This window comes from Azospirillum soli (assembly GCF_017876165.1).
Taxonomy (GTDB): domain Bacteria; phylum Pseudomonadota; class Alphaproteobacteria; order Azospirillales; family Azospirillaceae; genus Azospirillum; species Azospirillum soli.
In genome coordinates this window covers 57,672-110,956 of the sequence record NZ_JAGINQ010000006.1, presented here as the reverse complement: position 1 = coordinate 110,956, position 53,285 = coordinate 57,672, and the positions used below count along the sequence as shown (strand labels likewise).

The following is a 53,285-nucleotide window of genomic DNA, read 5'->3' as shown; positions in this document are numbered from 1 at the left end:
CCGGCGGGTTCTTCGAGTAGTCGTAGAAACCGCGACCGACCTTGCGGCCGACCCAGCCGGCTTCGACATACTTCACCAGCAGCGGGCACGGGCGGTACTTGCTATCGGCCAGACCCTCGTAGAGGACCTGCATGACGGCAAGGCAGGTGTCCAGACCGATGAAGTCGGCCAGCTCCAGCGGGCCCATCGGATGGTTGGCGCCCAGCTTCAGCGCGGTGTCTATGCTCTGCACGTTGCCCACGCCCTCATAGAGGGTGTAGACGGCCTCGTTGATCATCGGCAGCAGGATGCGGTTGACGATGAAAGCCGGGAAGTCCTCGGCGATGGCCGCGGTCTTGCCGATCTTGGCGGTCAGCTCGGCGATGGCCGCGAAGGTGTCCTCGTCGGTCGCAATGCCGCGGATCAGCTCGACGAGCTGCATCACAGGCACCGGGTTCATGAAGTGCATGCCCATGAACTTCGACGGACGGTCGGTCGACGCGGCCAGACGGGTGATCGAAATCGACGAGGTGTTCGTCGCGATCAGCGCTTCCGGCTTCAGGTTCGGGACCAGCTTCTTCAGGATCTCGCGCTTCAGCGCCTCGTTCTCGGTCGCCGCCTCGATGACGAGGTCGGCGTCCGCGAACACCGACAGGTCGGTGCCGGTCGAGATGCGGGCGATGGCGGCGGTCTTGTCGGCCTCGCTCAGCTTCCCCTTCTGAACCTGACGGTCCATGTTCTTGGAGATACCGGCGAGCGACTTCTGGAGGATCTCCTCGCTGATGTCGGAGATGATCACATCATAACCCGCCTGCGCGCAGACGTGGGCGATGCCGCTGCCCATTTGGCCGGCACCGATGACGCCAATCTTCTTGATCGTGGACATAAGAGCTTTCCCGCGGAAGGTTGGTGGGAGGTCCGACTAACGCACCTTGTCCAGCTCAGCCGTCAGCTCCGGCACCGCCTTGAAGAGGTCGGCGACGAGCCCGTAATCGGCCACTTGGAAGATGGGCGCTTCCTCGTCCTTGTTGATCGCGACGATGACCTTGCTGTCCTTCATGCCGGCGAGGTGCTGGATGGCCCCGCTGATGCCGACCGCGATGTACAGCTCCGGCGCCACAATCTTGCCGGTTTGCCCGACTTGGTAGTCGTTGGGAACGAAGCCGGCGTCGACCGCCGCCCGGCTCGCGCCGACCGCGGCGCCGAGCGTGTCGGCCAGTGCTTCCAGAAGCTTGAAGTTCTCGCCCGACTGCATGCCGCGCCCGCCCGACACGACGATCTTGGCCTGCGTCAGCTCGGGCCGCTCCGACTTCGTCAGCTCCTGCCCGACGAAGCTTGACACCCCCGCGTCGCCGGTGCCCGACACGGTCTCCACCGCGGCCGAACCGCCGGTCGCTGCCGCCGCCTCGAACGCGGTGGCGCGTACGGTGATGACCTTGATGGCGTCGGCCGACTGCACGGTGGCAATCGCGTTGCCGGCGTAGATCGGCCGCTCGAAGGTGTCGGGCGAGACCACGCCAGTGATGTCGGAGATCGCCGCCACGTCGAGCAGAGCCGCCACGCGCGGAGCCAAGTTCTTGCCCTCCGAGGTGGCGGCGGCCAGCACGTGGCCGTAGCCCTTGGCGAGGCCAACCACCAGCGGGGCCACGTTCTCCGGCAGGTGGTGCTGGTAGGCCGCGTCGTCGGCCAGCAGCACCTTCGAGACACCCGCGACCTTGGCGGCGGCCTCGGCCACGCCCTGCGCGCCCTGGCCGGCGACCAGGAGGTGGATGTCGGAGCCGATCTTCTGCGCGGCGGCCACGGCGTTCAGCGTGGCGGGCTTCAGCGCGGCGTTGTCGTGGTCGGCAATGACGAGGATAGCCATGTCAGATCACCCGCGCTTCGTTCTTGAGCTTATCGACCAGAGCCGCCACGTCGGCGACCTTGACGCCGGCCTTGCGCTTGGGCGGCTCGGCCACCTTCAGCGTGGTCAGGCGCGGCGCCACGTCCACGCCCAGCGCGTCCGGCGCGACGGTGTCGATGGGCTTCTTCTTGGCCTTCATGATGTTGGGCAGCGAGGCGTAGCGCGGCTCGTTGAGGCGCAGGTCGGCGGTGACCACGGCGGGGAGCTTGAGTTCCACCGTCTCCAGGCCGCCGTCGATCTCGCGGGTCACGGTCACGGTCCCCTCGCCGGGCACGACCTTGGAGGCGAAGGTGCCCTGCGGCCAGCCGAGCAGGGCGGCAAGCATCTGGCCGGTCTGGTTGCAGTCGTCGTCGATCGCCTGCTTGCCGAGGATGACCAGCGTCGGGCCTTCCTGCTCGACCAGCGCCTTGAGGACCTTGGCGACGGCCAGCGGCTGCGTTTCGGCGTCGGTCTGCACCAGGATGCCACGATCGGCGCCCATGGCCAGCGCGGTGCGCAGCGTCTCCTGCGCGGCGGTTGGGCCGACCGACACGACGATGATCTCCGAAGCCTTGCCGGCTTCCTTCAGGCGAACCGCTTCCTCGACGGCGATCTCGTCGAACGGGTTCATGCTCATCTTCACGTTGGCGGTCTCAACGCCAGTCCCGTCCGCCTTCACGCGGATCTTGACGTTGTAATCGACCACCCGCTTGACCGGGACGAGGACCTTCATATCCCACCCTATTTTTCGATTTGGGGCGCGCCTTCTGGGCAAACGCCGAAATGGGCAGCTGTAACAGCGCTGCGACCATAAGGGTTTGCGGTTTGTACTGTCAACGCCGCCTAAGCCTAGGGCATTGCTGACTTAACGGTTGGCTCCGGGCACCCACAGCACGTCGCTTGCCCCCTTATCATTGACCGTCCGGCTCAGCACGAACAGGTGGTCCGACAGGCGGTTGACGTACTTCAGGGCAGCGGCACTCACGGATTCCAGACCCGCCAGCTCGGTCATATACCGTTCGGCACGGCGCGCCACCGTGCGGGCGAGGTGCAGGTGCGCGGCAGCCGGGGAACCGCCCGGCAGAATGAAGGAGGTGAGGGGGGCGAGTTCGGCGTTCATCGCGTCGATCTCGCGCTCCAGCCGGTCCACCTGCGACTGCTGAACGCGAAGGGGCGGGTACTTCGGGTTCGGTTCCTCCGGCGTGCAGAGGTCGGCGCCCAGGTCGAACAGGTCGTTCTGGATGCGAGCCAGCATGGCGTCCACCTCCGGCCACGCGGCGGTGTGCAGCCGCACGATGCCGATGACGGCGTTCGCCTCGTCCACCGTGCCGTAGGCGGCGACGCGCAGGTCGTGCTTGGGCACACGGGTGCCGTCGCCGAGCGAGGTTTCGCCCTTATCGCCGCCACGGGTGTAGATGCGGGTCAGCTTTACCATGGCCGGTTCACGCCTGTGTCAGCATGGCGAGCAGGAACAGCACCAGCGCCACGCCTTGAAGCGTCACGCGCAGCCGCATCGCCTTGTTCGATTTGCGCGGATCGTCCTGACCGCCACGCGCCATGAAGAACAGCCCCGCGAACAGGGAGGCAACCACCAGTCCCAGCGCGAGGATCAGGAGAACCGCGAAAAGCTCGTTCATGGGCGTGAATATAGCGTGCCCGAGGGGCGCCGCCTATCCCGGCGGCGCCTCCCCATTACGGCCTAGTCGTCGCTGGCCGCATCCACGTCGTAGAAGACGCGCAGGCCCAGCAGTTGGGCGTCGGCATCCAGCGTGTCGGCCGCATCCTCCACGGCGCGGGTGATGCGGAGCACGACGATTCCGCCGTCCGCCGCCGTGCCGTCCGGCGTGATCGCGGCGCTTTCGTCGGTCGTGTGAAGCGATTCGGGGGCGGACAGGCTGTCGGTCACCGTCACCGCCGCGCCGAAGGCGGCGTCCAGGGGCTCGCCATCGGCAATGGCCGCCCCCTTGATAATCCAGGCCACATCGCCCGTTCCGGCCGGGGCGGTCCACAGAAGCCGCAAGGCGAGCGCCCCGCCGTCCCAAGATTTGGGCAGGGCGAGGGTGGCTTGCGCCGACTCCGGCACGGTCGGGTCGAAATCCAGCGTCCGGCGCAGCAGGCCGTGCGCGGCGCCCTCCACTGACCCCGCCTCGGCCCCGGCGCTGGCCGGCGCCTCCAGCGCGGATGCGGGAATCCACAGGCTGCGGCGCCCCAGCACCCGCAGGCCGTCGAGCGCGGTTTGCAGCCCCGCCACGTCGGCGAGGGCGTGCCCGTGCGCGGCGGCGGCGAGGCCGGCGCGCAGTTGATCGACGGTGGTGCGGACGGTGGCGCCGTCCTGCACGGCGGGCAGAATTTCACCCCCGGTCAGAGCGGATCCGGCCGGGAGCTGGCTGATGGTCACGGCGGGCATGGGATCACTCCAGGGTCAGGGTGAGGCCGGATTCGGTCGCGAGTGCCGAACCGCTTTCGCTCAGCAGCGCCGTCACCAGCCAGACGAGCGCCAGGGTGGGGGCGAGGCCCCGCCCGAGAAGGGTGCCGATCATCGCGCTCACTCCATCTCGGAAATGTGGAGCGTGCCGTCCAGCGCGTCGGCGGCGACGGCGGCGATGTGCGTGTGCCGCAGCTGTCGGCTGTCGCCGACCGACAGGTACAGGTACATTCCGGCCGGCAGGAAATGGTCCGTTGCCGTCGCCGCCACGGCCGAGTCGCCGCTGCGGATGTAGGCCGGCACGTCGCTGTGCACGGCGACCACGCGGGTGCCCGGCGCGAAGGCGGCGGCGTTGCGGGCGCCGGAGGCGCCGACCGCGACGCTGTGCGCGCCGTCCGGCTTCAGGCGCAGGGCGGGAATGGGATGAAAGTCATCGTCCCGAGGCAGGAAAGTGGACATGGATCTCTCCGCAGAGGGCAAGTTGAAACGAAAAAAGCCCGCCGGCTGGGAAGCGGGCGGGCGCACGGGTGCTGTTGGCAAATAAGGTTATATTCCTATATGCGTTCGTGCGTCAACCGATGCGTTGCACCCTCCGCCCTGGACCTTACATTGACGCGGCAAAGGGCCGCCGAATGATGGGGCCAGCGAACGAGAAGGGCAGGGCATGCGTCGGCGGAACTTCCTGAAGGCGGCGGCAGCGGCGGGTTTGGTTTCCTCGGGCCTGATGTCCGTCAGCGGTCGTCCCCTCCTGGCGCAGGCGCCGGAGGGTCTGGCGGAATTCCCGAAGGGTTTCCTGTGGGGCTGCTCCACCTCCGCCTACCAGATCGAGGGGGCAGTGACCGCAGACGGGCGCGGCCCCAGCGTGTGGGACACCTTCAGCCACAGCTACGGCAAGGTGGCGAACGGCGACACCGGCGACATCGCTTGCGACCACTACAACCGCTACGCGGAGGATGTGGAGCTGATGGCGCGGGCGGGGATGCGCGCCTACCGCTTCTCCGTGGCGTGGTCGCGCGTGCAACCCACGGGCACCGGCCCGGCGAACGCGAAGGGCCTGGACTTCTACGACCGGCTGACCGATTCGCTGCTGGCGCGCGGGATCGAACCCTGGCCTTGCCTCTACCATTGGGAACTGCCGCAGGGATTGCAGGACCGGGGCGGCTGGACCAACCGCGACATCGCCGGCTGGTTCACCGATTACGCGCTGCTTGTCGCAGGGCGCATCGGCGACCGCGCCAAGCACTGGTGCATGCTGAACGAACCCTCGGTCCACGCCATTTTCGGCCATGGAACGGGCGGGCACGCGCCGGGGATGACCGGGCGGGCCAACTGCATCAAGGCGATCCACCACCAGAACCTTGCCCAGGGGGCGGCGCTGAAGGCCCTGCGCGCGGAGGGCGGGGCCAAGGGCTGGAAGCTCGGCACCGTGCTGTCGCTGCAACCGGTCTGGCCGGTCGGTGGGCTGGAGGCCAATTATCCGGCGTCGGTGATGTGGGACGCGGTGTGGAACCGTTCCTGCCTCGACCCGCTGTTCAAGGGCGAGTATCCGGAGCTTCTGGCGAAGGACTTCGCCCCGCTGATCAAGGCGGGCGATCTGGCGACGATCCGCCAGCCCATCGACTTCCTGGGAATCAACTACTACAGCCGCATGCACCAGCAGCCGGACCCCGGCGGCCTGTTCGGCACCGGCTACGGCTCGCCGCCGGAGGGCACCCGGCGCACCGGCATGGAATGGCCCATCGAGCCCGACGGCCTCGCCGAAATGCTGGTCGAACTGAAGCAGAGCTACGGCAACCCGCCGGTCTACGTGACCGAGAACGGCGCCCATTTCGACGACCAGCCCGGCCCGGACGGCACGGTGCGGGACGGCGACCGCATCGCCTTCATCCGCAACCACCTGCTGCACGCCCGCAAGGTGATGGAGGAGGAGGGCGTGAATCTGAAGGGCTGGTTCGTGTGGACCCTGCTCGACAACTTCGAATGGGCGGAGGGCTACCGCCGCCGCTTCGGCCTCGTCCAGGTGGACCGCGAGACGATGACGCGCACGCCCAAGGCCAGCTATCACTGGTACGCCGACGTGATCCGCAAGAACGGCGTGCCGGAGGGGGCTTAAAGCGAACTGTTGTTCGCTTTAAGCTCAAATGGCCTCACTTGCCGGCTCTCAGCGGATGCTGTGGCATCCGCCTGCCGCCAGCGGGAACTGCGTTCCCGCGAGAGGCCGGGCTTCGGACGCATGGGCGTCCGGGACCGCCGTCGCGGTCCAGAGCGGATCGAAATCCGCTCTAAAAGCGCCGCATCATCGCTTCCGCCCGCGCCAGGAACTTCGCCCGGGTTTCCGGCGTGGAGCGGTCCATGTCGTAATGGGCGGCGTAGCGGAACGACGCCTTGGGCGCGCAGGCGGTCAGCAGGCCGGCCTTCAGAATGCGCCGCGCCGGGTTGCGCATGTACAACTCCACCACCCACCAGGGCGACCCGAAGCTGGTCAGCACCGCGACGGAGCGCAGGTTGCCCAGCAACGGTTCGATCCGCCCGCCGGCGAGGTCGTGGCGGAAGGCCACCCCCGGCGCCCAGACCCGGTCGAAATAGCCCTTCAGCACCGCCGGGTAGTTGAACCACCAGTGCGGGAAGCAGAAGACCAGCCCTTCCGACCATTGCAGCCGCTCGACCAGCGGCCGGACGGCGGAAATGTCGTAGTCCGGCGCGTAGTAGGCGGCGCGCTCGGCGGCGGTCAGGGCGGGCTCGAACCCCTCGGCGTAAAGGTCGGTTTCCACCACCTCGTGCCCGCAGGCGCGCAATGTGTCGGCGGCCTTGCGGTGAACGGAAGCGGCGAAGCTGTCGGGCAGCGGATGGGCGAGGATCGTTTGAATGCGCATGGCGCGCGACGATAGCACGCCGTCCCGCTTGTGCTAGAGTGCCGCGCATGCCGCCGCCCAACCTGCCGCCCCAGCCGACTCGATTCGCCATCCAGAAGGCGCGCGGCAAGGGCTGGACGACCCTGGAGGTCGGGGATGAACTGGATCACGCCCGCGCCCGCTTCGAGCTGATGATCAAGGTGAACCCGAGGGCCTATTTCCGCCTGATTCAGCTCGACTACAACGCCGACTCGGCCTACGAGGGCATGGAGTTCAACTGGAAGCTCATTGAGCTGTACGACCCCACCCAGAAGGGCGGTCGCGTTCGCCCGGCCCTGAAGCCGGTGCCGAAGGCCGGGCGGGCCAAGGAAAAGATCCGGCTGCCGTTGCGCTTTTACCTGACGGTGATCGTCATCGGCGCGCTGGTGGGGTTGCTGGTGTACCTGCGCTACGGCCTGCCGGCCCCGTGATCGTCACTCCGCCGAATAGCCTTTCCGGCGCATGCACTGGGCAAAGATTTCCTTGCGGTACTTGAACTGCGGCGTCTCCGGCAGCGGCCGGTAGGGATAGCCGCGCAGGCGCATGGTGGTGTCCACCTCGTCCGTGCATTCGTCGAAGGCGGCGGGGGCGGTGGTCTCGGTCGCCGTCCATTCCCGGTAGGTGGGCGTGCTGCCGCAGGCGGCCAGAGTCAGAACACCAGTCAGAACGCCACCCAGAAGAACCGCAAGCTTCAGCCTCGTCATGGGCTCATCCCCCCTTTGCGCGTTCCCGAAAATACCACGAATTTGTCCGCGCATCCGTTAACGGAAGGGGAATTCGCCGCGCACCCATTGGTCGCAAACGCCCCCCTCGAACGGGTATGCAACGATTGAGGGGATCGCCGCCCGATCCCGTGCCGGGGCAGAGTGACCGGACCGGGGTAATCCCGACCGAGAAAACGAGACCGGGGAAACGGCATGACCGTGCTTCTGCGCGTCGAGGGCGTGTCCAGGCTCTGCACCCTTCTCCAGCCGCCGGGGCGGCGCCTCGCCGTGCGCTCCGGCATGGATCTGGAGGTGCGGGCGGGGGAGTGCGTGGCGCTGGCCACGGTAACCGATGAGGCGGCTTCGACGGTGCTGCGCATCCTCGGCGGCGAAGACCGGGCCGATGCCGGGTCGGTGATGGTGCATCACGCCGGTGCGGACCTTGACCTCACCGCCGCCGACACGGGCCGGGTTCTGGAGGTTCGCCGGATCACCATCGGCTGCATCGGGCCGGACATGCGGCTGCTGCCCAGCGTGACGGCTCTGTCCGCCGCCGCCGAACCCGCCGTCCGCGCCGGCCGCACACCCATGGCCGCGCAGGCCTCGGCGCGGCGCCTGCTCGCGACGCTCGGCTTTCCGTCCTGGCGCCTGTCACAGCCGGCGGTCACGCTGGAAACCACCGACCGCCAGCGTGTCGCTATCGCGCGCGGCTTCGTCCTCGACTACCCGATACTGCTGCTGGACGACCCGACCTCCGGCCTTGACGCCGAGACGCGCGACGCGGTGGTCCGGCTGGTTCGTCAGGCGAAGCGGCGGGGCAGCGCCGTCGTCGGCGCCTTCGACCCGGCCATCCGCGACGCGCTGGCCGACCGGCTGTGGCCGGCAGGGGCCTCCGAATCTGTCGCCAGGGCCGCCTGAGATCCTGTCCTGAGTCGCGTGCAACGCAGGCGCACAAAAATCGCGCCCGGAAATCCGCCGCAATCTGGTAACACATAATCGCAGAAGGTGTTTGTGGCTGGGTTCTCCGACGGAGGATGGGAATGTCTGGGGCTTCGCAACGCGCGCGCCGCTCGGTTGCGCTGGCGGTTGTGCTGTCGGCGTTGACGGTTCCGCCCGCGCTGGCGCAACAGGCCGGCGACGTGCAATGGGCGCAGACGATCCTCAAGGAAAAGGGGTTCAACATCGGCGGCCGCGCCAACGGCCAGATGACGCCCGGCACCAAGGCCGCGCTCAGCGCCTACCAGAAGTCGGTCGGCCTGCCGCAGACCGGCCAGCTCGATCAGGCGACCGTCAACAAGATGATGGGCGAGCGGCAGTCTAAGGCCGCCCCGACCATGGGCAACCTCGCCCAGCAGCGTCCGGGCGGCGGCGGGCCGGGTCAGGCGCCGCGCGAACCCCAGCGCGAGGTGGCGCCACGCGCCGCCCCGACCCAGCGGATCGAAGGCAACGGCGCCGAGCTTGGCGGCGGCGCTCAGTTCAGCGCCGGCCCCCCGGCCACCGGCAGCCGCTCCAGCAGCCCCAGCACCTCCAGCGGCCCCAACACCTCCAGTGCTTCGGCCCCGACCTACGCCCCCGGCACGGCCGCCATCGTTCCCCGCGACACCGCATCCCGTGATGCGTCCCAGGGGCCTGTGCCCCAGGCGGCCCCGCGCGCCAGCGTCACCGCCACGACGCCCACGGGACAGCCGGCCCCGCTGGTCGAACCGACGGCGGACAGCGGCTCGCTTCTGCCCGCCTGGGTGATGAACGGGCTGCGCTATGTGGTGATGGCTGTGGTCGGCCTGACGGTCGGCGGCATCGGCTTCGCGTGGTGGCGCAGCGGTCGGGCGTCGGCTCCGAAACCCGCCCCACGCGACGATGGACCCCGCGAGACCCGCCGCGAACCGAGCTTCGGCGGCACCCGGCGGGAGGAACTGACCACCGGCTCTCTGCCGCCCCTGACCAGCGGCGGTCGCGGCCGGCGGTAAAGCGGATCGCGGATGGCCGTCAGGCCATTTGCGCCATTGGGCACATGGAATTGCCGCAACCGACCGGATTGCAGGCGTGCATCGGGGCGGGGGCGGCCTGCGCCTTGCCGACGCGCGGCGCCATGATTGCCTTGGACACGCTGGTGCCGCCGCAGGACGGGCAGTTCAGGCCGGAGGCCTTCTTGGCGTCGTAGTCGGCCATGTTGTCAAACCACTGGTCGAACTCGTGGCCGCACTCGCAGCGCAGGGCGTACAGGATCATCGCGCGTTTCCTTGAACGGGTGGACAGCCGGAAAAGACGGCCTTTCTACCGCAAGCGCGATGATGTGCGTCAAGAAACGGGTATCAGCGGTGCGTCGTCACGCCGACCTGCCGGCACATGGACAACATCAGGCAGGTGGAGCAGCGCGGGCGCTCCCCGGTGCAGATCCATTTGCCGAAGGGCACCAGCCGCTCGTTGATCTCGACCCAGTAGTGGCGGGGCAGCGTCGCCATCAGCGCGACCATGGTGCGCTCCGGCGTCGGCGCGGCGACGAAGCCCCAGCGGTTGGTGATCCGGTGCACGTGCACGTCCACCGCTACCGCCGGCATGCCGAATCCCACGGCCATGGTCAGCGCCGCGATCTTCGGGCCGACTCCGTGAAAGGCCATCAGCTCTTCCAGCGTGTCGGGGACGGCGCCGCCATGCTCCGCGACGATGCGGTGCGACAGGGCAAGGATGTCGCGCGCCTTCGGCTCCGGAAAGGTCGCGCCGTTCAGCAGCCGGATCAGTTCCGCTTCCGGCAGCGCGGCCATGTCGGCCGGCGTGCGCGCCACGGCGAACAGCCGCTCGCAGACGGCGACCGTCGTCTCGTCGCGAGTGCGGGCGGAGATCAGGCTGCCGACCAGCTGTTCGAACGGACTGTCGTAGCCCCGGTCGCGCAACGCGAACATGGCCGCCTTCGGCAGATCGGCGACCGCTTGGCGCAGGCGGCGGAACGCCTCGTCGATGTCGAAGGGCTCCTTGTCGGCGGTCACGGGGAGGGCGCGCGGCGGCATGGTCGGGCGTCTGGCGGTGAGATCGTCAGTGTTGAAACAGTTCCGGACGCCCGAAGGTCCCGCCCAAGGTGCTGCGTCGCATCATGACGGGGTTCCGCTTTGACATTCCGCTTTGACAGCGGGTGCCGCGCGCGAAATGATCGGTTTTGCAAACACGCCGCAGGGAAACGCCCGACAATGAAGAACGACAGCACGAGCAACTTCACGAACACGGGAGGACTCACCCGCCGCCAGTTCGGCACCGCTGCCGCCGCGGTGGGCGCGCTGACCGCCTTCGGCCGGGCGCCGGCCTTTGCGCAGGGCACGACGCTGAAGGTCGGCGTGCTGCTGCCGCGTTCCGGCCACCTCGCCCAGGCGGGGCAGGCTTGCCAGCGCGGCGCCGACATCGCGCCGGCCGTGCTCGGCGAACTTGGCCACAAGGTGGAGATCCTGTTGGCCGACACCGAATCGAACGTGGACGTGGCGCGTTCGCGCGCGGAGAAGCTGATCAACGACGGGGCCAACGTGATCGTCGGCGCCTTCGACAGCGGCCAGACCGCCGCCGCCGCCCAGGTGTGCGAGCAGCGCGGCGTCCCGCTGGTGATGAACATCGCCGCCGCCGACCGCCTGACCGAGCAGGGCTACAAGACGGTCTTCCGCAACTTCCCGACCTCCACCATGCTGGTGACGAACGGTCTGGCGCTGATGAAGGACCTGTTCGCGGCGACCGGCACGACGCCGAAGTCGGCGGTGTTCCTGCACGCCAACGACACCTTCGGCATGGCGAACAAGCAGGCGCTGGACGCCCTGTTCCCCAAGCTGGACATGCCCTTCACCATCCTGGAGTCGATCTCCTACGACCCCAAGGCGCAGGATCTCGCGGTCGAGGTGGCGAAGGCCAAGGCGACCGGCGCCGATCTCGCCATCGTCACGACCCGCGCCAACGACGCCATCATGATGGTGCGCGAGATGGTCAAGCAGCGGTGGGAGCCCAAGGGCATCGTTTCCCCCGGCTCGCCCGGCCTCTATGACGAGCAATTCTACAAGGTGCTGGGCAAGTACGCGGACTTCGCGATGACCAACCTGCCCTGGTACGATCCGAAGGCCGAGCTGACCAAGCGCGTCGAGGCCGCCTTCAAGAAGCAGTACCCGAACGACCGGTTCGAGGGCTACGCCTTCAACGTCGCCTTCACGCTGGAGGCCATCCTCGTCGCCGCCGACGCCTTCAAGCGCGCGGGCTCGGCCGATCCGGCGACCCTGCTGACCGCGCTGCGCCAGACCAACCTGAAGGACAAGATGATGGTCGGCCCGGCCATCACCTTCGACGAAAAGGGGCAGAACACGCAGCTCATTTCGGCCTGCGTGCAGAACCGTAACCAGCGCCCGACCGTGGTCCTGCCCAAGGGCTCGGCCGAGATGGAGCCGGTCTTCCCGGCGCCGGGCTGGTCCAAGCGGGCGTAAGCTGCGAAACCGGTCACAACACTGACACGGATTGCGCGGGTTTATTCTGAATTCAATCAGGCCCGTGCAATCCGCGTCTTGGAAACACGCATATCACCTCAAGGCAGCCTGAAACGGGTTGTCCGCGCGGATCAGCCCACCAGGAACCAACCGGCGGAAACCTGCGCGGCCCCGATTCCACGCAACACCACGTCGTCGGTGGTTGAGAACACGATCACTGCATTGCCGGCGGCGTCCGCGCCGACGCTGTAGGTAGTTCCGGCGGATAGCCGGATGCGGTCGCCCTCGGCGGCGTTGAAATCGGTGACGACATCATGCCCGGTGCCGCCGGCCGCGAAGACGAACAGGTCGGCGCCGGCACCGCCCGTCAGCGTGTCGTTGCCGGCATCGCCGTGAAGCACGTCGTCGCCGACATCACCGAACAGAAGGTCATTGTCCTGGCCACCGAACAGGATGTCGGCCCCCATTCCTCCATAAAGCGTGTCGGCGCCCGCGTTTCCGAGCAGCAGGTCGCTGCCCATGTTGCCGAACGCCACGTCGTCGCCGTCGCCACCCAGAAGCGTGTCCTGGCCGTCTCCGGCAAAGGCCGTGTCGTTCCCTTGGTCGCCGGACAGCCAGTCATCGCCCAGGTCGCCACTCAGTTGGTCGTCGTCCCGTCCGCCGTGGAGCGTGTCGTTGTCCCGCCCTCCGTACAGCGTATCGGCGCCCATGTTGCCCAGCAGCAGGTCGCTGCCCTGATTGCCGAAGATCAGGTCGTTGTCGCTGCCGCCGAACAGGGTGTCGTGATCCTCCCCGCCCTGGACGGTGTCGTTGCCCTGGTCGCCGTACAGCAGGTCGTTGCCGGTCTTCGACCCGATGAAATCGTCGCCGCCGCCGCCATGCAGCGTGTCGTCGTCGGCGCCCAGAACGATGTACTGGGTGGCGCCGTCGCCCCAGACATTCTGCGATCCCTCGCCGCCGGCCACTTGGACGTTGCCGATCACCGCCGCGAACGCGACGTTCTGGAGTTCAAGCACGGTGCCCGGCGGCAGGTTGCGCGTGTCGATCAGCAAAGCGGTCGGCGTGCCGCTGGCGGTCGCGCTGCCGCTGATGACCAAGGGGGCGCCGGGCGTGGCGCCTCCCGTCACGGTCGGCGTCAGGGTCTGCACCAGCACGGCGCCGGTGCTCGGCAGGCTGTTTAGGAAGCCCGAATTCTCCCCGGCCAGTTCCTCGGCGCCCGCCGTCCCGGAGGTCAGGGTTTCCAACTGACGCTTCAGGCCGGCCTTCGCCGCGTCGGCGGACTGCGGCGTCGCAGAGCCCGTGACCTGCAATCCGAATCCGGCCGGCAGTTGGGCCGTCAGCGACGCTCCATCCGAGGACACCAGCGGAATGACCGGAGCCGCGCCGGTGGCGGTCGGGGGAACGGAAAGGGTCTGGGTGGTGGAGCCGTCCGCGTTCGTGGTCCTGACCGTGGTCACCGGAACCCCGCCGATCGTCGTGGTGGAACCACCGCTGTCCGAGGGTGGCGGTGGTGGAGGCGGAGGAGGAGGAGGAGGAGGAGGGGGCGGCGGAGGAAGGACGTTGGCGAGGGTCGCGGAGATCGCGGCGGCCTCGTTGCCCGCCGTGTCGCTCAGCCCGCTGCCGGTTGCCGCCGGGTCATAGGTGAAGGTGGCAGCCTGCCCGGCCGTGGTGGGGGTCGCCAGCGTCAGGGTCAGGGTCCGGCTTCCCGATCCGGCCACGTCGGTGATGGCGACGGTCTGTCCCGCCACCGTCACCGACATGCCGGCGGTCTTCGCGGCCGGATCGTCGGGAAGGATCACGGCTTCGCTGAAGTTCAGGGTCAGGCTGCCGCCGGACACTTGGCCGGCCGCCGTGTCGAGGGTCGGCGCCGTGTCGTCCAGCCGATAGTCCTGGATGGCCACGGGGGCATGGTTCCCGGCGGTGTCGCTGACCCGGAATTGCAGCGAGGAACTGCCCGACAGGGTCGCGCCCGTCCAGGCGATCGCCTTGTCCGTCACGAAGGCACTGACGTCGGTCCAGGTCGTTCCGCCATCGGTCGAGCCATAAAGCGCCTCGCCCGTCTGCAGGGCGGACAACAGAGTGGCGGTGACGGTCTGGAGCGCGGTCGCGGTCACGAAATCGTCGGTCAGGCTGCCGGTGTCCTGCGACAGGGCGATGCCGCTGATCGTCGTCGTCGGCGCGGTGCGGTCGTAAAGGACGGTCCGGCTCGCCTGGGTGGCGGCGTTGCCGGCCGCGTCGCTCACGTCGGCGGTGACGGTCAGCGTGCCTTCGGACAGGCCGGCCAGATCGGCGGAGAGCAGGGAGGCCGTCCAGGTCCCGTCGGCCGCGACGGTCCCCGTCCTCACGACCGAACCGACGCGGACGGTTACCGTCCGACCGGCCTCGGCCCCGGTCGTGGTGCCGGAAACGGCGACGGCATCGTCATCCTCGACGCCGTTGATCCGGTCATCCCCAGCGACCGTTCCGATGCTGACGGACGGCGGCGTGGTGTCGATGGTCAGGGTGATGGTCTCTTCCGGGGAGGGATTGCCCGCTTGGTCAACGGCCTGAAGCGTAACGGTGTTGGGCCCGTTCGTGTCGAGCGACAGTGTGCCGGAAGACGGCGTGGCACTGCCGAGATCGAGAGACCACGCCCGGTCGGGCGTGAACGGGCTTCCCGGGACGAACAGGCTGTAGGTGGCACCACCGACCGTGACCGTGACCGTGGAGTTGTATTCGGTATAGCCCCACAGGGTCGGCGTGGCGTCGTTGGTCAGGGTCGGCGAGGTGAGGGTCACATAGGCCGGCGTCGCGTCGTACCGCAGGGCTTGCCGGTCGGCCTCCATCCAGATCCCGTCGATCTCGTCGAAGAGGGAGACGACCACGTCCACCTGCAGCCGGTCGGGGCCGATGATCCCTTCCGGCAGATCGAGGCTCCAGGTCGAGCCGGTCGGCGTGATCCTGTAATCCGTCCCATTGACGGCGACGATGAGCGCCAGGCTCCCCTGATTGCCGACGGTCCCGGTCAGGGTCGGCGACGTGTCGCTGGTGGTCAGCGGGTTGACGGTGGCGTAGGGGTCGCTGTCCAGCAGGTGGGGGTAGCGCGCGGTGGCCGCTTCGGAAAAGGCGACGGCTTCGGTCGGCCGGCCGCGCCGGGCGTCGAGCCGCCAGGAACCGCCCTTCGCGGCGCTGCCGACCCAGTGCGTGGCAGCGCGGACCGGCGCCCCTGTGTGCCGCGCGACCGCGTCGAGCAGGGCGCGGCCCGGCGCACCCGCGCCGGTGCGGCACCCGTAGAGGACCACCTCCACCCCGCGTCCGGTCCCGGCGGGAATCTCCGTCAGGGAGGCGGCGTCGAGAATGCCGGACGGAAAGACCATCCGGCCGGGCGCGCCGTGGCCCAGAAGGTGGACGGCCTTCACCCCGTCCTCGCCCAACGCGCTTTTCAGGGCGCTTACCGGCGTCTCGTCCTGGCCGAGGAAACGCAGCTCGACGCCACCTTTCAACCCGTCCAGCAGGTGGCCGACGTTCTCCAGTTCGCGATCCGCGATGAGGATGGAGCGCGCGGGACCGATCCGGGAGCCGGTCTGGAACGAGTCGGGATTGGTGGCGGTGTCGTGCATGGCGGGGCTGGACGATAGGGGCGAGGTCCCGGACGGGAGCGAGTGGCCTCACCGGTCGTCCGATGCCCCGCCGGGTTGCGGGCAAAGAAACGCCACGATAACAACCGTGCCGAATCTTCGCCCGCCGCCGCGTCTCAAAGACTTGGCACAGCGTCTCAAACTTGCCGTCTCAAACGTGCAATGAGGGGATGGCGCTACCCGAAGCGTCGAGCGGCTACAGCGCCGCAAGCGTGCGGAACCAACGCTTGAATTCGTCGGCCGGGTCGGCCCCCTGGGGCTGCCCGGCCCGTGGCTGACCACGGGCGTTGCGCGCGTCGCGGGGCGACAGCCCAAAGGCGGTGCGGAAGGCCCGGCTGAACGCCGTCTCCGAACTGAAGCCCCAATGGTGGGCGATGTCCACGATCCGTCGGCGCTCGTTCGGATTCATCAGGTCGGCGACGGCTCGAGACAGGCGGCGCTGCAGGACATAGGCGGCCACACCCCCCATCGGTTCGAACAGCCGGTAAAGCGTCGGGCGCGACAGTCCGGCTGCCTGCGCGATGAGCGCCGCGTCCAGCTCCGGGTTGGCGAGATTGTCCTCGATGTAGCGCTTGATGCTGTTCAGCCGGTTGGTCCGCATTGCCGGCAGCACGAGGTCGAGCGCGTCCAGCGCCGGTCCCAGGCAACCGGCGACGAAGGCCGCCGAGCCACGGGCGACCGCCATGGCGTCGCGGGCGGACAGGGAATTTGCCGCCTTGTAGAGGGATTGGATATGGGTGCCCAGCAGCGAACCCGTGGGGCTGGCGGCCGGCAGCACAACGCCGTGCAGCGCGTCGGGGGAAGACATCAGCGGCGCCAGCACCTCGCGCGGGATGCAGAGGGTGAGAGTCGAGAAATCGCTGTCGATGGTGGTGGTCGGCTGCGCGAGATCGATGATGGTCACGTCGCCGGCGTGGGCCTGCATCTCGCGGCCGCCCATCCGTCCGCCGGACCCGCCCCGTTCGATGAACTGGATCAGATAATGGTCCAGCCCGCTGTGCCCAATGAGCCGGGGAGGCCGCGTGAAGCGCTGGGTGACCGACTCGCAGCGCCCCAGCAGAAGGCTGCCGAGATGGAAGGTCTCCAGGACGCCGTGAAAGCCGTGATCGTTGTCATGGTCGATCACCTCCACGTCGAAGATCAGCGCCATCTGGTCATGCCAGAGATCAAACGCCTCCCGGGTCGGCGCGGTGCTGCTGTCGAAGCGCAGGATGGGCAATCGTTCGTCGCTGGGGGTAAGCATCGTCCGCGTTTGCCCGTGTCTTCACCGGCGTTGAGATTACAGTGTTTCTCGCCGGAACTGAACCGTTGCATAAAGTCGATGCGGAGACCGGACGATTGTTCTGTCGCCTGTGCCTGTTGACAGATTCGATCAACCGGACGTTGGATTCAGCGCGTGCCGTAAAGGCGATCGCCCGCGTCGCCGAGGCCGGGCAGGATGTAGCCGTTCTCGTCCAGCCTTGAATCCACGGCGGCGGCGTAGACGGGCACGTCGGGGTGCGCGTCGTGGAAGTTCCGCAGCCCTTCCGGAGCGGCGACGAGGATCGCCAGCTTGATGGACACCGCACCCGCTTCCCTCAACCGGTGCACGGCCGCCGTCGCCGTGTGCCCGGTGGCAAGCATGGGATCGAGCAGGATGACCAGCCGTTCCTCGATGTCCTCCGGCACCTTGAAGAAGTATTCGACGGGGGTTAGGGTTTCCTGGTCGCGGTAAAGGCCGATGTGGCCGATGCGGGCCGAGGGCAGCAGGGCGCGCATGCCATCCAGCATGCCTTGCCCGGCCCGCATGATGGAAACGAGGCAGAGCTTCTTGCCGGTCAGGAGGGGCGCGTCGAAGCTGGTCAGCGGCGTTTCAACCGGGCATTCTTCGAGCGGCAGGTCGCGCGTCAGTTCATAGCCCATCAGCTGCGACAGCTCCCGCATCACCTCCTGAAAGCGGGCCGTGGGGGTCTCCTTGCGGCGCAGCAGGGTCAGCTTGTGCTGGACCAGGGGATGGTCGATGACGGTGAGCGTCGGTATGGGCATGGGCGACCTTTTCGCAAGTTTCGTCAGAACACGGTGCCGTCACTGCGGATGCGGATTGGCGGGCCTCCGTCCGGGCGGAGCCGGCGGGCGATCAGGCGGCCGGCGGCCCAACTGCCGCCTTGCAGGACCTTGGCGGGGGGGAAAGCGTCGGCGGGCAGGTTCAGGCGCGCGCGGACCTGATCGGCGAGGCGGTCGAGCAGGGCGACGGTGAGCGCCCGCCATTCGACCACCGCCTCGACGCCGACCTCCAGGGCGTCGGTCAGCATGCGGGGATCCTTCGGCGTGAGGACGCCGGTGTCCACGAACAGGCCGCCGTTGCGGTACTCGGGCAGGCCGGTCAGCCGGTCCAGCCCGGTGACGCGGATGCCAACATCCTCCAGCGGCTCCACGAGGGAATAGCTGAGCCATTGCGACAGCTTGTGGAAGGGAACGAGACCGATGGCGGAGTGGCGCCAGACGTCGCCGAGATTGACGCCGTCCAGTTCGATCCGGCCCGGCCAGATGGGGCCGAGGCCGCGCAGCACCGCGTCCAGGATGGCCTGAGCTGGGAGTTCCCCGTTGGTGGCGCGCGCTTTCAGCGCGTCGTAGAGGGTGCCGACGCGGCCGGGGGTGCCGAACAGGTCCGGGGCCGAGGTCAGCGCCTCGCCCAGGCGGCGGAGCAGGGCGGCGCGGCCCTCCAGCCCGACCAGCGGGTTGTCGGTGGTGACCTGGAAGGCGTGAGCCAACCTTGCTTCATCAACGTGAAGCAACGCCTTCGCGTCCGCACGCAACGGCAGGAATGCGGGATCGTTTGAGAACCCCCCTGTTCGGAACAGGTCGAAGCTGGCGACCGCCAGCCCTTCGGAGCGGGCCAACTCGTTCCCGTTGCTGTCGCGGTACCGCCAGCGCTCGCCGGCACCGGCATCCAGCAGCACGCTGGTGACCGCCAAGTCAAAACGGATGCGCGCCAATTCCTCCCGGTCCACAAGGTCGAGCCGCTTCGCGAGCGTCGCCCAACGGTCCTCGCCGGCCACGACGAAGTGCCGCCAGCGGCTGTGGTAGGGGACGTTCAGGTCGGGGTAGGTCTCGCGCGTGACCCGCGCGACGAGGTCAGCGGCATCGCCTAAGCGATCAAGGTGCAGGTCGAAATGCGTCAGACGGCTGGCTTCCGCTTCAGCCAGAAGGGCGTGGGCGCGCTCCCGCACCGCGTCGGCGGACAGGAGATACGCGGCGGCATCAGGCTGGGCGCTCAATCCTTCAGCCCCCGGCCTTTGGCGACGGTCAGTTCCTCCGCCGTGGGCACGGCGGGGGTGAAGTAGCCGGCGGCCTTCTTGGCGTCCATCTCCACCTTGGCGTCGTCGGGGATCAACTCGTCGGGGATGGGGATCTGCTCGACGATTTCGATCCCGGCGCGGCGGATCGCGTCGGACTTCATATTGCTCATCGAGACCATGCGGTCGATGCGGGTGACGCCCAGCCAGTGGAAGACGTCGGGCATCAGCTCCTGGAAGCGCATGTCCTGGACGCCGGCCACGCATTCCGTGCGCTCGAAATAGGCCTCGGCGCGGTCGCCCCCGGGCTGACGCTTGCGGGCGTTGTAGACGAGGAACTTGGTCACCTCGCCCAGCGCGCGGCCTTCCTTGCGGTTGTAGACGATCAGTCCTACGCCGTTGTCCTGGGCGGTGCGGATGCACTCCTCGATGCCGTGGGTCAGGTAGGGGCGGCAGGTGCAGATGTCGGAGCCGAACACGTCCGACCCGTTGCATTCGTCGTGCACGCGGCAGGCGACCTTGCGCGCCGGGTCGGTGATCGCCGCGATGTCGCCCAGCATGTAGACGGTCAGGCCATTGATCGGCGGCAGGAAGACCTTCAGGTCGGTGCGCGTCACCAGTTCGGGGAACATGCCGCCGGTGTGCTCGAACAGGCCGCGCCGCAGGGCGGTTTCGGTGATGCCGAAGCGCTTGGCGACGCCGGGCAGGAACCACACCGGCTCGATGGCGATCTTGGTGACGCGGGCGTCGCCGCTGGGGAGAAGGATCTGGCCGTCGGCGGCGAGGCGGCCCGCCTTCATGGCGTCGGCCAATTCGGGGATCTTGATGCGGGCCTTGGTCACCGCGATGGTCGGGCGCACGTCCACGCCACGGTCCAGATGGTCGCCGAACGCCTCGCTGACCATGTGGCCGAAGGGATCGATGGAGACGATCCGGTCCGGGTCGAACCACTGCGGGTGCGGGCCGATGGGCTCGGCCGGCGCGGTGTTGGTCAGGTCCGGCACGTGGTAGGCGCTGAGCTGGCCGGCGGCCACGGCCAGGGCGCGGTAGACGGCGTAGCTGCCGGCGTGCGCGCCGATGGCGTTGCGCCGGGCCGGGTCGGAGAGCGAGGCTACCACCGGCCCGCGCTCCGCCGCCGAGGCGGCCCCCCAGTGCACCGGCGTGTAGCGCGGCTTCGCCCCGCCGGGGTGAGAGGTGAGGACGATGTGCCTCGGTGGATGATTGGGCGGCGGATTGCGACGGCTTTCCATAAGGACGCCTTTCGATGCCTTCACTCCGCGTCAGTGTGACACACCTCTAATCCTCGGCAATACCAGCACAAAGGGCCGGTTCCTCTGACCTTTGGCCGGTGTCCGGAATGGATTTACGGACCGTGGTGCGGCTGCATCAGCTTGCCGCGCTCGGTCGCCAGGACGGTCAGCAGCGCCAGCACGCCCAGACAGGCGAAGCCGATGGTCAGCGGCCGAACGGTCCCGTCGAAGGACTGGCCGATCAACCAACCGACGAAGGCACCCGCCGCCGTGGTGTAGAAGCCGATGAAGGACGACCCCATGCCCGCCACGTGGCCGAGCGGTTCCATGGCCATGGCGTTGAAGTTCGGCGCGATCAGGCCGAAGCAGAAGAAGATGACGGACATGAAGGCGCCAAGCGCGATCAGGGGCGGCTGTTCGGGAAAGCCGAGGACTGCCACGACGGCGCAGGCGGCGACCTGGGCGAGCAGCGCCGTGTGCGACACCCGGCGCATGCCGAGCCGCCCGACCAGCCGCGCGTTGGTCAGCGACGCCAGCGCCATGACGGCGGCGATGGAGCCGAAGGCCAGCGGGAACAGGTCGCCCAGCTCATAGACGTCCACGAAGATCTGCTGGGCGCTGCCGACGTAGCTGAGTAGGCCGCCGAACATGAAGCCCATGGCGACCGTGTAACCCAGCGTCACGCGATTCCCCACCACCTTGCCAAAGGCATGGCCGAGGGCGGTCCCGGACAGCGGCATGCGGTCTTCCGCCGGGCGGGTCTCCGTCAGGCGCAGCATCGACCAGGCGAAGGCGGTGACGGCGGCCAGGAACAGAACGCCGAAGATCCAGGGCCATGCGCCGAGATGCAGGATGCCCTCACCCAGAGCCGGAGCGATGACGGGCACGATGATGAAGATCATCATGGCGAAGGACATCACCCGCGCCATCTCGCGCCCGACGAAGCGGTCGCGCACGATGGCGATGGCGACGATGCGCGGGGCTGCCGCGCCGAACCCCTGGAGGGCGCGCGCGGCGAGCATCGTGGCGAAGCTGGGGGCGACGGCGGCGCACAGCGACCCGATGGCGAAGATGACCAGCCCGACGGCCAGCACCGGCTTGCGCCCGAAACGGTCGGATAGGGGGCCATGGAAGGGCTGTCCGGTGGCGAAGCCCAGCATGTAGGCGGTGACGACCAGCTGCCGGTCGTTCGCCCCGGTCACCCCGTAGGACCGCACGATGTCCGGCAGCGCGACTAGCATGATGTCGATGGACAGCGCCGTCAGCGCCATCAGCAGAGCGATGAGGGCGACGAACTCGGCGAAGGGGACGGCCTGCGCCCGCGCGGGCGAAACTGGGGAATGTGGCATGCGGCCAGTCTGGTGCGACCGGCGGCTGTCGGCAAACGGAATTCCTGCAACCCCCTCGGATCAGTTTTGCCGTGTCCGGTGTTGCCCGATTATGGAGATTGCCGGAATCACTTTGACCCACCCGGAGCGGGTGCTGTGGCGGACGCAAGGGATCACCAAGGGCGATCTGGCGGCCTATTACGCCGGCATCGCCGGCCGCATCCTGCCGCATGTGGCGAACCGGCCGCTGACTCTGGTGCGTTGCCCGTCGGGGAATGAAAAGGCCTGTTTCGTCCAGAAGCACCCGTGGGCCGGATTGCCCAAGGCGGTGCGGCGGGTGCGCGACGGGGATGACGAGTGGCTGGCGGTGGACGACGCGAGCGGCCTCGTCGCGCTGGTGCAGATGGGCGTTCTGGAGCTTCATCCCTGGGGTGCGACGGTTGACGATCTGGAGCGGCCGGACCGCATCGTCTTCGACTTCGACCCGGACGACGGCGTGCCCTGGGCGCATGTGGTGGAGGGCGCGCGGGCGATTCGCGCAGCACTGGACGGGCTGGGGTTGCAGAGCTTCGTCAAGACAACCGGAGGCAAGGGGCTGCATGTGGTGGTCCCGGTGGAGCCGCGCGCCGGTTGGGATGCGGTGAAGGAGTTCGCCCATGACGTGGCGGCGCGGCTGGCGGATGAACAGCCGGAGCGCTACACGACCAATCCCCTGAAAGAGGCTCGGGAAGGGCGGATCTTCCTCGACCATCTGCGCAACAGCCGGGGCGCTACGGCGGTCGCGCCCTATTCGACCCGCGCGCGGCCCGGCGCGCCCGTGGCGCTGCCGCTGGCGTGGGAGGCGCTGGGCGACGATCCGGCGGCGCTGCGCCACGGCATCGGCGACATGCCGAAAGGCGATCCGTGGGAAGAGTTCTTCGAGGTGCGGCAGCGCTTGCCGGGGTGAGGGGGGCTCATTCTTCGACGCTCATTCTTCTACGAGGCGCGCCACGCTGTCGAAGCGCCGGACGACGCGCTCGACGGCGGCTCCGCGCGTCTCGACGGTGAGGTTAAGCCCGGCGGCGGCCAGCACGCACACGTCGTCGTACGCCTCGGCCAGTTTCAGCACGGCGTCCCGGAGAGGGCTCGGTTCGGCGGCCTCCGCGATGGGCACGAGGTCGGCCAACCCGTCGCGCATCCAGGCGTAGGGGCCGGCGCTGCGGCGGTCCCCGACCACGTCGAGGGTCGCCAGCCAGGACGATACGGCGTCGTGCAAAGGGGTGGTCGGCAAGAGCGTGGTCATCCGGCATCCTCCCACGTCGAAAAACATGGGAAGCGTGGGAAGGGTTCACGAGGGCGCGGAACTGGTGCAAAAGGAAGGCTCCCCAATCAGAAGCCCCTAAAGAAAAGGCCAGCCGGTGTTCCGCCAATTCCGCTCCCTGTTCCTGTTGTTCCTGTTCGTGTGCGGTGCCGCCTTCGTGATCTTCGGCGGCGATCCGTCGGACGGCGGGCGCGCGGCGGACAACCGGGAATTCCTGGCGGCCTGCGAAGGCGGCCCCTTCGCGGCGGCCAACGCCTCGGACACGGTGGACGCGGCGCGGCTGTGCGCTTGCGTGCTGTCTTGGCACCGCAGGGAAGGAAGCAAGGCGGGCGCGGCGCTGCCGGTCGAACGCTACCGGTCGGAAGGGCCGGTTGACGCGCGGGTCAGCGATCTCGACAATCGGGCGCGCGACGCCTGCCTGTCGGGGCGGGTGCGCCGATAGAGGTTGGGCCGATAGAGGTTGGAGTGGGCAAGACGGACACCCGGAACCCCTGCACCAAGGTTTGCCGCTTCGACGCGGGCGAATGTGTCGGCTGCTTCCGCACCAAGGCCGAAGTGAAGGGGTGGAAGCGCCTGTCCGACGAGGAGAAGGCCGCCATCAACGAACGGATCCGTGCGCGGGGCGGCACCGTCGGCAAGGGTGGCCTGAAGCGGCGCCGGAAGCTCGACAAGAAGATCCGGAAGCTGGAAGCGAAGCTCGACGTGCTTCGGGCGAAGCAGAAGGCGATCGGTTGAAACCAATCGCCTCGCTGGCCTCGCGTTAGCGGACGGCGCTGGCGTCGGAGGCGGCGACGGTCTGCTTCGCGGTGCCCTTGAAGCCCTTTTCCAGCAGGTCGGCGACCTCGCGGTCACGGACGACGGCGGTGCTGCCGCCGAGCACCACGGCGATCAGGCGCTGGCCGTTGCGGCTGGCGCTGCCGGCGAGGTTGAAGCCGCTGGCGTTGACGAAGCCGGTCTTGATGCCGTCGTAGCCCTCGACCTTGCCGAGCAGGCGGTTGTGGCCGGAGACCGTGGTGCCGTTCCAGTCGAAGCGGGTCCGGCTGAAGTAGGTGTAGTCGCGCTGCGGCAGGCTGACGACGGCCTTGGACAGCTTGGCCATGTCGCGCGCGGTGGTCCGCTGCTCCTTGTTCGGCAGGCCCGAGGCGTTGCGGAAGGTGGTGCTGGTCATGCCGAGGGCGCGCGCCTTGGCGGTCATCATCTCGGCGAACTGGGCCTCGGTGCCGCCCAGCGCCTCGGCCAGGACGACGGCGACGTCGTTGGCGGACTTCACCGTCAGGGCGAGAATCGCGTCCTCGACGCGGATGGTCGAACCGGCGGCGACGTTGAGGCGCGAAGGCTTCTGCCGCGTCGCGTGCACCGACACCGGCAGTTCCTGGTCGAGGCGCAGCGCACCACGGTCCAGCGCTTCGAAGGTCAGCAGCAGCGTCATCATCTTGGTCAGAGATGCCGGGTAGGTGACCACGTCCGCGTTGCTGGAATCGAGGACCCGGCCGGACTGGGCGTCCATCAGCACATAGGCGTGCACGGGCTGGAAGCCCTTGCCCGCGGCCGCGCCCACGGCCGCGCCGGCCGCACTGACGGCGGCGGCCCTGGCCACCGTCCGGGCCTTGGGCTTCGCCTTTGTCTTGACCGCCGTTTTGGTGGTCGTGGTCTTGGTGACCGTACGCTTGGCCGGAGCGTGGGCTTGCGTTTTTTGAGTTTGCGTTTGGGTGGTTTTCGCCAGGGCGTCCACAGGGGTGACGGACAGGGGGGCGGCGAGCGCAAGCGACAGCAGGAGCGGCAGTGCGAGACCGAACGGCGAACGCGGCATGATGGTGACCGGGGCGGAAGGTGTGTGGTCGCTTCCAGTAGGCCGGAGACGGTTAAAAAAGAATGTGTTGGATGTTCGCCGCGCGCGAAAGTTCAAGCCCCCGGCCGGGCCATCCAACGCAATGCTGTGTTGTTGCTGCTACGCTGGCGCGATTATGCAACAGCGGGGCAGGATGCCACGCGATGTCACTTGTCATATGCCACTGCGGCGGGCAGAGCTGAGAACCGCCGATGAGCCTGTCAAGGCTCCGTTCAGGCCAAGTCGTTAGCCCTATGTTCACCAGCGCGTGGGATGCTCCGGATATGCTGAACGCTCTTCGCACCTACGCCCGGCCCCGTCTGCGGGCGGGGATGGCCGTGGGCCTCCTCGCCGGCCTGATCCTGCTTCCCTTCGGTTCGTCGGCCGAGGCCGCTTCCGGCCCCGCCACCGGCCGGGACTTGGTCGGCGGCTGGATCGCCCGGCTGGAGCAACGCGCGACGGAGCTGGAAACCGCCCCAAAGGTGAAAGCGACGCGGGTCGGTTACGGTCTGGTCCTGAAGAAGGGCGACGGCGGCATGGTGGATGTCGTCGCTCCCGGCCCGGTCCAGCCGAGCGAGACGGACGCGTCGGCCGTGCCGGACATTCCCGTGGTCCCGCCGGCGACTCCTGCCGTGCCTCCCCTGGCGGCTCCCGTGGCGGTGCCATCCTCGCCGGAGGCTCCGGCGGATGCTGGCGCGCCGGTGGTCGAGGCGGCTCTGCCCCCACCGCCGCCGCTGATCATCCAGGTGCGCTCGCGCAGCGCCGACCGGGTGCAGCGGCTGGCGAACCGGCTGGTCGAACTTGGCCATCTGGCGCCGGAGCACGTCACCGACACGTTCGACGACAACATCGAGGCGGCGGTGCGCGCCTTCCAGATCGCCGAGGGGCTGATGCCCGACGGCAAGGTCGGCGAGGTGACGCGGCAGGCCCTGGACCGCACGCCGGCCCAGGCGGCGGCGCTGATGCGCAAGGCCGTGACGTCCATGCGCGCCTTCCAGCCGACCGTTCCCGACACGGTCATTCTGGTCAACCTGCCGAGCCAGACCGTGACCTATGTCGAGCGCGGCAAGCTTCAGTTCACCATGCGCGCGGTGGTCGGGCGGCCGAGCCGGCAAACCCCGCTGTTGCAGGACAAGGTGACCAGCATCACGGTCAACCCGACCTGGACGGTGCCGCCGACCGTGCTGGTCGAGGACAAGCTGCCGATCCTGCGCAAGAAGGGCAACTCCGGCATCAAGGACGCCATTGTCTATCTGGACGGCAACGAGGTGGCGCCGGAGACCGTCAATTGGTGGTCGGTCACGCCGGACCGCATCCGCATCGTGCAGCGGCCGGGGGACGACAACGCGCTCGGCCGGTTCCGCTTCAACCTGACGAACGGCGAGGGGATCTTCCTGCACGGTACCAACGACCCGAGGCTGTTCGAGCGCGACCTGCGCGCCGCCAGCTCCGGCTGCGTGCGTCTGGCCGACGCGCGGATGGTGGCGGAAACCCTGCTGCGCCCCGCCAAGGTCGATTCGGCGGCCATCGACCGCCAGCTGGAAAGCGGCAAGACCAAGACCATCGCCCTGCCGAACGCGGTGCCGGTGCGCTTCGTCTACTGGACCGCCTTCGTGGAGCCGGAGGGCACGGTGCGCGTCCATCCGGGCATCTACGACGACGCGCCGCAATCCACGCCCGCGCCGCAATCCACGCCGGCGGGCAAGGTCGATCAGAAGACGGTGCGCCCGCTGTCGGCGAAGATATCCCCCCAGTCGTCGGCCCCCGCATCCGTCCCGGCGACGATGCGCGGCTCCTGAGTTTCGTTCGGCCCCTTCGTTCCGTCCGGCGCTCTTCCCGAAGCCGGCCGCAAGGCGCATCTTGACGGTGGTCAAGGCGCCCAGCGGTCGCGCTTGCGCCATATATGGCTTGAGATCGCGCCCTTCGCGCGTCACATCTTGAGCGCATCGGGGAAGAGGATTTCCGCATGGATTGCTGCACCGCCCACGGCCCGGCCGCCCTGTCGCTCGACGAGGCGGTCGCCCGCGTGAACCGGACCTACGGGGCCGTGACCGAACCGGAAAGCGTGCCGTTGCGCGCGGCGCTGGGCCGCGTGCTGGCGGAATCGGTGACGGCGCCGGTCGATGTGCCGCCGGTGGCGGTCTCCGCCATGGACGGCTGGGGCTATCGCGCGCCGGAGGTTTCGGGTGAGGCTGCGGGTGAAGGCTTCGCGCGCATGACCGTGATCGGGCGCGTGCCGGCGGGCTCCGTCTTCGCGGGCACGGTCGGGCCGGGCGAGGCGGTGCGGATCTTCACCGGCGCGCCGGTTCCGGCGGGCGTGGACACCGTCGCCATGCAGGAGGATTGCCGGGCCGAGGAGGGCGCCGTTCTGGTGCCCGCCGCGCTGCCGCGCGGGTCGAACATCCGCGCGGCCGGCGAGGACATGACGGCCGGCGCCACCGTGCTGACCCCCGGCCGGCGCCTGCGCGCGCAGGAGGTCGGGCTGGCGGCGGCGGTAGGCCGCAACAGCCTATCGGTGCGCAAGCGCCTGCGCGTCGTGCTGTTCTCGACGGGCGACGAGTTGCGTGAGCCGGGGACGGAAAAGCCGGACGGCGCCATCTACGACGCCAACCGCTACACGCTGGCCGCCCAGTTGGAGGCGCTGGGGGCGGAGGTGCGCGACCTCGGCATCCTGCCGGACAATCACGACGCCACGCGGGCGGCGCTGGCCGAGGCGGCGAAGACCGCCGACCTGCTGATCACGTCGGGCGGCGTGTCGGTGGGCGAGGAGGATCACGTCAAGGCGGTGGTCACCTCGCTGGGCTCCATCGACATGTGGAAGCTGGCCATCAAGCCGGGCAAGCCGCTGGCGCTGGGGCGCATCGGCGACACGCCGTTCCTGGGTCTGCCGGGCAACCCGGTGTCGGCCATGGTGACCTTCATGCTGGTCGGGCGGGCGCTGGTGCTGCGCCTGTCCGGCGCGGAAAGCACGGCGACGCCGCGCTGCCTCGTGGTCGCCGGGTTCGAGTTCAAGAAGAAGCCCGGCCGGCGGGAGTTCCTGCGCGCCCGGCTGGAGATCGGGGCTGATGGACGCCCGGTCGCCCACAAGTTCCCGAGCGACAGCTCCGGCGTGCTGACCTCGATGGTCGAGGCGGACGGGCTGGTGGACATGCCGGCGGACGCCACGGCCATCCGGCCGGGGGACATGGTGGACTTCCTGCCCTTCACCGGCCTGTTCGCGTGAGCCACGCCGCCGTCGCGCGTCTGGCGGAGCGGCTGCGGGCTCCGGTCCGCAGCGTGGCCGACCTGACCGCCGTCGTGGAGGCCTGCGAGGCGGTGCGGATGGCGGGGGCCGGGGCCGACCCGGCGCTGGAGGCGGAACTGCGCCGCGCCGCGCCGAACGCCGATCCACTCCTGATGGATTCGGCACTCGGCCTCGCCAGCGGCGACCTGCGCCACCACGCCCGCATTCTAGATGGAGCGGAGGCCGCCCTCGGCACCGCGCCGCTGGAGGCGTTGAACCACATCCTGTGGAGCATCGTCCGCCAGCAGTTCATGGCATCCATGGACGCGGCGAGCATGCCGGACTTCGCCACGGGACGGCTGCTGCCCTTTTACGAACGCCTGATCGGCGAGATCGCGCGGAGGCTCGACCTGCGGCCGATTCCACGGGCGGCGGGCGCGCCGGCCACCGGGCGGGCCGTGCTGGTCACCAACCAGTTCCTGTCGGCCAACCACCAGCCCTCGCGCGACCTGCTGGACTACGCGACGATGGTCGAGGAGCGGATCGGCAAGGAGGTGGTGATCCTCAACACCAACATGATGCCGGCCGCGCTCCACACCCTGTTTGTGCCGCCCTTCGCGGCGAACGTGGAGCCGACCTTCGACGGCAAGCAGATCGTCGATGTGGATGGGCGGTCCTTCCGCATGTTGTCCTCGACCGAACCGGCGATCACGGCGGAGAAGCTGGGCTGGTTCCTGCGGGCGGTGGAATGGCACGATCCGGACGTGGTGATCGGCTTCGGCGGCGCCGTGATGGTCGCCGACCTGCTGGCCCCGGCCCGGCCGACGCTGACCATTCCGACCACGACCGGCGTCGCCCTGTCGATGGCCGACATCGTGCTGGATTACGGCGGCGCCAGCCCGCCGCAAGGCCATGCGCGGCTCGCGGCGGCGTGGCGGCCGTTCCGGACCCGCTTTTCCCTGCGTGGGGAACCGGGTGGGATGAGCCGCGCCGATCTCGGCATCGGGGATGAGTCCTTCGTCTGCGCCGTGGTCGGAAACCGGCTGGACGAGGAGGTGGGCGACGACTTCCTGGCGCTGCTGGAGGCGGTGATCGACCGGGTGCCGCGCGCGCTGGTGCTGTTCGCAGGCGGCGTCGAAACCCTGCCGCGACGGCTGGCGCGTTCCCGCCATGCCGGGGCGCTGCGCTGCCTGGGGTTCGTGGACGATATCCGGGGACTGCTCGGCCTCAGCGACCTGTTCCTGAACCCGCCGCGCACGGGCGGGGGCGGAAGTGCCGCGCACGCGATGGCCGATGGGGTGCCGCCGATAACCCTGCCGCAGGGGGACGTGGCGAGCGTCGTCGGGCCGGCCTTCACGGTGCCCGACCGTGCGGCCTTCGTGGAGCGGGCGGCGGCGCTAGCCGGCGATGCGGGCCTGCTGGAGCGCGCCCGTGCCGAGGCGCGGGCGCGTTACGCGGCGATCAGTGCTGGGGAATCCGCCGCCGCGCAACTCGCCGCCTACATCGACGAGGCGGTCGCGCTGTTCGCGCGGCGGACGGCGGCGTAAGCCTACTTCTTCACGTAATGGCCGCTGATTTCGGCGTGCAGCGGCTTGGTGTCCTCGAACATCTTCTGCTGTTCGGGGGTGGCTTCCTTCTGGTGCTTCTCCTTCCACTCCGAGTAAGGCATGCCGTAGACGGCGATGCGCGCTTCCTCGTCGGTCAGGGGTATGCCGCGCTCCTTGGCGGCGGCGGCGTACCACTTGGACAGGCAGTTGCGGCAGAAGCCAGCGAGGTTCATCAGGTCAATGTTCTGCACGTCGGTGCGCTTGCGCAGATGTTCGACCAGGCCGCGGAACGCGGCGGCCTCCAGTTCGATGCGGGTCCGTTCGTCCATCTCGATGTCCCTCCTGGGTATCAGCCGTTGTTCTTGTGCGCGTTGTTCTTGTGCAGGGTGACGAAGCGCCCGAAGCGGTGGAAGCTCTGGGACGAGCCGCCGTCGAGGATGACGCGCGCCACCGCCTCCCGGTCCTCCACGACGAAGCCGGCCAGCGAGTCCACGCCATAGGAGAACAGCCGCTCGGTCAAAGGCGTGCCCGGCCCGACCAGCGCCACCCGCGCGCCGTTCGCAGCACCCAGCAGGCGGGGCAGGGTGCGGTTGGCAAGTGAGGATGAGGTGACGGCCACGGCCTCCGCGTCGGGCAGCAGCCATTCGGCGGCGGCCTCCGGGTATTCGCCGGGGCGCGGGTCGATCTCGATGACCTGGGCGTTCGGCAGGCGGCGGGCGATGGCCGGAAAGCCGCCGATGACCACCACGCGCCCCGCCACACCGGCGAACAGGTCGAGCCCGTTGCCCTGGTCGCCCCGCTGGCCGGGGTGGTTGTAGTGGGCGTTCAGCGCGGCGACGCCGATGGCCGATTCCAGTGGGTCCCAGGAACGGACGGCCTGCGCGGCGAGATCCTTGAGGCTGCTGCCGGCCCAGGTTTCGGGGGCGGGAATGTCGGCGCCCGACGTGACGGAGGGGCGGGCGGCGAGGCCGACCGTCGCGTCCGTCTCCACCATGATCCACTTGGCGCCGATCACCACACGCTGCACCACGGTGTCGCGCACGCCGAGCAGCAGGTCGTCGTAGAGCCGGTGGGTGCCCCACCAGCGCCACAGCGCGGCGTCGTCCGGGGACAGCAACGCGGCGTAGCCGCCGGTGAAGGTCTGCCATTCGTTGAGGAAGCGGCTGCCCACGCTGGTCAGCACGGGGATGCCTTCGGATATCCCGGTCAGCAGCTCATCGGCGAGCCCCTCGCCGTGCGCTTCCAGCCCGGCGAACTTGTTGACGACCAGCAGGTCCACGCGTTCCGCGATGGCGCGGCGGACGGCTTGGCTGGCGTCGGCGACGCCGGCGGGATCGACCCGGCAGGACTGCGACTCGCGGCCCAGATTCTGGGAGATGCCAAAGGCACGGCCGGTGGCGACGTCCACCAGCTCCATCCGGTCGGCGCAGTCGTCGATGGCGCCGTAGTTGCGCTGAACCACGCCGCCAACGCGGAAGCCGCGCCGCCGCAGCTCTGTCGTGAAACGGTCGAGCAGGTCGTCCACCTCGGCCGAGCCGGGGCCGTGGATCACCGCGCCGGGGCGCAGCGGCGGCGGGACCGCGGGGCGCAGGGTCGGCATGGCAACGGCCTCCATCGTTGGGTCGGTCACATGGTGCGGCGTCACGGGGCGGGGGTGCCCCGGCGGATGTGGTAGACGAACACCTCGCCGCGCGTCTCGTGGGCGAGCAGTTCGTTCTCGGTCGTGTTGCAGAAGTGCTTGAAGTCGATGACCGAGGCCGGGTCGGTGGCGTAGATGATCACCTCCTCCCCCGGGGTCATCTTGTCCAGAAGGGCGCGCGTGCGCAGGATGGGAAGCGGGCAGTGAAGCCCCTTCACGTCGAGTTCCTTCGCCGCCACGGTCGCCGCTCCCTTCGCCGTTCCGAATGTCCGGAGCGACTTTAGCGGGTTCGCGCACCGGTCTCCAGACTTCTGGTCAAGAGGGGCATTCGGGGCACCTTTGCGGTGTTGCGGTGTTTAGTCCTGCGACACGTCCAACGGAACGGTGCGGGAACGGAGCATATGGCGCAACTCGACAAGGTGGTGGTCATCACCGGCGCGTCCAGCGGGATCGGCCGAGCGACCGCCGTGGACTTCGCGCGGCGCGGCGCGGCGGTGGTGCTGGCGGCGCGGCGGCACGCGGCGCTGCACGAGGTTGCCGAGGAATGCCTGGAGGCCGGCGGGCGGGCCATGGTGGTGCCCACCGACGTGCGGGACCAGGAGCAGATGAACCGGTTGGCCGAGCGCGCGATCGACGCCTTCGGCGGCATCGACGTCTGGGTGAACAACGCGGGCGTGATCGCCTTCGGCCGCTTCGAGGAGACGCCGCAGGACGTCTTCGAAGAGATCATGCGCACCAACTTCTTCGGCACGGCCAACGGCTGCCGGGCGGTGCTGCCGCATTTCCTGGACCGGGGCAAGGGGACGATCATCAACGTGTCCTCCATGGCTTCCACGGTCGGGCAGCGCTACACCGCCGGCTATGTGGCGAGCAAGTTCGCGGTGCGCGGATTCTCCGAAACGCTGCGGCAGGAGCTGGTGGAGGAGCCGGGCATCCACGTCTGCACGGTCATGCCCGGCCCCATCGACACGCCGCTGTGGCAGCACGCCGCCAACTACACCGGTCGCGCGATCAAGCCGCTGGACCCGCTCTATCCGCCGGAACAGGTGGCCGCCGCCATCGTCGCGCTGGCCGAAAAGCCGAAGAACGACGTGTTCGTCGGCAACGTCGGCCGGGTCGCCGCCTTGCAGCACGCCGTCGCGCCGGCCATGACCGAACGCATGATGGCGCACATGGTGGACCGCAACATGTTCGAGAACCGCCCGGCCCGCGAGACGCCCGGCGCGGTGCTGAACCCCATGCCGGAATACAGCGGGGCGAGCGGCGGGTGGATGGAACGCGCCGGGCATGGGCGGAATGGACTTGGGCGGAGCGGGCAGGGGCGGAACGTCGGCGCCACCAATCGGCCGCAGCGTCCGTTCTCCTGGATCAATCTGGCCCTGTTCATGGTGCCCATCGGGTTGATGAGCGGCCTTCCGGCCGACGTGTGGGCGCGCCGCCGCCGGGCGTTCTGAAATCAGGCGTTCTGACGGCGGGGTTCCAAAGCAAGCGAGGATCGTCGATCATGGGGTTCTTCTCGCGTCGCCCCTCGAAACCGGCTCCGGCGGTTGGCCTGCATCGCGACAGCCACACGCCCATCGGCACGATCTGGAGCATCGAGGCCTCGCCCGCCCTGGAAGAGGAATTGGCGGAGGGCAATCTGCTCGACACCGCGCGGGAACTGAGCGTCGGCGATTTGATCAACGTGCTCGCTCCAACGAACCGGGCACGGCGCTTCACCCTGCGGGTGACCAGCCGCAACGACGGCGTGGTGCATTGCGAGCGCGTCCGCTGATAACGAAACGCTGACGATAAAAATATGACGGCCCCACCCCTCCCCCGCCGTGAAGCGGGGGAGGGGTGGGGCCGTTGCGCAGACGGTCAGGCGCCGCCGATGCCCTCGTTGAACTTATCGCCCGTCTTGGGGTCGATGTCCTCGCCGGTGCCCGGCGTGCCGGGGCGGGCCTCGTCGCGGTCGCTCAACGGCTTGTCGGTGCCGGGATCGTAGCTGCGCGGCGGGTGGGTTTCGTTCGGTTTCGGCTTATCGCTCATGGACTTGTCACTCATGCGGCGTCTCCCCTGGACATGTGCGTTCGTCCGGACAACAGGCGGGGCGGCGCAAGCTCACGTCTTCGGTTTTCTCACGGCCCCGGCTTTCCAAGGTCGGTCTCGCCCGCTTCAACGGCTTCGATCGCCACGCGGGCCAGCCGCATCAGCTTGTCCTCCACCTCGGCAGGGCCGTAGCCGGGCAGGTCGGCCAGGGAATCCCGCAGCCGCATGGCGATCATCTCGCCGGTGTGGTGCTTGTCGTACAGGTGAACCTCGCCCAGGGCGTCGGCCACGCGCTTCAGCTTGTCCCGATCCATATGCGTCTCCTGCTTTTTCTGGAACGGGAACGGAGGCGACGGACGGATGATCCACCGATGATCCGGGGAGGCATGGCGCGGCGGACCGTTACCATCGAAGACACACGAAAGACGGGAGAGCGGCCATGGACCCGGCCATCGACGAACGCCGCGCGCTGCTGGTTCGTATACGCAACGTCGTCGAATGCTACGAACGGCACGCGCGCAACGGCGCGCGGCTGATGCAGGGGGTGCGCTACGACCTTGCGGTGCGGGCGACGGACGTGAACGGGGACGGCTGCATGTTCCCGGCCTGCGATTGCGCGCGGTCTGACTGTTCGCAGCAGCCCCCGGACCGTCCATCGATGCCCTGGCCGTCGCTGCCCATGAACGAATAGCGGCTGTCAAGCGGGCAGCGGCGCCTCCATGGCGTCGGCGATCAGGCGCAGGTCGTGGTCGCTGACCTCGAACAGGCCGAAGCGCAGCTGATAGCCCCAGTTCCGCACACCCGCCGAGAAGTCCAGGGCGTCCAGCAGGGGCTGGATCGGCGCCTCCCGCCCGTCCAGCCACGCCACGTCACGCCGGTGGGGGACGAAGCCGCCCCCCATGTCGAAGGGGTAGGGCACACCGTCCTTCACGACGCCGATGGCCGTGAAGGACTGAAGCCGGTCCTTCCCCCGGAACGCGTCCGAGGGGGAGTAGTAGGCGACCCGGTCGCCGGGGTGGATGCGGCGCAATGGCGCCGCCTTCCCGTGGCAGACCTGCATGAAGCCCCCGGCCCGGCCGAGCCTGACATGCTCGGCCGAAGCGACCGCGATCCAGTTGCGGCTCATGGTCTTGCTTATGGCCTTGCTCATGGGCGCGCCCTCCTCAGTGAGCGGCCGGCGCGAAGACGCGCAGGCGATGACCGTCCGGGTCCAGCGCGACGAAGGTGTGGCCGAAGTCCATGGCGGTCGGCTCCTGCACGATGGTCAGGCCGCGCTTGCGCCAATCCTGATGGGTGGCCTCGACCGCCGTGGCGTCGGCGACGGTGAAGGCGATCTCGCTGCCGCCGGGCGGAACCGTCGCGGCCGGGGCGACCGTGTGGCGCGACCACAAGCCCAGCATGACGCCCGACTCCATGGCGAACATGGCGAAGGTCGGGGAGGCCTCGACCGGCTGCTTGTCCAGCAGATCGGCATAGAAGGCGGCGCTGGCGGTCGGGCTCTCGACGTAGAGGAGGACGAAGCTGAGGTCGGTCATGGCGGCGTTTCCTTGGTTCCGCGTTTCGATGGACCGACCCTACGCGGGCATGCTGTCAGTTTTTGTCAGCAGTGAAACGCCCCCCTTACTGCGCGCGGATCCCCTCCACCTCCCGCCATTCCTTGAGCAGCATCTGACGGCGGCGCGGGTAGCGCGTCTCCGTTACTGCCAACGCCAGGATACGATCAGTGCGGAAATGGCGGATGGCCTGCCGCAGCTCGCACCAGGCGACGACAACCCGTGCACGGTCGAAGAAGCCGAGCGCGAAGGGCCAGATCGTGCGCTGGCTTTGCGACTCCTTGCCGTCGCGGTAGGTGATGCCGACCTTGCGTTCGGTTCGGATCGCCCTGCGGATCGCGGCCAGTTCAACATCCCCGGCGGCGATCGCTTCCCCCGGCCCGACGAGCAGCGTGGAGGCGTCGAGATCCGCGCGCAAATCCGCCGGCAGCACGGCGGCGATCTTGGCCAGCGCGTTGCGCGCGGCGGCGCCGAGGCGGTGGTCCCCGCGCTCCGCCACCCAGCGCGAGCCGAGCACGAGGGCCTCGATCTCCTCCTCCGAGAACATCAGGGGCGGCAGCACGAAGCCCGGCCGCAGCAGGTAGCCGACCCCCGGTTCCCCGTCGATCTGGGCGCCCTGCGCCTGCAAGGTGGCGATGTCGCGGTAGAGGGTGCGCAGGCTGACGCCGAGTTCGCCGGCCAGCACGTGCCCGCTCACCGGTCGGCGGTGGCGCCGGAGGATCTGGATCAGGTCGAGAAGGCGTTCGGCGCGCGACACGGGCGGGGAACCTCTTGCGAAAGGCCTTACTCTAGCACCGGAATGGCTCCATGTTTCTGCCGAAGGGACGGAAACGGGTTGGGAGGTCGGGGCCATGGCGAAGTCGCGAACCGGTCGGCGCGGGGTGCGCCGTGTGCCGCTGCTGTTGGCGCCGTTGCTTTTGTTGGCGGCCTGCGCCGGCCTGCAACCGTCCCCGCGCGGCACGCCGGAACCGGGCGCGGTGGAGACTCTCGACCGGCTCAGCCCCCACCCGTGCAACGCGGTGGTGGCGTCCATGCTGGCCGGGGCTCGCATCCCGATCTCCAACGTTCGCGGGCTGGTGTACGGCGTTTATTGGGGTGTCGAGGAGATCGTCGGCTATGACGCCTGGGTGGCGCTGAAGGACCAGCCGGGCGCCGTCGTCGTGCCGGTCGACCGGGAATGCCTGCCGGGGCAGGTCTATGCGCGCGGTGGCGCGAAGCTGCCGGGCGCCGTGTCCTGACGTTTGGTGCAGGGCAAGAAATGCCTTTGCCAAGCGTGCCAGAATTTGGGGGGGTGGCGGATGGGGTGGGATCATCCGTTCCATCCACTTAAGTCACTGAAACTATGCGAAAATATCGATCCCGACGGAACTTCTCTGTAGCAGTTGGTTGGGGTATAAGCAAGAGGCTTGAAAGGGTCAGAACACTGGTCTGTCGTTCCCACGACCTCCCTCCTCAGGCGTATTTGGCGCAGGTGGATCGTCTTTCGCGCGCATGAAGGTACTTCTATGCGCCTTGACCTCACCAGAAACGGCGTTCATATTCTATGCACCGTTGCATAGCGTTTCCTTGAGTAGAGAGCTAGCGTCCGTGAAAGATCTTAGAGTTAAAGACATCATCAATATTGTAACGTCGGATGTTCCCGACGGCGAGAAAAAGCTCGAAAAGCTTTTTGACTGGAGGTATGGGCGTGAAATAGAAATGGTAAAGTTTTTGTTTGGGGCTGGAATATCGTTCCTAATCGCATTGGGGGTTGCGGTTGTCAAAGATGGGGCTAGCATAACCCCGGCTCAAATCGAAGGAGGACTTGCTGCTACCCTCGTTCTCTTCCTTTTTGGCCTATTTCGGTTGTTTGTCCTTAGGAGGCATAACAGGGAGTATCTATCTGCAATTAAGCTTTTCTCTGACATTAAGAGAATTCAGAAATTTCTAATTATGTATAACAAGGAGCGCTAAATTATGTCATATATTATTGAGGTAGTTGCAAATGTTATTTCATCGATAAAGGTGGGGGATGTGGCTGGAAACATCACTACCGCCTCTATTTTCTTTGCTTCGGCTGTAGTGGTTAATGCAATATACAATTTATTGGCTTCTGCCTTTAAGCACGTCCAGTATGAGAAGGCGCTTCGTAAAGCTGAATTTGATAAAGCCATAAATTCCTACAAAATCGATACGCTAGGGTCTTATTTACACAATACTCTTGGGAAAGTGTCTGTCTATGAGTACGCGAAGGAAGATGAAAAGGCGGACCAGCTTCATAAATACCTTAGCAGAATTGCTGATATGCTTTCTGCTGACGACGATCTGGAAAAGTCCGATGTGGCCGTTTCTGCGTATCCACAAGACGGCATCGCGGATGATTTGCCATCTAATTTGCGCTTGGCCTTGAATGAAATCCGAATTGGTGAGGTTTGGAATGGGCTTGCGCGGATGCGCCGCGATCTCGAAATCAATCTGAATGAACTAGCTGAGAAAAATAATTTGCCGATTGGAAAGTCGTCAGCCGGATCTATGTTGCACTATTTGGGAAGAGTTGGCTTGGTTAACGGTAGTATTCTTGAGCAACTGCGGTGGGCTCTCTCTGTTGCAAACCGGGCAATCCATGGAATAGATGTGTCTCGTAGTGACGCTGAGGAGGCGTTTTGGGTTGTTGCATCTGCATATAAGAGTTTGGATTGGAAATAGATTGTAAGAGGGTGGCGTATTTAGCTAAAATGGCAGGTTTGACTGTGTGGTGGCATCCAGTCTCTATCATTGCGTGTTGCTGGCCTTCGCTGGGCCGGTGTTGTGGCGGGGAAGCCTTCTCGGTAACTTGAAAACACCTGAAGGGTGCGGAACGCGGCGCTATGGGTGGCGTACGGTTTGAGTGGGGGCGGCTGAGTGACATCCAAAGGTTTGTTTCAGGTGTGCGCTCTCTCGGAAATTTGCCTTAAAGGTGGCATCCCTAATCTTCATCATCTGCGAAAGTTATAGGGGGCGGTGTGGAAACAGAGGCAAAGGCCACTCAGGCTGTGGCGGTCACGGTCGGGAAGGCCGTTGACGCTGGCGTTGAAATCGGGCGCTTCATCGGAAAGGTTCTCGGCACGGTTCCTCAAGATGCCGTTGGTGTGATCGTAGGGGATTGGCTGCGCGAAGTCCGTATACGCAACATTCATCGACTTCAGCAGAGGACAGAAGAAGTCTTGGGCCAGCGTGAGGATGCCCGAGTTGAGCCGGTAAGTCCAACGCTTGCTATTCCGTTGTTTGAGGCTGCCCAGGATGAAAGCCGCACAGAGCTTCAAGAGCTATGGGCTAGGCTGTTGGCAAATGCAATGGATGGTAGTAGGTCTGGCGTCCGAACAAGCTTTATCGAAGCAATTAAAAAACTAGACGCACTTGATGCGGTTGTTTTGGATAAAATAGCGTCCTTCGGTGGCGCGCAGACCGTAGTTTATCACGATAGTTGGCCGGAGCAGTTGGGGGTGCGCGAAGATGAGTTGTTTGTATCTTTTGATAATTTAAAAAGACTCGGCTGTATTTCTGATTATAACAACGTGGCTCTGCACAACACAATCACTGGGGACGAATTAAGGCTTTATGTGACGCATTTTGGTAGAGAGCTCATGCGTGCGTGCGCGCTGTGACATGGGAGCAAGGAGCCCCAGGTTCCGGCCTAGGGGCTCCTCAGCTACCTTCCTGAAGACATCCTTGGTGCCTTCAGGCGGTTCATCCGTTCCTGATAAGCGGCTTCCCGGGAGCCGCGCCAGGGTGCGCGCTATGCGCCCTGGATCGGGCCTGAGGGGGTGTCCGGTAGGTCGGTGGCGGAAGTAGGTAGTCAAGCCTTTCTGCGGGCTCACCACTTGGAACCCCGGTTTGCCAGGGCGGCCATGCCAGCGTTCGACACACGGGGTTGCGGCTGATTGATCTTCAGCGGGTCAAGGTAGCGGTCATAGGAGTTGAACACCCCCGCTCCCGTCCTCAGACCAGCCTCAAGGTAGTTCGGACGGTTCACCGGAGCGTTCGCTTGGTTGATCTGGCTGATAGCCCCCGCCCGTGCACCCACCATCTCCCGGTCGATCTGTTCGGATTTGTTCTGGAAGTTGGTTTTGGTGTTGGTGGCAAAGTTCAACTCACGGGCCATGAAGTCCCGTGTGAGGGCATCCACGGAGAGACCGGAGACACCAGCCTCACCGGCTGCCGCGCGCTGGGTGGCGCGGGCCTGTAGGGCTTCCCGCCCCGCGTTCTCCAACACGGCGGACGCGGCTTCCCGCTCCTGGGTGCGCTGAAGCTGAAGGGTGGCGATGTTGTCCTTGTACGCCTGTCGCGCGGCGTCGGCGGTCTTCCTGTTGTAGGCTTTTTGTGCGCTCGCCATCTGCGACTGACCGACCATGCTCGCCGCTGTGGACGCGACGGTGATAGCCGAGGAGATGGCGAACATGGTTGTGGCTTCACACATGATGCACCCGGCGGAACTGCCAGAAATCGACCCCGCCCACCCCGAAATCAGGGTGACGCTGGACAAGCTCAAAGCCGCACCATTCCAGCCAACGGAGGTGCAGCGTGTTCCGGGCATCAATCATGCCGGTCAGAACGGGGAACCGGCCATGGAAGAACTCGATCACCGGCATACAGGACTTGATGAACGCTTCGGGGTACTGGCTCAGTTCGTCGGACCCCATCAGCCAGGGGAAGCCCACGCCGTCAACGATGCTGACGACGCCGAAGATGGCGATGGGCTGGCCATCGGAGATGACGGCGTAGCTTTCGGCTGAACTGGCAACGGAGCATTGAAGCGACTCGATAGGCGTCCTGCCGGATGACGCGGCGATTTCCTCAACGTCAGCCTTCCGCAGTCGCGGCGCGAGGTGGGCGGCATGTTCCGCCGTGGCCGGGACAATCGACATCGAAGCCGGGAGGTTGATGGAGGGAAACGAGGGCGCGGCAGGGGTGACGGTTTCGGTCATGTCGGGTTCCCGTTTGGGGGTGGATGGGGGCAGCCTTCAGGCATCGCCGCCAGGGTGTGCGGTCGGGGCCTGGGATTGCGTCTGAGAGGGTGTCCGGTAGGGTAGTGGCCGGGAGGGCTTCAGGGCCTTCCTTGAGCGTCACCGGGAGAACGGGCGAAAGCGCCCAAACCTGGGGCCGACGCTCTTGTTCTCGACCACGGTGCGCCGTGCGGCCTGTAGGATGCAGCTGACGTGAACCGCTGGGGTTCCGTTGCGGGAGACGGTGAGAGCTTCGTCCCCGTACCCAGCGGCATCGAGCTTGCGACACAGGATGAGGATGGGGTCTTCGTCGGTGTCGGCTGTGGTGGAGATGCCAAGGGCGGGGCAGGTGCAAGTTTGCTTGGCGATGGTGGCGTGGAGCATGGAACCTATGGGCTGAATGTACAACGAAACCCAGAAATAACGACACAAGAATGTGAAAACTGGACATGGCTGGGCGCGTTGGGCGATGGGTGGGCGGGTATAGTCACTATACCGACGATCCGGAGACCGTCAGGGAGGAGGCGAAGAACGAGCTTGGCGGTTCCGTCAGGTCAGCGACGGATGCCCCCTTAGTATCCCCTTGTTCATCTCCTCGGAGAGGGAAGACAGGGCCATGGACAGGATGATGGAATTGCTGGGGTTGACCCCTCGCTCATCCTCGTAGCGTGTCCGGATGCGCCTGAGTGTTTCCCGGTCGGTGGGACTGAGGCGGATTTGGGAGCGGTGCAAGACCGCTTCCTTGTAGCGGGACCCTTTGGGTTCCTTCATGCGGAGTTCCTTGGGATGTCGTTAATGAAAAAGGGAGGTGTCCCCCAGGATGGATGACCCTGGATGAGACACAAAGGAAGGTGGTTCCTAGGGTAAACCTTAGGAAGAAGCTTTAGATACAGCTATAGGAGAGGGTTTCATTAAAGATGATGTATAGAGAGCCTTAAGCTTCATCTTAAGAGAACCCTTAGATAATCTGTATCTCAGCCTCGGAGTAAAGGTGTCCCCTAATTCCCTGGGCACCTTCAACGTGTCAGAGAATGGCTCTGTGTCGGATGTCGGAGGGCGTTTTCCGTCCCCGCTCCGGTGCCGTCTGGGCTCCGGTATAGTGACTACACCTTGAAGGCGCTGGCGGTGCGCTACAGGCCCCCATGGGACACCTCAGGAAACACCGGGGATGCGCCACGGGGGTTTGGTCAAAGTTCCCAACAGATGTCCTCACGGACACGCAAGCAATGTACGGTTCTCCCTTGTGGTAAAGGAGGCCCCATTTACGCGTGCCTATGGACCCCGAGAGCGGCAACAATAGGGCCAGCGTTCAAGAACGTCTCTCCGTCCTCGCGCCAGAGCCCCCAGGATTTGCCTTTGGGGTGCTCAAGGGCTGCTCCCGCTCCTTTGAGCTTGGTCACCCAGAGGAAGCCCTTGGCCCACGACAGGTAGGCTCCGGTGTGGCGGTCGAACTCGATGCGCATTGGTGGTCTCCTCAGGATTGCGGAGGTGTAGTGACTACACCTCACAGACACCCGGAGACCTACCCCTTGTGATTTCACTGTGTCAATGCGTTAAAAGTTCCGTTACCGGAGCGGTTCCATGTGTAGAACAGAGGCTTGGAACGGAACTGTTCCGGTGGTGCGGTGTGTCCCGTGGAGGGGCTTTGCCGGTTCCGGCTACCTTGGCCGATCCGGACCCTCAGGCGCGATCCTGGGCGCATAGCGCATACCTTCGCGGGGCATTCCAGCGGGGAACCTGCCGGTGCGCTGGGGCGGGATGGACGATGAAGGATCCTCACCCCAAGACACTCCTTGAGAGAAGGAGCGAGGGAGGGGGCGATGAAGGACCATCCCCCTCAGTGAGACCAGAGGACAGCCCCAGGGTTCCCCCTGTTCCTATAACCTTAATGGAACCCGGAGAGGTAAAGGGAGCCCCAAATTAAAGTATAGTGAGACTATACCGGTTTCATTCGAAACCAATCGGTCTCAGGTTCCCTCTGCCGTCTCGGTTTCCGCCTCTTTCACCACCCGCTGAACGACACTCACGCCGCATCCAACCTCACGGGCAATCTTGAGAATGCCCTTGCCCTCGGCCCTCAGGGTGCGGATACGGGCTTCTATGTCGTCACCGGACTTGGGACGGCCCAGCGTCTTCCCCTGCGCCTTGGCCCGCGCCAGACCGGCGTTGACGCGCTCCCGGATCATCCCCCGCTCAAGCCGCGCGAACACCGCCGCCATTTCCAGCATCGCCCTGCCATGGGGCGTCGAGGTGTCCATGCTTTCCTTGAAGTAGAATTGGGCAACGCCCACACCCTCAAGCTCGTCCATGATCGTCGTCACATGGGCCGTGCTGCGTCCCAGACGATCCACGGACCAGAACACCGCGACATCGAAGCGACGGCGACGGGCATCCTTGAGGAGGGCATCAAGGCCGGGGCGCTGGTCCCGTCCCTTAGAGCCGCTGATACCGGCGTCCTCATAGACCTTCACCACGTCCCAGCCACGAAGCTGGCACAGCCGCTCAAGGTCAAGCCGCTGGTTGTCCGTGGTCTGTCCATCGGTGGAGACCCGGAGGTAGACGGCGGCGCGCTTGATGCTGGTGTTGCTGGTCATGGTCTGGGCTCCCTGGTCAATACGGGAACCCTATACCGAAACCCCACACCCGTCCATACGGAAAACGAATGATTACCGTATGAGGAAAACGGGGCCTTGGCCGTGGCGGAAATACAGGGATTTGGGCGTGTGGTTCGGGAGGGGTTTTCCGTATGGGCTTCCGGCCCTGTGTCTGGCGCATGTTCGAACCGTCCGCGTGGTGACCATCAATGGTGCCCCGTGGTTGGTCGGTCCTGACATACTTCGTGTGTTGTTTGGGACCACTAACGGTATGGGCCACATCCACAACCGCCTTGACCCCGATCAAATGACCAAAGTGAAACGAGTTCACTTAGGAATGACACCGGGAAAGGATGTCACCCTCATCTCCGAGAGCGGCCTTTACAAGCTGGTCATGCGTTCGGACAAGCCCGAGGCCCAGGCGTTTCAGGATTGGGTGACCCGTGAAGTCCTTCCGGCTCAGACGCCCCCGCCAAGGTGCGCGGTAGCCCCTCAGGATACGCCCAAGCTTCCACCGCATAGGTCGGAGCCCAGGAACCCAAAGGCCCCTCAGCGGCGTCCACCGCGCACCTCCGTAGAGACCACGGTGGGGGGAGGCACCGTCAGCACCCCCAGGGGGAGGGTGCCGGGGCACGGGGGGAAGCCGCCGCAAGCCGTGTAGCGGTTGGGGTCTGAGAGTTTTGTCGGCAAAAGATACGGCTGATAGGTCCTGTGTTATTGAGCCGCGTAGGCTGACTTGAGCGGGCTCTGGCGCTTTCGAGCCGGTTCCTTTTCTCTTAGCTCATCCTTCAATTCGGCTATCCTCAAAAAAGCAGCTTGCCGTTCCGCTTTGGATGTTTCGTAAGAGGAAAAGAGTGAGCGGTTGACTTTACGCACTTGCTTCAATTCGCTCTCTAGTTCATTGACGCGCTCGACCATCTTCATAAGCGTCTCGATGCTAACGGTAGACTTCATTTCGGTGGGTCCTTTTGCCGGTTATTGGATGCGTTGAAACGCAAACGACCCGCCGCAGGTGCAGTCACTACACCGGCAAGCGGGCCGCTTTTGTCGCTGTAAAGGTGGACCCAAATGGGATGTCGCTAATCGAGGACCGCCCAGACTTCATTGACGAACTTCTCGCCCTTCGGTGTGAGGTACGCGACCTTGCTTGAGCGGTCATCCGGCATGGGGCGGGTAATCACAAGTCCGGCTTCCTCATGCCACGCCATGATGCGCGAAAGGGACGCCTTGCTAACGTCTGAGAGGGTCAGGATGTCTTGGAAGGAAATGCCCGGCCTTCCAGCAACGAAGGCGAGGACCAAAGCAAACTGAAGAGGTTTTTGTCCAGATGGTGATTGAGAAGCAAGAGGGCTCTAAGGAGTTTGTTGCTGTTTCGTGATGTTTCTGAGTTCATAATAAACGCACCAATCAAGATGATAGAAATTTCATGGTGCATATTGGTGGGGCCAGAGTCAATATTTTCATGAAATCTGCAAGAGACTGCGTGACATAGATAATTGTGTTTATTCCCGCTTCGTCTTCCCGATGTTCCCCACGTTCATCGTTGAGGTGGAACCGTGGCGGTTCGTGTAGGTGCGGGATTGGGGTTCGTCTGGCTGTTCACCGTGAACAGTGAACTCCTTCCGAAGCTTGTTGACGAAGGCGTGAACCACCCCACACCGCCGAGCAATCTCCCGGTCACTCCACCCGGACCACTCAGGGTCCTCCAGAAGCCGCATCACAGCGCGCCTCTTGTCCGCGTTGGTGCGTCTTAGGCCGTGCTGGTGACCCCCACGGACAGGAGAACGGCGTCCCTGTGGGTTCTTCTCTGGGGATCGCTGGGGCTACGATCAATCCCGGTGAAGGTGGGACAAGTCCAGCCCTGGATATGCGATTTTCTCAATCTGCTGGTAGAGCGTACTGGCCCGGAAACCGCTTCCATAGTCGTCATCCACGGAACCGCCCTCCCAGCCACCAAGGGCCAAGACGACATCACGGGGTAGGCCGGCTTCCCGCATGGCATCCCTGTAGCAATGCCGGAATGAATGGAATGTGGTCTTGGTAGTATATGCTCCGGCGGATTTTAGGAAGCGGCTATACCATTTTGAGAATGGGTCGGAATAATAACCGTTTGCGCCGAGTGTGAGTTCTGGGAAGAGGCGGGACTGTTTGGCGCGGCGTTGTTCTGCCACGAACACAATGAAGCCTAGCTTTGCCAACTCAGGATGGATTGGCACATAACGTTCACCGGCATCCGTCTTGACACGCTTCTTGTCTGCTTCATCTCCTCCTTCAGGGTCCTCATGGATCAATATGCAATCAACGCCGTCGATGCTGCGGACATCGGACGTGAGTAGCTGGCAACATTCGTTCAGGCGCATACCGGAAAACAATGACAGCAATGGCACCCAGAAGCGACCACGGCGGGGTTTGTTCGGGCCTGCCTTGGCGTAGCCCTCCCCGTCATCAACGCAGCCCGTGTAGAGCGGAGCGTTGAAAATGGCCCTCAGTTGGTCAGTGCTGAAAGACTTTTTCCGGTCTTTGGCCTTGCGAGTGTCGGGGACGCTCAAGCCTGTCGCGGGGTTCTTGTCGAGTAGGTCTTCTTGCACAGCCCAATTGAACAGGGATGCCAGATTGTTCAAGTAGCTGTTGATTGACGTGGCCTTCATGGGCGTGAGCCCCTGAAGCTGAGCGAGCTTGGTAACCTCTTCCAGTGACAGCCCCGGAAACCGCTTGGTTGCATTCGGAGGCAGGTTGGTTAGCGTTCGCTGTAGCGCGCGGCAGTCGTCTCGGGTGATTAATCGTATCATCCGGTTTTCCCCAAGCGCCTCCCTCAGCAAGCGGAAGATGACTTTATACCCGTCTTTCGTCTTCCCGGACAGGTTGCTCCGCTCCGGTGCTTCCATATACCTGTCGATGAGTTCGCCAAGCGTGATCCCTCGGGTGGGCACGATAGACGGGGAGGGGGTCTCAACTACTTTGCCAGCATGGCGCGCCCTCATCATCTCCGTTGCCTGGGCGCTGGCCTTCAGCATCGCATAGGCGAGGCGGCGATAGGATGGTGACCCCTTGGGCGTGGTTAGCCCATGCTGAGATAGAGCCTCGTCAATCTCGAATTCGAGGTGTGAGGCATCACCCGTTGCCAGCGAGTAGCCTCCGCCAACGTCTACCACGTCCAGGGCTTCCGCGTATTTCCGGTAATCGCGCTCATCCAGCCCTTCACGGCGAATTTCCTCGTCCTCTTCGAGGACCGCAGACAGCCAAATTGCCGCAATCCGTGCGGCCTCTGTATCACTGATCTGATCGTCTTCACCCCGGAGCCTTTTGCGCGCGGCCTCGAAAAGCTGGTCAACCTTCAGGCTCTCTGACTTCACCAGAGAGTTCGCCTCCTTGGGATCGGAGGTGCCGAGGCTTTTCCAAATCTCGCGCTTGCCGATTGCCTCCCGGAGTTCTTGAGGGACGGCAACACGGAGATAGTAGGTTCCGTTTCGGCGGTGAAGGCGGGTGTGTCGCGGCATGTTCATACCCTGACTGTAGCACATCGCTGTAGCAGTCGGGGTCAGAAACCGCTTACTTTTCAGCAACTTGTTGATCTTCCACGGCTTGGAAGGTCAGTGGCGGATGGGGTGTCTTTCGAACCTGGGGTTTTCTGTGTTTGCCGCTGTTCGCGCGCGTTCGCTAAGTCATTGAACACTCTGGAGGATATTTCGCCGCCGTTCGCGATCGTGTGTTGCCGTCCGCGTGCACCCGGTTTAGAATGTGGGGAAAATGTGGGGTGAGCGGGGCAGGGATTCGAATTGCCAAAGCGGACCGGACGGCATCCCGAAAAGGCCCTGAGCGCGGTGGCGGTGCGCGCCGCCAAGCCGGGTCGGCACGCGGACGGCAACGGGCTCTACCTGGAGGTGGACCCGACCGGCGCGCGGCGCTGGCTGCTGCGCCTGACGATCCAGGGCAAGCGGCGCGACATCGGGCTTGGCTCGGCGTCGCTGGTGACGCTGGCCGAAGCGCGCGAGATGGCGCTCGACATGCGGCGGCAGGCGCGCAACGGCGGCGACCCGCTGGCGGACCGGCGCCGGGCGCAGCGGCGGGCGCCGAGCTTCGAAGAGGCGGCGCGCGCCTGCCACGACGAGCATAAGGCGAGCTGGAAGAACGACAAGCACGCGGCGCAGTGGCTGACGACCTTGGAAACGCACGTCTTCCCGACCCTGGGGCCGGTGACGGTGGATGCGATCGGCACGCCCGAGGTGCGCGACTGCCTGTTGCCGATCTGGCTGAAGACGCCGGAGACGGCGCGCCGGGTGCGCCAGCGGATCGGAACGGTGCTGGACTGGGCCGCGGCCAAGGGGTTCCGCGAGGGGGAAAACCCGGTGCGCTCTGTCATCAAGGGCCTGCCCAAGCAGAAGGCTCAGGCCGAGCACTTCGTCGCGTTGCCGTATGCCGAGGTTCCGGCCTTTCTCGCTCGCCTGCGCGAGACCACCAAGGCGGGGCCGATGGTCAAGCTGTTGCTTGAGTTTGTCGTGCTGACGGCCGTCCGGAGCGGAGAGGCGCGCGGGGCGCGGTGGTCGGAAATCGACCTTGTCAGTAAGATGTGGACCATCCCGTCTGCGCGCATGAAGGCCGGTAAGGCCCACGTTGTGCCGCTGTCACCAGAAGCTGTGGCGGTGCTGGAGGGGGCCGCCAAGCTGCGCACCGGTGATGATCCTGCCGCGCTGGTGTTCCCAGGCGAGAAGTCAGGCCGTTCGATGTCCGATATGACCCTTACCATGCTGCTGAGGCGCTTGGAGGTGAACGCGACAATGCATGGGTTCCGTTCGTCCTTCCGGGATTGGTGCGCGGAAGCGACCACCGTGCCGCGCGAGGTCGCTGAAGCGGCACTCGCCCACGCGCTCGAGAGCAAGGTGGAGGCAGCGTATCGCCGCTCCGACCTGCTGGAGAAGCGGCGCGATCTAATGGAAATGTGGGCGGATTACTGTGAGGGGATAATAGTAACCGGAGCGTGATCGCACTGGATCAGGCGTTGACGGTCGGCTTCCAGTTCCATGGGAGCAACTCGGCGAAGCGGTTGGCAGGATAGCCGTTCACCATGCGCTCCAGGATGTCACGGAGGTAGGCGAAGGGCTTGACACCGTTGAGCTTGCAGGTTTCCACCAGCGAGGCGATCACCGCCCTCCGACCCGGCGAAGAGGCAGTTCTTCCGGTTATGCATATGTGTCCATAACCGGAAGAACTGGCTGATCGCCGGAGCCGATGTCGGGGGTGAACGAGCCGCAGCGATGTACACGCTTATCGAGACGGCCAAGCTCAACGGGCTTGATCCCAAGGCGTACCTGCGCGACGTGATCGCCCGCATCGCCGATCACAAGATCACACGCACCGGCGAATTGCTGCCCAGAACTGGACCAAAGCCGCCGACCTCACCGTAGACGCTGACGCCGCGTAGCTCGTTGGACGCTTATTACATTAGCGTGGCGCGATGCCTTGCAACACGTGGTGGCTCAACCCAGACGGATCGCGTTGTTGCAAACAAATACAATCCGCATAACGCACAATATTATGGGCGAATTGCTGGTCCGATTATGCACGGAAGAAGAAAGGTAGCGAGCGGCAATGCTAAAGATGCCAACTCCGGACCGTACCAAGGTAGCGTATTGAATGGTGTTCCCAAAGAAAAAACCCAAACCGTAAACGCGAATGCGCATGCCAGAGCTTGGTTGAAGCCGCCTTTTCCGTTGACACGGTAGTGGTAAATTGGAGTAGCTACTAACACGACAGCAAATAAAATCCAAGACAATGTATTGACGTGCGGCCCAATACCTTCATTTTTCTCCTGAATAATTTTGATTGCGTTAGTCGCAGCTATCCAGACTGTTACAGCCTCTGCTGGCATAAGTTTCGCCAGGCGCGTAGTAAAATGATCGCCCTGCCCCTCTTCGTCAGTCTCAGGCTTATTGCCGAGGCCAAAAGACCTCTCGGCGCGTTGGTACTCAATTAGCCGTGCCACTGTACACTCCTGAAGCGATATTGCCTAAATGGGGTATCACACTATCCACATTCACGCCAAGATAGATATGAAACCTTCAACGTATATTTTGCGGCATGAATGCCGCAGCGCGAGTAGATAGGTCGTCGATATGCGGCAGAACATGCTTGCGAAACTCGCAGTAAGCTTGGGTGAGGTTATATGTGCTCTGAGGGATCTTCATAGAAACAGCAATTTGGTTGGCAATCATCATGCCAGTAACTACATAATGATGAATACTCCTTTTGCGCATTTCCATGAAGCCTCTACTGAGCTGCGTTTCGATCATTCCGGAGCGGATCATCGGTGGTGGGTAATGCGGATGAGGACGCTTATGCTCGCTTTCGTATAGACAAAATAGAAGATGCACTGAACAAGCCGCCAACATTGCTAAGGCGTCTTCAATTTTTGTCTTCGGTAAACCGCATGAACTGCGATGGAGCTCATCCGCCTGATAAGCTACAAACGTTGACAACATAAATCCAGCATAAGTGTCGGCTTGGCACTCGCTTAGTTTTCTCTCAAAATTCTCATGATCGTCCTCAATTCGGCTATTAACTTCTAGGATGCCCATATTTTTCAGTGAACACCTTTCTATGAAGCGGGGCTTTTTCGTTCTGATAGACTCTAAGTAGCCGATGTGTCCACGACCTATATGGGTGAACTCATGAAGCAGCAGGTAGGTCATGGAAAAATACATCAGCATTCGTGATGCAGCTTTTTGGTCGAATAGGCCATGTGCTGGTAGGCTACAAAGAAGTGTTGATGTGCACACCTGATTGTAGAACATGCTATGAAGCGCGCGTAAGGCGCCAACGGTTATTCCGACGACAAATACCTTTTTATACGGCTTCACGCGTCCCGCTATGGCATTTACTCTATTTTCGTTAAGAAAATAATAGTACAGTTCAACTCCGGGATATCTCCTTTCAATGATATTTAAAAGCATTTGGTAGTGATTGTGACGGAACTGAATTGCAAATCCGCTGATTGAATCGGCATCGCCGGCTTGCGTATTATCCGGATTCCAGATAGGTTTATACATCCGGACATTTAACCAAGACAAGATCTTGGGCCCGTTTAATAACCTTTCCGACACATCATGCTCCGTATAATTCGCCGCACTCACGCCGGGTTCTATCTCATGTCCCGACTTGGCCGCAACATGCTGTAGCTACTCACATCAGGTGTGATGGCGGAATGTTGTTGGGAACCGGTCTGTTGGGCCATCCAGGAATATGGCTGGATGTTCGCGGGGCTTGCCCGAGCGTGCCGCGTCAAGCGGAGCAAGGGCGCACAGCGGTCCGTCGCCGCCATGACAAGCCCAAGCCCTCGGCCCGCTGATCCCGGTCAGCCCCTGTCAGCGCCGGTTGAATACTGACCCATCCGCATTCCCGATGCAGATCGGAGCGAGGATGAGCACATAGAGAAAATGGTTTTCCCTCCAGAGCACCTGTTCCCTTGTCCAAATCGCTGCTTTCGTTGCTCCCAGCTGGCCTTGTCGTCGACCGGGTTTCCGGTGACGCGGATCGGGTGGCCGTTACGGCCCATGTGCGTGCCGCAAAGGCGGCCTGTCTGCTACGCCGCGCCCTTCCTTCCGCGTCCACAGTCGGTACAGTCGTCATTTGGGCGACTTGCCCTGGCAGGGCCGGGTGGGCGAACTCCATCTGCAGGTCCGCCGCTTTCGGTGTGCGACGGCGACCTGTTCCCGCCGCATCTTCGCCGAACGCCTGCCCGCCGTGGCGGCACCCCGGGTCCGGCGCACCCACCGGCTCGCTGAGGCACAGCGCGCCATTGCGCTGAACGCTGGCGGGGACCCTGGCGCCCGGCTGTCCACACCGCTCGGCATGCCGGTCAGCGGCGACACGCTGCTGCGCCTGATCCGCGCGGTGCCAGTGGAGCCTGCCACCACGCCCCGCGTCATTGGCATCGATGACTGGGCCTGGCGCCGGGGCAAGCGCTATGGCACCATCGTCGTCGATCTTGAGCGCAACCGCCCCATCGACCTGCTACCCGACCGGCAAGCCGGCACGGTGGCCACGTGGTTCAAGGCGCACCCCGGCGTGGAAATCGTCGCCCGTGACCGGGCTGGTGCCTACGCCGACGGGATTCGCCAGGGCGCGCCAGTGCGATCCAAGTGGCCGACCGCTGGCATCTCCTGCGCAATCTCGGCGATGCGCTGGGCCAGGTGCTCACCGGCCACCAGCGCGACCTTCGGACCGCCGCCAAACAGGCCACGGCCGCGACCGGCGACAAGCCGACGGTGCTGCCGATTCCCGACCCCCGACCGGCAACCCGCAGGGAGCAACGCCGGATGGCGACCCAAACCGCACGGCTGGCCCGACATGAAGAGGCGGCGGCGCTGAACGCCCGCGGCTGGTCCCAGACGCGCATTGCCCAAACGCTCGACCTCGGCCGCAAGACGGTACGGGTTTGGCTGCGCGCTGGTCAGCCACCATCGTGGGATCAGCCGACCAAAGGCAGCGGGCTGACCCCGTTCACCGACCATTTATCCCGGCGCTGGGACGAGGGCTGCCACAACGCCGCCCGGCTGTGGCGGGAGATCCGTGCCCTCGGCTTCACCGGGCAGCGGAGCGTCGTCCGGGATTGGGCACAGCCGCGACGGAAGACGATCCCCTTAGCGCCATCCGGAGCGGCGGCATCGTGGCGGACGCCGTCACGCCGCCGGGCGGTGTGGTTGGTGGTGGCGGATGACGGGGAGATTGATGCGACCGAACGGGCTTTCGTCGCGGCCCTGATCGCTGGAGCGCCCAAGCTGACACGACCATCGAGGCAGCCCGGGCGTTTCGGGTCATGGTGCGCGGCAAACAGAGGGACGACTTGGACAGTTGGCTCGCGGCGGCCGACGACACGGCCCTGGCCGGCTTTGCCGAAGGCGTCAAGCGCGATCTGGCGGCGGTGCGTGCGGGGGTGACGTTGCCCTGGAGCACCGGGCCGGTGGAGGGGCAAATCAGCAAACTGAAGACGACCAAGCGCACCATGAACGGACGCGGCGGATACGACCTGCTGTGCCATCGGGTCCTTGAAGCCGCCTGAACGGTGGCGCTCCAGCCATTCCGCTGCACCGAGAATGCGGATGGGCCTGTATTCAACCGGCGCTGACATAGTGCCTTCGATAGAGAAAGTCAGCGGCTGTCACGTCCCTGAATGCAGACCTCGCGGTCATTGAGATTACTAACCCTTTGCCCCGAAGCTTACTTGGCTTGGTGCTGCGTGGAATGGATGGTCCTCGCGCACTCGCCGTCAGGTCCTTCCGCGGCCCACCCCTTAGATTGGTACCGTATACGCCGCGCATTGCAGTTTCGCGCGCCATTGACTCAATGGCAGTGGTCGGTATATAAACTAGTCGCACGTCCTTTGATATCCGTATAGTTTGTTAACTGGAAGGGGGCGCGGTGCGCTGGGGTGTCGAGCAGAGGCTTGAGTTTATTGAGTTTCGCCTGTTCTGGGAGGGCTCGATCAACCGCGCCGATATCGTGGAGTTTTTCGGCGTGTCGGTTCCGCAGGCCTCAAAGGATCTAACGCTCTACCAGGGGCGGGCGCCCGGAAACATGGAGTACGACACGCGCGGCAAGCGCTATGTCGCCGCCGAGAAGTTCGTTCTGCGCTTTCTCGACCCCGACCCTTACGTCTATCTCGGGCAACTCCGATCGGTCGCCGAAGGCATTGGCTCCTCCCATGATTCTTGGATCGCGGCGCTTCCTAGAGCCGACGTCGCCCTGACCCCCAAGAGAGACATCGATATCGAGGTCCTGCGCAAGACCCTCGACGCTACCCGCGAAGGCGTCTCTGTAGAGGTGCTCTATCAGTCGATGAACAAGATGCGCCCGGATCCGATCTGGCGCAGGATTACGCCGCACGCCTTCGGTTATGACGGTTTCCGTTGGCATGCCCGGGCCTACTGCCACCTTGAGCATAGGTTCAAGGATTTCCTCTTGCCGCGCATTCTGGAGGTCGGCGTCAAAGGCGATCCCGGTGCGACGGGAGAGCAGGACTGGCTCTGGAACAATTATTTTGATGTCGTTATCGGCCCGCATCCTGCCCTAACCGAGAGCCAGAAGAAGGTCGTCGCCAAGGATTATGGCTTCGATCACGGCAATGGCGTCCTCTCGGTTCGCTACGCAATGCTGTTTTATGTCTTGAAGCGACTAGGCCTGCTAGGCGATGCGGCCAAGCAAAGCGCTCGTACACAGCATATCGTTACTATAAACCGTAAAGAAACTGAGGCCGCGCTAGAGAAGGCAGAGCTTCAGCTATGAAGACAGAGGGGCGCCGGCTGATGGTGACGAGACTCGAAGACATAAAGAATGGCGCATCGGTTCGCGGCATCGCATCCGCGCAGCCGGTGTATGTCGTCTCGGTCGACTGGATCGGCGATCAGGCGCTCAACGTCGTTTATCGCGACCATAACGGAACGGTCGCGGAGGCGGTTCTCTACCGCGACGACGAACATCGTCTTGAGGTCGAGCAGAATGGACGACCCTGGTCGTTCGATGCCGATGGCGCGCTGCTGCGATTGGTGACGGAGGCCAATCGCATTAAGCTGGCGCACTACTTCGACCCGTATCTCGCGATTCATACCAGTCTGGTCGATCCGCTGCCGCATCAGATCTCGGCGGTCTATGGCGAGATGCTGCCGCGTCAGCCGCTCCGCTTTCTGCTCGCGGACGACCCCGGCGCTGGCAAGACGATCATGGCTGGTCTGCTCATCAAAGAGCTGATTGCGCGCAGCGATCTCGAACGCTGCCTCGTCGTCGCGCCGGGTAGCCTTGTCGAGCAGTGGCAGGACGAGCT

The 53,285-nt window shown here is 65.4% G+C and carries 60 protein-coding genes and 4 pseudogenes (2 of these 64 cut by a window edge); 25 read left to right on the top strand and 39 right to left on the bottom strand.

From position 1 onward, the window contains the following. The 8 genes from J2852_RS11685 to J2852_RS11655 all read right to left on the bottom strand — a co-directional run. Positions 1 to 865 carry the 5' portion of a 3-hydroxybutyryl-CoA dehydrogenase gene (locus J2852_RS11685; protein ID WP_209875511.1) on the bottom strand. The gene continues 14 nt to the left of window position 1, outside the view, so 865 of the gene's 879 nt are visible here — the first part of the coding sequence; the start codon lies at positions 863 to 865; its stop codon lies off the left edge, out of view. Positions 866 to 901: 36 nt separating this feature from the next. Next, positions 902 to 1,843, bottom strand: coding sequence for an electron transfer flavoprotein subunit alpha/FixB family protein (locus J2852_RS11680; RefSeq protein ID WP_209875510.1), 942 nt, complete (start codon positions 1,841 to 1,843; stop codon positions 902 to 904). Between the two features lies 1 nt (position 1,844). Further along, on the bottom strand, positions 1,845 to 2,594 hold the full coding sequence (locus J2852_RS11675) for an electron transfer flavoprotein subunit beta/FixA family protein (protein WP_209875508.1): 750 nt from the start codon (positions 2,592 to 2,594) through the stop codon (positions 1,845 to 1,847). Between the two features lie 132 nt (positions 2,595 to 2,726). Next, on the bottom strand, positions 2,727 to 3,296 hold the full coding sequence (locus J2852_RS11670) for a cob(I)yrinic acid a,c-diamide adenosyltransferase (RefSeq protein ID WP_209875506.1): 570 nt from the start codon (positions 3,294 to 3,296) through the stop codon (positions 2,727 to 2,729). A gap of 7 nt (positions 3,297 to 3,303) precedes the next feature. Further along, positions 3,304 to 3,498, bottom strand: coding sequence for a twin transmembrane helix small protein (locus J2852_RS11665; protein ID WP_209875504.1), 195 nt, complete (start codon positions 3,496 to 3,498; stop codon positions 3,304 to 3,306). Positions 3,499 to 3,560: 62 nt separating this feature from the next. After that, positions 3,561 to 4,268 (bottom strand): hypothetical protein, encoded by a 708-nt coding sequence (locus J2852_RS11660; protein WP_209875502.1) that lies wholly within the window; start codon positions 4,266 to 4,268, stop codon positions 3,561 to 3,563. A gap of 4 nt (positions 4,269 to 4,272) precedes the next feature. After that, the gene (locus J2852_RS32025; RefSeq protein WP_281418443.1) at positions 4,273 to 4,401 is read right to left on the bottom strand and encodes a hypothetical protein; all 129 of its coding nucleotides are present in this window, start codon (positions 4,399 to 4,401) and stop codon (positions 4,273 to 4,275) included. Between the two features lie 5 nt (positions 4,402 to 4,406). Then, positions 4,407 to 4,745, bottom strand: coding sequence for a hypothetical protein (locus J2852_RS11655; protein ID WP_209875500.1), 339 nt, complete (start codon positions 4,743 to 4,745; stop codon positions 4,407 to 4,409). 205 nt (positions 4,746 to 4,950) lie between these two features. Here J2852_RS11655 and J2852_RS11650 point away from each other — a divergent pair, with 205 nt between their 5' ends. Next, positions 4,951 to 6,399 carry a GH1 family beta-glucosidase gene (locus tag J2852_RS11650; RefSeq protein WP_209875499.1) on the top strand — a complete coding sequence of 483 codons (1,449 nt, stop codon included), beginning with the start codon at positions 4,951 to 4,953 and terminating at the stop codon, positions 6,397 to 6,399. A gap of 169 nt (positions 6,400 to 6,568) precedes the next feature. Here J2852_RS11650 and J2852_RS11645 read toward each other — a convergent pair whose 3' ends face one another. Continuing rightward, positions 6,569 to 7,159 (bottom strand): NAD(P)H-dependent oxidoreductase, encoded by a 591-nt coding sequence (locus J2852_RS11645; RefSeq protein ID WP_209875496.1) that lies wholly within the window; start codon positions 7,157 to 7,159, stop codon positions 6,569 to 6,571. A gap of 47 nt (positions 7,160 to 7,206) precedes the next feature. Here J2852_RS11645 and J2852_RS11640 point away from each other — a divergent pair, with 47 nt between their 5' ends. Further along, positions 7,207 to 7,608, top strand: a complete 402-nt coding sequence (locus J2852_RS11640; protein WP_209875494.1) for a hypothetical protein — start codon at positions 7,207 to 7,209, stop codon at positions 7,606 to 7,608. Between the two features lie 3 nt (positions 7,609 to 7,611). Here J2852_RS11640 and J2852_RS11635 read toward each other — a convergent pair whose 3' ends face one another. Further along, positions 7,612 to 7,881, bottom strand: coding sequence for a hypothetical protein (locus J2852_RS11635; RefSeq protein WP_209875492.1), 270 nt, complete (start codon positions 7,879 to 7,881; stop codon positions 7,612 to 7,614). A gap of 213 nt (positions 7,882 to 8,094) precedes the next feature. On the opposite strand from J2852_RS11635, the gene J2852_RS11630 reads away from it, so the two are divergent. Both J2852_RS11630 and J2852_RS11625 read left to right on the top strand, forming a co-directional pair. Further along, positions 8,095 to 8,799, top strand: coding sequence for an ATP-binding cassette domain-containing protein (locus J2852_RS11630; RefSeq protein WP_209875490.1), 705 nt, complete (start codon positions 8,095 to 8,097; stop codon positions 8,797 to 8,799). Between the two features lie 122 nt (positions 8,800 to 8,921). Then, a complete protein-coding gene (locus J2852_RS11625) occupies positions 8,922 to 9,848 on the top strand; it encodes a peptidoglycan-binding domain-containing protein (RefSeq protein ID WP_209875488.1) in 927 nt (308 codons plus the stop codon). A gap of 19 nt (positions 9,849 to 9,867) precedes the next feature. On the opposite strand, the gene J2852_RS11620 is transcribed toward J2852_RS11625, so the two are convergent. Continuing rightward, on the bottom strand, positions 9,868 to 10,110 hold the full coding sequence (locus J2852_RS11620) for a DUF1178 family protein (RefSeq protein ID WP_209875486.1): 243 nt from the start codon (positions 10,108 to 10,110) through the stop codon (positions 9,868 to 9,870). Between the two features lie 83 nt (positions 10,111 to 10,193). Beyond that, on the bottom strand, positions 10,194 to 10,886 hold the full coding sequence (locus J2852_RS11615; RefSeq protein ID WP_209875484.1) for an endonuclease III domain-containing protein: 693 nt from the start codon (positions 10,884 to 10,886) through the stop codon (positions 10,194 to 10,196). Positions 10,887 to 11,063: 177 nt separating this feature from the next. On the opposite strand from J2852_RS11615, the gene J2852_RS11610 reads away from it, so the two are divergent. Next, positions 11,064 to 12,326 carry an ABC transporter substrate-binding protein gene (locus J2852_RS11610; protein ID WP_209875482.1) on the top strand — a complete coding sequence of 421 codons (1,263 nt, stop codon included), beginning with the start codon at positions 11,064 to 11,066 and terminating at the stop codon, positions 12,324 to 12,326. A 131-nt stretch (positions 12,327 to 12,457) separates the two neighbouring features. Here J2852_RS11610 and J2852_RS11605 read toward each other — a convergent pair whose 3' ends face one another. The 6 genes from J2852_RS11605 to J2852_RS11580 all read right to left on the bottom strand — a co-directional run bounded on the left by J2852_RS11605 (position 12,458) and on the right by J2852_RS11580 (position 21,817). Then, positions 12,458 to 15,925: a DUF4347 domain-containing protein gene (locus J2852_RS11605; protein WP_209875480.1), complete on the bottom strand. Its 3,468-nt coding sequence runs from the start codon at positions 15,923 to 15,925 to the stop codon at positions 12,458 to 12,460. A gap of 214 nt (positions 15,926 to 16,139) precedes the next feature. Then, positions 16,140 to 17,186, bottom strand: coding sequence for an AraC-like ligand-binding domain-containing protein (locus tag J2852_RS11600; protein WP_209875478.1), 1,047 nt, complete (start codon positions 17,184 to 17,186; stop codon positions 16,140 to 16,142). Positions 17,187 to 17,332: 146 nt separating this feature from the next. Further along, positions 17,333 to 17,968 (bottom strand): uracil phosphoribosyltransferase, encoded by a 636-nt coding sequence (gene upp, locus J2852_RS11595; protein ID WP_209875476.1) that lies wholly within the window; start codon positions 17,966 to 17,968, stop codon positions 17,333 to 17,335. A 23-nt stretch (positions 17,969 to 17,991) separates the two neighbouring features. Next, positions 17,992 to 19,200, bottom strand: a complete 1,209-nt coding sequence (locus J2852_RS11590) for a URC4/urg3 family protein (RefSeq protein ID WP_209875474.1) — start codon at positions 19,198 to 19,200, stop codon at positions 17,992 to 17,994. Then, positions 19,197 to 20,468 carry a GTP cyclohydrolase II gene (locus tag J2852_RS11585; RefSeq protein ID WP_209875472.1) on the bottom strand — a complete coding sequence of 424 codons (1,272 nt, stop codon included), beginning with the start codon at positions 20,466 to 20,468 and terminating at the stop codon, positions 19,197 to 19,199. The genes J2852_RS11590 and J2852_RS11585 overlap by 4 nt, the downstream gene beginning before the upstream one ends. Before the next feature lie 113 nt (positions 20,469 to 20,581). After that, entirely contained in the window at positions 20,582 to 21,817 is a 1,236-nt protein-coding gene (locus tag J2852_RS11580) for a multidrug effflux MFS transporter (RefSeq protein ID WP_209875470.1), read from the bottom strand. 91 nt (positions 21,818 to 21,908) lie between these two features. Here J2852_RS11580 and ligD point away from each other — a divergent pair, with 91 nt between their 5' ends. Next, positions 21,909 to 22,742 (top strand): non-homologous end-joining DNA ligase, encoded by an 834-nt coding sequence (gene ligD / locus J2852_RS11575; RefSeq protein WP_209875468.1) that lies wholly within the window; start codon positions 21,909 to 21,911, stop codon positions 22,740 to 22,742. Positions 22,743 to 22,763: 21 nt separating this feature from the next. Here ligD and J2852_RS11570 read toward each other — a convergent pair whose 3' ends face one another. Further along, positions 22,764 to 23,078 (bottom strand): hypothetical protein, encoded by a 315-nt coding sequence (locus J2852_RS11570; RefSeq protein ID WP_209875466.1) that lies wholly within the window; start codon positions 23,076 to 23,078, stop codon positions 22,764 to 22,766. Between the two features lie 115 nt (positions 23,079 to 23,193). Here J2852_RS11570 and J2852_RS11565 point away from each other — a divergent pair, with 115 nt between their 5' ends. Both J2852_RS11565 and J2852_RS11560 read left to right on the top strand, forming a co-directional pair. Further along, a complete protein-coding gene (locus J2852_RS11565) occupies positions 23,194 to 23,538 on the top strand; it encodes a hypothetical protein (RefSeq protein WP_209875464.1) in 345 nt (114 codons plus the stop codon). Between the two features lie 23 nt (positions 23,539 to 23,561). Continuing rightward, the gene (locus tag J2852_RS11560) at positions 23,562 to 23,831 is read left to right on the top strand and encodes a DUF1289 domain-containing protein (RefSeq protein ID WP_209875462.1); all 270 of its coding nucleotides are present in this window, start codon (positions 23,562 to 23,564) and stop codon (positions 23,829 to 23,831) included. A gap of 25 nt (positions 23,832 to 23,856) precedes the next feature. Here J2852_RS11560 and J2852_RS11555 read toward each other — a convergent pair whose 3' ends face one another. Further along, the gene (locus J2852_RS11555) at positions 23,857 to 24,906 is read right to left on the bottom strand and encodes a D-alanyl-D-alanine carboxypeptidase family protein (RefSeq protein WP_209875460.1); all 1,050 of its coding nucleotides are present in this window, start codon (positions 24,904 to 24,906) and stop codon (positions 23,857 to 23,859) included. A 302-nt stretch (positions 24,907 to 25,208) separates the two neighbouring features. Here J2852_RS11555 and J2852_RS11550 point away from each other — a divergent pair, with 302 nt between their 5' ends. From J2852_RS11550 to J2852_RS32225, 3 genes are all read left to right on the top strand, one after another. Continuing rightward, a complete protein-coding gene (locus J2852_RS11550; RefSeq protein ID WP_209875458.1) occupies positions 25,209 to 26,723 on the top strand; it encodes a L,D-transpeptidase family protein in 1,515 nt (504 codons plus the stop codon). Between the two features lie 167 nt (positions 26,724 to 26,890). After that, the gene (locus tag J2852_RS11545; RefSeq protein WP_209875456.1) at positions 26,891 to 28,147 is read left to right on the top strand and encodes a molybdopterin molybdotransferase MoeA; all 1,257 of its coding nucleotides are present in this window, start codon (positions 26,891 to 26,893) and stop codon (positions 28,145 to 28,147) included. Then, positions 28,144 to 29,694, top strand: a complete 1,551-nt coding sequence (locus J2852_RS32225; RefSeq protein WP_209875454.1) for a glycosyltransferase — start codon at positions 28,144 to 28,146, stop codon at positions 29,692 to 29,694. Before J2852_RS11545 ends, J2852_RS32225 begins: the two co-directional genes overlap by 4 nt. Positions 29,695 to 29,696: 2 nt before the next feature. On the opposite strand, the gene J2852_RS11535 is transcribed toward J2852_RS32225, so the two are convergent. The 3 genes from J2852_RS11535 to J2852_RS11525 are packed head-to-tail and all read right to left on the bottom strand — an operon-like array spanning position 29,697 to position 31,572. After that, positions 29,697 to 30,023 carry a DUF1244 domain-containing protein gene (locus J2852_RS11535; protein ID WP_209875452.1) on the bottom strand — a complete coding sequence of 109 codons (327 nt, stop codon included), beginning with the start codon at positions 30,021 to 30,023 and terminating at the stop codon, positions 29,697 to 29,699. A gap of 20 nt (positions 30,024 to 30,043) precedes the next feature. Then, positions 30,044 to 31,294: a DUF2478 domain-containing protein gene (locus tag J2852_RS11530; RefSeq protein ID WP_209875450.1), complete on the bottom strand. Its 1,251-nt coding sequence runs from the start codon at positions 31,292 to 31,294 to the stop codon at positions 30,044 to 30,046. A gap of 41 nt (positions 31,295 to 31,335) precedes the next feature. Continuing rightward, entirely contained in the window at positions 31,336 to 31,572 is a 237-nt protein-coding gene (locus J2852_RS11525) for a sulfurtransferase TusA family protein (protein WP_209875448.1), read from the bottom strand. Positions 31,573 to 31,734: 162 nt separating this feature from the next. Here J2852_RS11525 and J2852_RS11520 point away from each other — a divergent pair, with 162 nt between their 5' ends. Beyond that, positions 31,735 to 32,787, top strand: coding sequence for an SDR family oxidoreductase (locus J2852_RS11520; RefSeq protein WP_209875446.1), 1,053 nt, complete (start codon positions 31,735 to 31,737; stop codon positions 32,785 to 32,787). A gap of 50 nt (positions 32,788 to 32,837) precedes the next feature. After that, positions 32,838 to 33,107 carry a hypothetical protein gene (locus tag J2852_RS11515; RefSeq protein WP_209875444.1) on the top strand — a complete coding sequence of 90 codons (270 nt, stop codon included), beginning with the start codon at positions 32,838 to 32,840 and terminating at the stop codon, positions 33,105 to 33,107. Positions 33,108 to 33,193: 86 nt separating this feature from the next. Here J2852_RS11515 and J2852_RS11510 read toward each other — a convergent pair whose 3' ends face one another. Both J2852_RS11510 and J2852_RS11505 read right to left on the bottom strand, forming a co-directional pair. Beyond that, entirely contained in the window at positions 33,194 to 33,379 is a 186-nt protein-coding gene (locus J2852_RS11510; protein ID WP_209875912.1) for a hypothetical protein, read from the bottom strand. A 74-nt stretch (positions 33,380 to 33,453) separates the two neighbouring features. After that, positions 33,454 to 33,678 carry a hypothetical protein gene (locus tag J2852_RS11505; RefSeq protein WP_209875442.1) on the bottom strand — a complete coding sequence of 75 codons (225 nt, stop codon included), beginning with the start codon at positions 33,676 to 33,678 and terminating at the stop codon, positions 33,454 to 33,456. Between the two features lie 125 nt (positions 33,679 to 33,803). Here J2852_RS11505 and J2852_RS11500 point away from each other — a divergent pair, with 125 nt between their 5' ends. Then, the gene (locus J2852_RS11500; protein WP_209875440.1) at positions 33,804 to 34,055 is read left to right on the top strand and encodes a hypothetical protein; all 252 of its coding nucleotides are present in this window, start codon (positions 33,804 to 33,806) and stop codon (positions 34,053 to 34,055) included. Between the two features lie 6 nt (positions 34,056 to 34,061). Here J2852_RS11500 and J2852_RS11495 read toward each other — a convergent pair whose 3' ends face one another. The 3 genes from J2852_RS11495 to J2852_RS11485 form a co-directional block, all read right to left on the bottom strand. Further along, positions 34,062 to 34,514, bottom strand: coding sequence for an EVE domain-containing protein (locus J2852_RS11495; protein WP_246499523.1), 453 nt, complete (start codon positions 34,512 to 34,514; stop codon positions 34,062 to 34,064). Between the two features lie 13 nt (positions 34,515 to 34,527). Next, positions 34,528 to 34,899 carry a VOC family protein gene (locus tag J2852_RS11490; protein WP_209875438.1) on the bottom strand — a complete coding sequence of 124 codons (372 nt, stop codon included), beginning with the start codon at positions 34,897 to 34,899 and terminating at the stop codon, positions 34,528 to 34,530. Between the two features lie 85 nt (positions 34,900 to 34,984). Then, positions 34,985 to 35,674, bottom strand: coding sequence for a helix-turn-helix transcriptional regulator (locus tag J2852_RS11485; protein ID WP_209875436.1), 690 nt, complete (start codon positions 35,672 to 35,674; stop codon positions 34,985 to 34,987). Between the two features lie 94 nt (positions 35,675 to 35,768). Here J2852_RS11485 and J2852_RS11480 point away from each other — a divergent pair, with 94 nt between their 5' ends. From J2852_RS11480 to J2852_RS31515, 4 genes are all read left to right on the top strand, one after another. Next, complete coding sequence (locus tag J2852_RS11480; RefSeq protein ID WP_246499521.1) at positions 35,769 to 36,155, top strand: hypothetical protein; 387 nt, start codon at positions 35,769 to 35,771, stop codon at positions 36,153 to 36,155. A gap of 349 nt (positions 36,156 to 36,504) precedes the next feature. Next, positions 36,505 to 36,870 (top strand): hypothetical protein, encoded by a 366-nt coding sequence (locus tag J2852_RS11475; RefSeq protein ID WP_209875434.1) that lies wholly within the window; start codon positions 36,505 to 36,507, stop codon positions 36,868 to 36,870. 3 nt (positions 36,871 to 36,873) lie between these two features. After that, positions 36,874 to 37,602 (top strand): hypothetical protein, encoded by a 729-nt coding sequence (locus J2852_RS11470; protein WP_209875431.1) that lies wholly within the window; start codon positions 36,874 to 36,876, stop codon positions 37,600 to 37,602. Between the two features lie 296 nt (positions 37,603 to 37,898). After that, positions 37,899 to 38,540: an Abi-alpha family protein gene (locus tag J2852_RS31515; protein ID WP_209875429.1), complete on the top strand. Its 642-nt coding sequence runs from the start codon at positions 37,899 to 37,901 to the stop codon at positions 38,538 to 38,540. A 209-nt stretch (positions 38,541 to 38,749) separates the two neighbouring features. On the opposite strand, the gene J2852_RS11460 is transcribed toward J2852_RS31515, so the two are convergent. From J2852_RS11460 to J2852_RS11440, 5 genes are all read right to left on the bottom strand, one after another. Beyond that, on the bottom strand, positions 38,750 to 39,334 hold the full coding sequence (locus J2852_RS11460) for a virion core protein, T7 gp14 family (RefSeq protein WP_209875427.1): 585 nt from the start codon (positions 39,332 to 39,334) through the stop codon (positions 38,750 to 38,752). Between the two features lie 10 nt (positions 39,335 to 39,344). Continuing rightward, positions 39,345 to 39,860: a hypothetical protein gene (locus tag J2852_RS11455; RefSeq protein ID WP_209875425.1), complete on the bottom strand. Its 516-nt coding sequence runs from the start codon at positions 39,858 to 39,860 to the stop codon at positions 39,345 to 39,347. Between the two features lie 567 nt (positions 39,861 to 40,427). Beyond that, complete coding sequence (locus J2852_RS11450) at positions 40,428 to 40,649, bottom strand: hypothetical protein (protein WP_209875423.1); 222 nt, start codon at positions 40,647 to 40,649, stop codon at positions 40,428 to 40,430. Between the two features lie 491 nt (positions 40,650 to 41,140). After that, positions 41,141 to 41,341, bottom strand: a complete 201-nt coding sequence (locus J2852_RS11445) for a hypothetical protein (protein ID WP_209875421.1) — start codon at positions 41,339 to 41,341, stop codon at positions 41,141 to 41,143. Positions 41,342 to 41,845: 504 nt separating this feature from the next. Further along, positions 41,846 to 42,472: a recombinase family protein gene (locus tag J2852_RS11440; RefSeq protein WP_209875419.1), complete on the bottom strand. Its 627-nt coding sequence runs from the start codon at positions 42,470 to 42,472 to the stop codon at positions 41,846 to 41,848. Between J2852_RS11440 and J2852_RS32350 the strand changes: the two genes are divergently transcribed. Continuing rightward, positions 42,453 to 43,133 (top strand): BRO-N domain-containing protein, encoded by a 681-nt coding sequence (locus J2852_RS32350; protein ID WP_425514364.1) that lies wholly within the window; start codon positions 42,453 to 42,455, stop codon positions 43,131 to 43,133. The two genes, J2852_RS11440 and J2852_RS32350, sit on opposite strands and share 20 nt — an antisense overlap. Before the next feature lie 53 nt (positions 43,134 to 43,186). Here the strand turns inward: J2852_RS32350 and J2852_RS11430 are convergent, their stop codons facing one another. The 3 genes from J2852_RS11430 to J2852_RS11415 all read right to left on the bottom strand — a co-directional run bounded on the left by J2852_RS11430 (position 43,187) and on the right by J2852_RS11415 (position 45,969). Continuing rightward, on the bottom strand, positions 43,187 to 43,396 hold the full coding sequence (locus J2852_RS11430; RefSeq protein WP_209875416.1) for a hypothetical protein: 210 nt from the start codon (positions 43,394 to 43,396) through the stop codon (positions 43,187 to 43,189). A gap of 155 nt (positions 43,397 to 43,551) precedes the next feature. Then, positions 43,552 to 43,773 (bottom strand): MarR family winged helix-turn-helix transcriptional regulator, encoded by a 222-nt coding sequence (locus J2852_RS32345; RefSeq protein ID WP_209875414.1) that lies wholly within the window; start codon positions 43,771 to 43,773, stop codon positions 43,552 to 43,554. 528 nt (positions 43,774 to 44,301) lie between these two features. After that, positions 44,302 to 45,969 carry a DUF6538 domain-containing protein gene (locus tag J2852_RS11415; RefSeq protein ID WP_209875410.1) on the bottom strand — a complete coding sequence of 556 codons (1,668 nt, stop codon included), beginning with the start codon at positions 45,967 to 45,969 and terminating at the stop codon, positions 44,302 to 44,304. Positions 45,970 to 46,248: 279 nt separating this feature from the next. Here J2852_RS11415 and J2852_RS11410 point away from each other — a divergent pair, with 279 nt between their 5' ends. Next, positions 46,249 to 47,451 (top strand): tyrosine-type recombinase/integrase, encoded by a 1,203-nt coding sequence (locus J2852_RS11410; RefSeq protein WP_209875409.1) that lies wholly within the window; start codon positions 46,249 to 46,251, stop codon positions 47,449 to 47,451. Positions 47,452 to 47,461: 10 nt separating this feature from the next. On the opposite strand, the pseudogene J2852_RS11405 reads toward J2852_RS11410, so the two are convergent. Continuing rightward, positions 47,462 to 47,648, bottom strand: a pseudogene (locus tag J2852_RS11405) (transposase domain-containing protein); the annotation flags it as partial. A 22-nt stretch (positions 47,649 to 47,670) separates the two neighbouring features. On the opposite strand from J2852_RS11405, the pseudogene J2852_RS11400 reads away from it, so the two are divergent. After that, positions 47,671 to 47,891, top strand: a pseudogene (locus J2852_RS11400) (transposase domain-containing protein); the annotation flags it as partial. Between the two features lie 111 nt (positions 47,892 to 48,002). Here the strand turns inward: J2852_RS11400 and J2852_RS11395 are convergent. Together J2852_RS11395 and J2852_RS11390 are read right to left on the bottom strand one after the other, a co-directional pair. After that, complete coding sequence (locus J2852_RS11395) at positions 48,003 to 48,452, bottom strand: hypothetical protein (RefSeq protein ID WP_209875407.1); 450 nt, start codon at positions 48,450 to 48,452, stop codon at positions 48,003 to 48,005. A gap of 76 nt (positions 48,453 to 48,528) precedes the next feature. Then, positions 48,529 to 49,599: a hypothetical protein gene (locus J2852_RS11390; RefSeq protein WP_209875405.1), complete on the bottom strand. Its 1,071-nt coding sequence runs from the start codon at positions 49,597 to 49,599 to the stop codon at positions 48,529 to 48,531. A gap of 332 nt (positions 49,600 to 49,931) precedes the next feature. On the opposite strand from J2852_RS11390, the pseudogene J2852_RS32340 reads away from it, so the two are divergent. The 4 genes and pseudogenes from J2852_RS32340 to J2852_RS11375 form a co-directional block, all read left to right on the top strand. Continuing rightward, a pseudogene (locus tag J2852_RS32340) lies at positions 49,932 to 50,707 on the top strand (ISL3 family transposase); the annotation flags it as partial. Between the two features lie 50 nt (positions 50,708 to 50,757). After that, positions 50,758 to 51,527: pseudogene (locus J2852_RS32335) on the top strand (ISL3-like element ISAzs13 family transposase); the annotation flags it as partial. A gap of 359 nt (positions 51,528 to 51,886) precedes the next feature. Continuing rightward, entirely contained in the window at positions 51,887 to 52,750 is an 864-nt protein-coding gene (locus tag J2852_RS11380) for a BrxR family helix-turn-helix transcriptional regulator (RefSeq protein ID WP_343206724.1), read from the top strand. Positions 52,751 to 52,770: 20 nt separating this feature from the next. Then, positions 52,771 to 53,285, top strand: the beginning of a protein-coding gene (locus tag J2852_RS11375; RefSeq protein ID WP_209875403.1) for a helicase-related protein. 2,989 nt of this gene lie beyond the right edge of the window; only the first 515 of its 3,504 coding nucleotides appear in the window; it begins with the start codon at positions 52,771 to 52,773; the stop codon falls past the right edge of the window.

What these genes read in the sequence shown, in the direction of transcription:
- J2852_RS11680 (WP_209875510.1), bottom strand. Translation starts at nt 1,843, where the DNA reads ATGGCTATCCTCGTCATTGCCGACCACGACAACGCCGCGCTGAAGCCC.
- J2852_RS11675 (WP_209875508.1), bottom strand. Translation starts at nt 2,594, where the DNA reads ATGAAGGTCCTCGTCCCGGTCAAGCGGGTGGTCGATTACAACGTCAAG.
- J2852_RS11670 (WP_209875506.1), bottom strand. Translation starts at nt 3,296, where the DNA reads ATGGTAAAGCTGACCCGCATCTACACCCGTGGCGGCGATAAGGGCGAA.
- J2852_RS11665 (WP_209875504.1), bottom strand. Translation starts at nt 3,498, where the DNA reads ATGAACGAGCTTTTCGCGGTTCTCCTGATCCTCGCGCTGGGACTGGTG.
- J2852_RS11660 (WP_209875502.1), bottom strand. Translation starts at nt 4,268, where the DNA reads ATGCCCGCCGTGACCATCAGCCAGCTCCCGGCCGGATCCGCTCTGACC.
- J2852_RS32025 (WP_281418443.1), bottom strand. Translation starts at nt 4,401, where the DNA reads ATGATCGGCACCCTTCTCGGGCGGGGCCTCGCCCCCACCCTGGCGCTC.
- J2852_RS11655 (WP_209875500.1), bottom strand. Translation starts at nt 4,745, where the DNA reads ATGTCCACTTTCCTGCCTCGGGACGATGACTTTCATCCCATTCCCGCC.
- J2852_RS11650 (WP_209875499.1), top strand. Translation starts at nt 4,951, where the DNA reads ATGCGTCGGCGGAACTTCCTGAAGGCGGCGGCAGCGGCGGGTTTGGTT.
- J2852_RS11645 (WP_209875496.1), bottom strand. Translation starts at nt 7,159, where the DNA reads ATGCGCATTCAAACGATCCTCGCCCATCCGCTGCCCGACAGCTTCGCC.
- J2852_RS11640 (WP_209875494.1), top strand. Translation starts at nt 7,207, where the DNA reads ATGCCGCCGCCCAACCTGCCGCCCCAGCCGACTCGATTCGCCATCCAG.
- J2852_RS11635 (WP_209875492.1), bottom strand. Translation starts at nt 7,881, where the DNA reads ATGACGAGGCTGAAGCTTGCGGTTCTTCTGGGTGGCGTTCTGACTGGT.
- J2852_RS11630 (WP_209875490.1), top strand. Translation starts at nt 8,095, where the DNA reads ATGACCGTGCTTCTGCGCGTCGAGGGCGTGTCCAGGCTCTGCACCCTT.
- J2852_RS11625 (WP_209875488.1), top strand. Translation starts at nt 8,922, where the DNA reads ATGTCTGGGGCTTCGCAACGCGCGCGCCGCTCGGTTGCGCTGGCGGTT.
- J2852_RS11620 (WP_209875486.1), bottom strand. Translation starts at nt 10,110, where the DNA reads ATGATCCTGTACGCCCTGCGCTGCGAGTGCGGCCACGAGTTCGACCAG.
- J2852_RS11615 (WP_209875484.1), bottom strand. Translation starts at nt 10,886, where the DNA reads ATGCCGCCGCGCGCCCTCCCCGTGACCGCCGACAAGGAGCCCTTCGAC.
- J2852_RS11610 (WP_209875482.1), top strand. Translation starts at nt 11,064, where the DNA reads ATGAAGAACGACAGCACGAGCAACTTCACGAACACGGGAGGACTCACC.
- J2852_RS11605 (WP_209875480.1), bottom strand. Translation starts at nt 15,925, where the DNA reads ATGCACGACACCGCCACCAATCCCGACTCGTTCCAGACCGGCTCCCGG.
- J2852_RS11600 (WP_209875478.1), bottom strand. Translation starts at nt 17,186, where the DNA reads ATGCTTACCCCCAGCGACGAACGATTGCCCATCCTGCGCTTCGACAGC.
- upp (WP_209875476.1), bottom strand. Translation starts at nt 17,968, where the DNA reads ATGCCCATACCGACGCTCACCGTCATCGACCATCCCCTGGTCCAGCAC.
- J2852_RS11585 (WP_209875472.1), bottom strand. Translation starts at nt 20,468, where the DNA reads ATGGAAAGCCGTCGCAATCCGCCGCCCAATCATCCACCGAGGCACATC.
- J2852_RS11580 (WP_209875470.1), bottom strand. Translation starts at nt 21,817, where the DNA reads ATGCCACATTCCCCAGTTTCGCCCGCGCGGGCGCAGGCCGTCCCCTTC.
- ligD (WP_209875468.1), top strand. Translation starts at nt 21,909, where the DNA reads ATGGAGATTGCCGGAATCACTTTGACCCACCCGGAGCGGGTGCTGTGG.
- J2852_RS11570 (WP_209875466.1), bottom strand. Translation starts at nt 23,078, where the DNA reads ATGACCACGCTCTTGCCGACCACCCCTTTGCACGACGCCGTATCGTCC.
- J2852_RS11555 (WP_209875460.1), bottom strand. Translation starts at nt 24,906, where the DNA reads ATGCCGCGTTCGCCGTTCGGTCTCGCACTGCCGCTCCTGCTGTCGCTT.
- J2852_RS11550 (WP_209875458.1), top strand. Translation starts at nt 25,209, where the DNA reads ATGCTGAACGCTCTTCGCACCTACGCCCGGCCCCGTCTGCGGGCGGGG.
- J2852_RS11545 (WP_209875456.1), top strand. Translation starts at nt 26,891, where the DNA reads ATGGATTGCTGCACCGCCCACGGCCCGGCCGCCCTGTCGCTCGACGAG.
- J2852_RS11535 (WP_209875452.1), bottom strand. Translation starts at nt 30,023, where the DNA reads ATGGACGAACGGACCCGCATCGAACTGGAGGCCGCCGCGTTCCGCGGC.
- J2852_RS11530 (WP_209875450.1), bottom strand. Translation starts at nt 31,294, where the DNA reads ATGCCGACCCTGCGCCCCGCGGTCCCGCCGCCGCTGCGCCCCGGCGCG.
- J2852_RS11520 (WP_209875446.1), top strand. Translation starts at nt 31,735, where the DNA reads ATGGCGCAACTCGACAAGGTGGTGGTCATCACCGGCGCGTCCAGCGGG.
- J2852_RS11515 (WP_209875444.1), top strand. Translation starts at nt 32,838, where the DNA reads ATGGGGTTCTTCTCGCGTCGCCCCTCGAAACCGGCTCCGGCGGTTGGC.
- J2852_RS11510 (WP_209875912.1), bottom strand. Translation starts at nt 33,379, where the DNA reads ATGAGTGACAAGTCCATGAGCGATAAGCCGAAACCGAACGAAACCCAC.
- J2852_RS11505 (WP_209875442.1), bottom strand. Translation starts at nt 33,678, where the DNA reads ATGGATCGGGACAAGCTGAAGCGCGTGGCCGACGCCCTGGGCGAGGTT.
- J2852_RS11500 (WP_209875440.1), top strand. Translation starts at nt 33,804, where the DNA reads ATGGACCCGGCCATCGACGAACGCCGCGCGCTGCTGGTTCGTATACGC.
- J2852_RS11495 (WP_246499523.1), bottom strand. Translation starts at nt 34,514, where the DNA reads ATGAGCAAGGCCATAAGCAAGACCATGAGCCGCAACTGGATCGCGGTC.
- J2852_RS11490 (WP_209875438.1), bottom strand. Translation starts at nt 34,899, where the DNA reads ATGACCGACCTCAGCTTCGTCCTCCTCTACGTCGAGAGCCCGACCGCC.
- J2852_RS11480 (WP_246499521.1), top strand. Translation starts at nt 35,769, where the DNA reads ATGGCGAAGTCGCGAACCGGTCGGCGCGGGGTGCGCCGTGTGCCGCTG.
- J2852_RS11470 (WP_209875431.1), top strand. Translation starts at nt 36,874, where the DNA reads ATGTCATATATTATTGAGGTAGTTGCAAATGTTATTTCATCGATAAAG.
- J2852_RS11460 (WP_209875427.1), bottom strand. Translation starts at nt 39,334, where the DNA reads ATGTTCGCCATCTCCTCGGCTATCACCGTCGCGTCCACAGCGGCGAGC.
- J2852_RS11455 (WP_209875425.1), bottom strand. Translation starts at nt 39,860, where the DNA reads ATGACCGAAACCGTCACCCCTGCCGCGCCCTCGTTTCCCTCCATCAAC.
- J2852_RS11450 (WP_209875423.1), bottom strand. Translation starts at nt 40,649, where the DNA reads ATGAAGGAACCCAAAGGGTCCCGCTACAAGGAAGCGGTCTTGCACCGC.
- J2852_RS11445 (WP_209875421.1), bottom strand. Translation starts at nt 41,341, where the DNA reads ATGCGCATCGAGTTCGACCGCCACACCGGAGCCTACCTGTCGTGGGCC.
- J2852_RS32350 (WP_425514364.1), top strand. Translation starts at nt 42,453, where the DNA reads ATGCTGGTGTTGCTGGTCATGGTCTGGGCTCCCTGGTCAATACGGGAA.
- J2852_RS11440 (WP_209875419.1), bottom strand. Translation starts at nt 42,472, where the DNA reads ATGACCAGCAACACCAGCATCAAGCGCGCCGCCGTCTACCTCCGGGTC.
- J2852_RS11430 (WP_209875416.1), bottom strand. Translation starts at nt 43,396, where the DNA reads ATGAAGATGGTCGAGCGCGTCAATGAACTAGAGAGCGAATTGAAGCAA.
- J2852_RS11415 (WP_209875410.1), bottom strand. Translation starts at nt 45,969, where the DNA reads ATGCCGCGACACACCCGCCTTCACCGCCGAAACGGAACCTACTATCTC.